The sequence below is a fragment of the Streptomyces sp. NPDC048565 genome (assembly GCF_040650935.1).
Taxonomy (GTDB): Bacteria; Actinomycetota; Actinomycetes; order Streptomycetales; family Streptomycetaceae; genus Streptomyces.
This window is the reverse complement of the sequence record NZ_JBEZIH010000004.1, coordinates 1-57,671: the sequence shown is the minus strand read 5'-3', so window position 1 is coordinate 57,671 and position 57,671 is coordinate 1. Positions and strand designations below refer to the sequence as shown.

Below are 57,671 nucleotides of genomic sequence, written 5' to 3'. Positions count from 1 at the left end.
CAGCCGTCGGCCCGAGTCCGTGTGGACGTCCGGAGTGCTCATGGCCTGACCAGCGGCTGGAGCTCCGCGAACCGGCGTTCGCCGATGCCGTTGACCTCACGGAGCTCATCGACGGAGCGGTAACCCCCGTGCTCGGCGCCGTAGTCGACGATGTGCTGGGCCAGCACCGGCCCGACACCGGGCAGGGTTTCGAGCTGCTCGGCCGTGGCCGTGCCGAGGCTCACCTGCCCCCCTGGCCCGACCCCTCCCGCCGTGGAGCCGCCCGCTCCCGGGCCGCCCGGGCCTGGAGGTGGCGGTGCGCCGGGCAGGCCCACCGCCACCTGCTCGCCGTCCGTCAGGACACGTGCCTGGTTGAGCGCGGTGACATCGGCGCCCTCACGGACACCTCCCGCGGCACGCAGGGCATCCACGACGCGGGAGCCGGCCGGCAGGTGCTGGATCCCAGGGCGGCGCACCTTGCCGCTGACATCGACGACGATCTGCCCGCCGGGCGAGGCGCCGGTCCGCGGCCCCGCGTCCGGACCGGGCGAGGCGCCCGGCAGCTGCTGGGCGCTCGGGGACTCCGCCCCTCCCGCCTGGACAGCGGCGGCCTCCGTGACCCGGTCGGGAGCGTGTACGGCCTCGGGGCGGGCCGACCAGAAGTGCACCGCCGCGAACACCGCGGCCCCGACCAGGACGACGGCCAGCGCGGCGAGCGCGCGTGGCTCCAGACCGCACCGCAGCTGCACCCACAGGGGTAACCGGTCACGCAGAGCGGGGCCGGCCTCTCGCCACCACGGTGTCCGCGTGGTGGAGCCCCCGCCGGCTCCACCAAGCAGCGGGACCGACGGCTGGGCGGGCGGGTCCGTCGGGGACCCGGCATCGGGCGTCGGGCGCGGCGGACGGGCCGCCCAGGAAGGTGTCGGGCGCCCCCGCCCGGCCCCACCGGACGGCGCGGGCTCCGACACCGGCACCGGCACGGAGGGCGCCGGACCGGAGGACGCCGGACCGGAGGTGGCCAGGTTCGCGGACCTGGCCGCGACCCGGTCGGCGGCCATGAGTGCGTCCGCGCGGAGCCGGGAGGCGGCCGCGATCTCGGCGCCCGCTCCGCGCTCGGCGCGCCGTCGGCGCCCACCCCGTGCGCCGGACGTGTGGATGGCCGCACGGCCGGGCGAGGTGCCGGCCGCCCCGCCGGGGCGGACACCGGGCCCCCTCCTGGCACGTCCCGCCGCCGCACCGGCCCCATGGGACACAGGCAGCGCGGCACGGTCCGTGGCCCGATGTGTGAGCGGGCGCGTGGGCGGCCCCGTGGGTGGATCCATGGCCGCGTGCGCGGGCAGATCCGCGGGCAGATCCGCGGACCGGCGTGCGGGAGGCGCTGGCGCGGCGGCTGTGAGGCTCAGCTCGTCGATGGCACGACCCGTGACGAGAAGCGATCGGAAGGTCATGCCTCAGGACGCTAGACACTTCCGAGGAAATCTGCCGAGCTGCCCCAAATACAGTGGATAACTCACCAGTTGTGAATAACTTCGTCACCCGCCGGGGTGGAATTCAGCGCGGCGCGACCACTGCTCCCAGCAGCCCAGGACCGGTGTGCGCCCCGATCACCGCGCCCACCTCGCTCACATGCAGGTCGACAAGGCCCGGAACCCTCCCCCGCAGCCGCTCCGCCAGCCGCTCCGCCCCTTCAGGAGCGGCCAGATGATGGACGGCGATGTCCACGGCACCCGTGCCGGCCCGCGCGGCGACGATTTCCTCCAGCCGCGCGACCGCCTTGGACGCCGTCCGCACCTTCTCCAGCATCTCGATGCGTCCGCCGTCGAGTTGAAGGAGAGGCTTGACCGCCAGGGCCGACCCCAGCAGCGCCTGGGCCGCGCCGATGCGCCCGCCCCTGCGCAGGTAGTCCAGCGTGTCGACGTAGAAGAACGCCGATGTCCCCGCCGCCCGCTTCTCGGCTGCCGCGACCGCCTCGTCCAGGCCGCCGTCCGCCTCGGCGACCTCGGCCGCGGTGAGCGCGCTGAAGCCCAGGGCCATGGCCACCATGCCGGTGTCGACCACACGCACCGGCACGGGTGCGTCCTTCGCGGCGACCACGGCGGCGTCGTACGTACCGGAGAACTCGGCCGACAGATGGAGCGAGACGATGCCGGAGGCCCCCGCATCGGCCGCTGCGCGGTAGGCGGCGGCGAAGACGTCAGGGCTGGGCCGTGACGTGGTCACGGAGCGGCGCTTCTGCAGTGCCAGGGCCAGCGATCTGGCCGAGATCTCCGTGCCTTCCTCCAGTGCCTGATCACCCAGGACGACGGTCAGCGGCACCGCGGTGATGCCGTGCCGTTCCATCGTCTGAGGCGGCAGGTAGGCCGTTGAATCGGTGACGATCGCGACATGGCGGGACATGAGCCGGAGATTACCTTCCAGGGCGGGAGCTCGGCAGCCCGGGACCGACCTGCTGATCATTTCCGGTCCGCCCGGCATCCATCCCTGGCCCGCCTCGGTTCTTCGGAAGACGTCAGGACCCGCCGTCGGCGCGAGTCAGTTCGTGGTTTCCGGCCTGGCGGACTTCTGCCACGGATACCCCGTGCGCAGCCTCGCGTCCGGAGCCGTGAGCGACGGAGGCGGGGACGTGGGCGGAGGGGGCGTCGTGGCCGAGGAGGACGTCGCGGAAGAGGGTGTGGTGGAAGAGGCCTCATCGGCGGGCCCGCTCCAGCTTCGTCCGGTCGTCCCGTCCGGTGCCGCGGGCTCCTCGGTCGTCCAGTGGCGCAGCGCCCCGGCCTCCAGGTCGATCTGTGCGTTCAGCGCGGACAGATCGTCGTCGGCGAACCGCTTGGCCCTGTCACGCGCCGCCCAGCGCAGCGACTCGGCCGAGTGCGTGATGTGCTCGGTGCGCTCCTTCAGGCCCGGCAGCAGCGAGGCCACCGTCGCCCGGTCCGGCTCGCGCTCCAAGCGCTTGAGCTCGTCGTCGAGCTCGTGTCCGTGCACGCTCAGGCGCCGGAAGAGCTCCAGCGACTCCGAGAGGGAGCCGTCCTGCGCCACCCCGGCGTTCAGCGTGTCCTGGGTGGCCCGCATGGATGTACGCAGTGTGAGCCTCAGCTGTGCGAGCTCCCCCTGCACGCCCGGCTGGCCGTAGCTCTTGGCCCACAGGGCGGTGTTCTCGACCGAGCGGCGCGCCTGCGTCACCGTCCGGTCCACACCGCGCTTGGCCGCGCGCACCGTCTTCACACCGGCATACACCCCGAGCGCCACGAAGGCCACGAACAGCAGCGCCAGGATCAGGATCACGGCTTCCATGAACGCCCCTCGGGTCGTCGGGCGGGCCGCCGGTGTGCGGTCACCCCTTCCACCGTAAACGGAACAGGCAGGTTGGGGGTTCCACCGGAACCCCCAACCTGCCCGTAGGGGAAAGCCCTGGCACGCCTGCCGGGGCCTCCCGCCAGGACCGCCCCGGTGCCGTTAAGCGGGAACGATGTTGACCAGCTTCGGCGCCCGCACGATCACCTTGCGGATCCCGGCCCCTCCCAGCGCGGCGACGACGTTCCCGTCGGCCAGGGCCAGCGCCTCCAGCTCCGCGTCCGAGATCGACGGGGAGATCTCCAGGCGCGCCTTGACCTTGCCCTTGACCTGCACCACACAGGTGACGGTCTCGTCCACGACGTACGCCGGGTCCGCGACCGGGAAGTCCTGGTGCACGACGGACCCGGTGTGGCCCAGCCGGCGCCACAGCTCCTCCGCCACATGCGGCGCCAACGGCGCGACCAGCAGTACCAGCCGCTCCGCGACCGACCGCGCCAGCGGACCGCCCGCCTTCGTCAGGTGGTTGTTCAGCTCCGTGACCTTGGCGATGGCCGTGTTGAAGCGCATCCCCGCCATGTCCTGGCCGACACCGTCGATGGCCTTGTGCAGCGCCCTCAGCGTGTCCTCGCCGGGCTCCGTGTCCACGACGGTGACCTCGCCGGTCTCCTCGTCGACGACATTGCGCCACAGACGCTGCAGCAGCCGGAACTGGCCGACGACGGCCCTGGTGTCCCAGGGACGCGAGACGTCCAGCGGGCCCATGGCCATTTCGTACAGCCGCAGGGTGTCCGCCCCGTACTCGCCGAAGATCTCGTCGGGCGTCACGGCGTTCTTCAGGGACTTGCCCATCTTGCCCAGGACGCGGCTGACCTTCTCGCCGGCGTAGTAGTACGCCCCGTCGCGCTCCTCGACCTCGGCGGCCGGGACGGCGATACCGCGGCTGTCCCGGTAGACGAAGGCCTGGATCATGCCCTGGTTGTACAGCTTGTGGAACGGCTCGACGGACGAGATGTGCCCCAGGTCGTGCAGCACCTTCGACCAGAAGCGGGCGTACAGCAGGTGCAGCACGGCGTGCTCGGCACCGCCGACGTACAGGTCGACGCCGCCGGTCGGCTGTCCCTCGCGCGGCCCCATCCAGTACTGCTCGACCGCCGGGTCGACCAGCCGCTGGTCGTTGTGCGGGTCCAGGTAGCGCAGCTCGTACCAGCAGGAACCGGCCCAGTTGGGCATGGTGTTGGTCTCGCGGCGGTAACTCCGCAGACCGGCACCGTCGCCCAGGTCCAGGGTGACGTTCACCCAGTCGGCGTTCCGGGACAGCGGGGTCTCGGGCCGGGTGTCGGCGTCCTCCGGGTCGAAGGTGCGCGGCGAGTAGTCCTCGACCTCGGGCAGTTCCAGCGGCAGCATCGACTCCGGCAGCGCGTGGGCGATGCCCTCCTCGTCGTACACGATGGGGAAGGGCTCGCCCCAGTAGCGCTGACGGCTGAACAGCCAGTCACGCAGCCGGAAGTTGACGGTGCCCTCGCCGACACCCTGCGCCTGCAGCCACTCGGTGATCTTCGCCTTGGCGTCGACGACGCCCAGGCCGTCCAGCGAGATCTCCTCGTTGGCGGAGTTGACCAGCTTGGCCTCGTACGAGGAGAACGCGTTCTCCCATGTCGAGGGGTCCAGGCCCCGGTCGTCCGAGGGCTCGACGACGCAGCGCATCGGCAGCTCGAAGGCGCGCGCGAAGGCGAAGTCGCGCGCGTCGTGCGCCGGTACGGCCATGATCGCGCCGGTTCCGTAGCCCATCAGGACGTAGTCGGCGATGAAGACGGGGACCTTCTCGCCGCTGACCGGGTTGGTCGCGTAGGCCCCGGTGAAGACACCGGTCTTGTCCTTGGCCTCCGCCTGGCGCTCCACATCGGACTTGGCCGCGGCCTGCTTGCGGTAGGCGGTGACGGCCTCGGCCGGGTTGGCGTGGCCGCCGGTCCACACCGGGTGGGTCCCCTCGGGCCAGGCGGCGGGGATGATCCGCTCGACCAGCTCGTGCTCGGGGGCCAGCACCATGTAGGTCGCGCCGAACAGGGTGTCCTGACGGGTCGTGAAGACGGTGATGTCCCCCGCCCCGTCGACGGGGAAGCCGACTCGCGCGCCCTCGGAGCGGCCGATCCAGTTGCGCTGCTGCAGCTTGATCGCCTCGGGCCAGTCCAGCCCGTCCAGATCGTCCAGCAGCCGGTCGGCGTAGGCGGTGATGCGCATGTTCCACTGGCGCAGCTTGGACTTGAAGACCGGGAAATTGCCGCGCTCGGAGCGGCCGTCGGCCGTCACCTCCTCGTTGGCCAGCACGGTGCCGAGGCCGGGCGCCCAGTTGACGGGGGCGTCCGAGGCGTACGCCAGGCGGTAGTGCCCCAGGATGTCGGCGCGGTCGGCGGTGCTCAGCTCGTCCCACCGGCCACCGCCGGGTACCGGGCGCTCACCGCTCTCGAACTGCGCGACCAGTTCGGCGATCGGGCGGGCCCGGTCGGCCTCGGTGTCGTACCAGGAGTTGAAGATCTGCAGGAAGATCCACTGGGTCCACCTGTAGTACTCAGCGTCGATCGTCGCGAAGGAACGGCGCTTGTCGTGACCCAGGCCCAGCCGGCGCAGCTGGGTCTTCATGTTCTCCATGTTGGCCTCGGTGGAGGCCCGCGGATGCGTGCCCGTCTGCACGGCGTACTGCTCGGCCGGCAGGCCGAAGGCGTCGAAACCCAGGGTGTGCAGGACGTTGTGCCCGGTCATCCGCTGGTGGCGGGCGTAGACGTCGGTGGCGATGTAGCCCAGCGGGTGGCCGACATGCAGTCCGGACCCCGAGGGGTACGGGAACATGTCCATGATGAACTTCTTCGGCTTGGCGGACAGCTCCGGATCGCCCGCCAGGTCACCGGTCGGGTTGGGCGCCTCGTACGTCCCCTCGGCGTCCCAGAAGTCCTGCCAGCGTGCCTCGATGTCGGCGGCCATCGCTGCCGTGTAGCGGTGCGGCGCGGCCACCTCGGCCGCGGTATTCGTCTCGCTCATGATCCTCAAAGCTCCATCGATCGTCATCTGCCGGCGCCCACGTCTACGGACACACGTCTACGGAAACGAAAAATCCCCTCGCACAGGAGGGGACGCCGCGCCGAATCCGACCAGGCGTTCTCACCGGTCGGAAATGATCAGCGCGGCTCGCTAAGCAGAAGGCGTACGGCACGCATGGCGTCAGGGTACCGCACGGGCCCGTCGCCCGGCCCGGCCCGGCGAGGACGGAGACGGAGACGGACGGAGACGGACGAAGACGACAAGAAGCGGGCCACCCGATTCGGATGACCCGCTTCTTCACTGTGGAGCTAAGGAGAATTGAACTCCTGACCTCCTGCATGCCATGCAGGCGCTCTACCAACTGAGCTATAGCCCCGTGCCGTGAAGTGCGCCGCCGGGTTTCCCTGGCGACATCGAGAACATTACACGGTCCCGGCGGCCCATCAAAAATCGTTTCCACTCTGTCCACATATGACCGGTGCGGAACGCCCTGACCAGCGGTTGCTCCGTGGGAGCAGCTGGAGCAGCCTGCTCCTGAGGCACCGGGTCAGGCGGTGGCGAAGGAGTAGAAGCGCTTGAGTGTGCAGTGCTCCTCGAGGAGCCGACCATAGATGGGCTCCCCCTCGAGCTCGCGGTACGTCTCGATGGGGTCCCCTTTTATGATCAGCGCCCGCGCGCATTCCTCGCACCAGTACTGGAACGCCGCGTTGACAGGGTCCATGTCCCGGACGATGGGCGTACCGCTGCCGCACCAGTCGCACTTCCGCCTGTGTGCACCCATCCGGTCAGCTCCGGGGGCGGCCGCAGGCCGTGCACGTGGCGAAGAGGCGGAGGGTGGAGCGGTGGGTCGCCGTGGGGGTAAGGGGCGGGCCCGGGGCCCGTACGCGGCTCGCAGGCATCGCGCTCCCTCCCGATCGGTCCGTCGCCCCCTCCGGCGCTCCGATTCTGCCATGGCCTCGCAAGAGGGTCAGCCCGACGAGCGTCCCGACCGCGCGCCTTCGCCCCGCAGGAAGGGCGCCGGATCGTCCGGCGTACCCGCGAAGAAGACGCGGGAGCACCCTGTCGGCCCTTGCCCCAGGCGGGCCAGGGCAGTTGTGGCAGGACCGGCTCGTGTCACCGCTCCGGTCCCCCACAACCGGTAAAAAAAATCCCGCCCCCTGCCGGGGACGGGATCTTGTCTGTGGAGCTAAGGAGAATTGAACTCCTGACCTCCTGCATGCCATGCAGGCGCTCTACCAACTGAGCTATAGCCCCGCTGTTCGCTGTGTTTCCCTGCGTTTCCGCGCCGCGAACAAGAAGAACTTTAGCCTGCGACGAGCCGGAAAGTGAAATCCGGCCCCCGCCGCCCCGAGGGGCCTCGGCAGGCCGTCCTAGTCGTCGTCCCCGAGCACGGGTTCCGGGAGTGTCCCGGCGTTGTGTTCGAGCAGGCGCCAGCCGCGCGCGCCCTCGCCCAGGACGGACCAACAGCAGTTGGACAGCCCTCCGAGCCCCTCCCAGTGGTGGGCCTCGAGACCGAGCAGACGGCCGATGGTCGTCCGGATCGTGCCGCCGTGACTCACGACGACGAGCGTGCCCGCGTCGGGCAGCTTGCCGGCGTGTTCCAGCACCACCGGGGCGGCCCGGTCGGCGACCTCGGTCTCCAGCTCGCCACCGCCCCTGCGGACCGGCTCACCGCGCTTCCACGCGGCGTACTCCCCGCCGTACTGCCCGACGATCTCCTCGTGCGTGAGGCCCTGCCAGGCACCCGCGTACGTCTCGCGCAGCCCCGCGTCGTGGGCGACATCGAGACCGGTGACCGAGGCGAGCTCGGCAGCCGTCGCCGCCGCCCGTCGCAGGTCGGACGCCACGATCGCGTCCGGCTCCAGCGAAGCGAGCAGCCGGGCGGCGCGGCGTGCCTGACCGACGCCGGTCCCGGTCAGCTCGATGTCGGTGGAACCCTGGAAACGGCGCTCCAGATTCCACGCCGTCTGGCCGTGCCGCCAGAGGACGATCTTGCGGCCCCTGCCGCTCGTGCTGCCGTTCAGCTCTGGTCACCTTCCGTGCCGCCGTTGAGCTGGGCGTGCTCCTCGGCCTTGCCCCGGGTCTTGAGAGCGTCCTCGGGGAGGCCGATCTCGGGGCAGTCCTTCCACAGCCGCTCGAGCGCGTAGAACACACGCTCCTCGCTGTGCTGGACGTGGATCACGATGTCGACGTAGTCGAGGAGGATCCAGCGGGCGTCCCGGTCGCCCTCGCGGCGCACCGGCTTGGCGCCGAGCTCCTTCAGCAGCCGCTCCTCGATCTCGTCGACGATCGACTTGACCTGGCGGTCGTTGGGAGCCGAGGCCAGCAGGAAGGCGTCGGTGATCGACAGCACGTCGCTGACGTCGTAGGCGATGATGTCGTGCGCGAGCCGGTCGGCCGCCGCCTGGGCAGCGGCGTTGATGAGCTCGATGGAGCGGTCCGTGGCGGTCACATGCAGGCTTTCGTCGGCGGTCAGATCAACCTCTAGGGTCTCACGGACCGCCGACAGCCCTGACGCCCTCGCCCGCGCGAGGCCGTCCCGTCACGACGTCTTGTCGTCGATCTTGTAGTTCTGTCCGAGGGTGACCGACACATCGGCGTTCGCCGCGGGCTTCCCCTTCTTCACGGCGCTGTCCGGCAGGCCCAGCGTCTTGCCGACCTCGACCGCCTTCGCCTTGTCCTCCGCCGCTCCGTAGACCACCTCGGACGAGGTCGCGGTGTCCGCCTTGCCGCTGTCCACGAAGGCGTAGCCGCCGTTGACGAGCTGGACCCTGGCGTACTCCGTGCTCTTCGTGTTCCCCGTGGCGTTCTTGATGCCGACGCGTACGGCCGCCCCCTGGTCCGGGGCCTTCACCTTGCCGCCCAGGACGTCCTTGACGACGTCCTCGGTCGCCTTCTCGGTCAGGGTGCCGTCGCCCTGGACCGGGAGCAGTTCCGTCCTGTAGTCGCCCACCTTGGCGTGCCCGGCCAGCTTCGCCAGCGAGGCGCCCAGGTCCTGCTCCGGCAGGGACGGGTCGAGGATCTGCGCGAGGGTCTCGATGGTGAGGGTCGCGGCCTTGGGATCCTCCGACAGCTTGCGCAGCACGCTTCGCATGACCTCGCCGAAGCGCGCCAGCTGCTTGGACTCCGGCTCGCCCGAACCCTGGTAGGTGGCGTACGCGACGGCCATCGGGCCGCTCAGCGTCTGCGCCTTCCCCTTGTTCACAAGGGGGTCCGCGCCCTTCTTGGAGTCGGGCACGGCCGTGTCGGTGTCGACCTCGATGTTGCCCACGAGCTCGACGAGGTTCTCCAGGTACGGGGTGTCCAGGCGCCAGGTGCCACTGATGCTGGTGCCGAGCAGGGTGTCGATCGCCTCACGGGTGCCGGTGGATCCGTCGTCGTCGACGGACTTGCGGAGCGTGGTGGTGGACCCGTCCTCGGCGGCCACGGCCAGCGAGTTGGGGAGCAGGACCGTGGTGCCCTGGCCGGTGGTGGAGTTGTCGACGAGCAGCGCCGTCGAGGTGCCGCCCTTCTTGGTGTTGTGCAGATGGACGACGATGACGTCCCGCTTCTGCGGACCGGTCGCGGTGGCGTTCTGCGCGTCCTTGCCGGAGACTCCCGGGATCTTGCCGGCGAACCAGAGATAGCCCGCTCCGCCGACGACCACGAGAGCCACGACGACTATCAGCGCGACCATGCGGTTGTGCCCGCGCCGGCGGGCCTCCTCGCGTCGCTCGCTGCGGCTCTCGGTGAATTTCAGCCAGTCGATGACATCTTCGGAGTCCTCGTCGGGCTCCTCGATGAAGGAGAACTGCTCGGTGCGGTAGTCGCGGTCGGCGCGGCGCTGCCCGGGGACGGCGGCCTCCGGCGCCGGTTCGGGATCACGGCGCTGTTCCGGGAGCGGAGGCGCGGGAGCGGCCGCCGGTGCGGCAGGTGCCTGGTGGACGTTCCACTGCTGGGTGGAGTCGTCCACGGCGGGCTGTTGCCCCGTGTCGTAGCCGTACGCCGCGTAGCTGCCGTCGTCGTAGCCGTACCCCTGCTGTGTCGGCTGCGCCGGGTGCTGGGGGGCGTACGGGTCGTACTGCTGCTGCTGCGCGGCGGCGTACGGGTCGTAGCCGTATCCCTGCTGGGGTTGTTGCTGCTGGGGTTGTTGCTGGGCGTACGGGTCGTACTGGTCGTACTGCTGCTGCCCCTGCCCTTGCGGTGGCTGTTGCTCCTGCTGCTGGTAGACCGGCTGCCCGTACGCGTCGTAGCCGATGATCTGCGGCTGCTGGTACGGGTCGTACGGGTCGTGTCGGTCGTTCACAGGTGCCCCTCTCCGTGGCTCATTCGCCGCGGTACAGCTGGCGCTTGTCGATGTAACGGACGACACCGTCCGGCACCAGATACCAGACCGGGTCCCCCTGCGCGACCCTGTCACGGCAGTCCGTGGACGAGATCGCCAGCGCGGGCACCTCCACCAGCGAGACCCCGCCCTTGGGCAGCCCGTCGTCCGTCAGCAGATGGCCCGGCCGGGTCACGCCGATGAAGTGGGAGAGCGAGAAAAGCTCCTCGGCGTCCCGCCAGGTCAGGATCTGGGACAGGGCGTCGGCGCCGGTGATGAAGAAGAGGTCCGCGTCGCCGTGGACCGTACGCAGATCCCGCAGCGTATCGATCGTGTACGTCGGCCCGCCGCGGTCGATGTCACTGCGGCTCACCGAGAACTGCGGGTTGGACGCCGTCGCGATGACCGTCATCAGATAGCGGTCCTCGGCCGGTGACACCTGCTTGTGGCTCTTCTGCCAGGGCTGCCCGGTCGGGACGAACACGACCTCGTCGAGGTGGAAGTGGGCGGCCACTTCACTGGCCGCCACCAGGTGTCCGTGATGGATCGGGTCGAACGTCCCGCCCATCACTCCGATGCGGCGCTTGTCGGGGCCGGTAGGCACTTCCTGCTCTCCCATGCGTGCAGACCCTACTGGCACAGCTGTTCGCCCTGTGCCTCAGCGGTCGCGGTTGAAGCGGGTGGTGATCCACAGCAGGAGCAGCAGCACGAGGAACGCGCCGCCACCGGTGACGTACGGGCTGAGGCTTTCGTGGTTACCACCCTGCTCGCCTTCGGCAGCGAGGGTGACCAGCTGGTGCGCGGTGCTCGGGAAGCTCATCTTCTGCAGGACCTATCCATCGGGAATCAGGAGGGAGACGTCGCGCACATCGTATGCGGGTGCTCCGGGCACGCTCACGCCGACTCAGTCGTTCTTGTCGTCGTTGCGGTATCCGCGCAGCAGGAACCAGGCGAGCAGGGCGGCTCCGACGAGCGAGGCCAGCAGCACGATGCGAAGCAGGTTGCCCGGCCCCTGGCCCTCGGACACGGCGGCGAGCATGACGGCGTTGTGCGGCATTCCGGGCGCTCCTCAAAGTTATCCACAGCCCCCCGCACACCGTAGCGCCAGCGCATACGCTGGCTTGTGTCAGGGGGACGAGCAACGTCTCGTACGAACAGGGGGCATCCATGACCGACGCCAGTCACGAGAGCGTGCCGAGCAGGCACCGGAGGCGATTCCCGGACATCTCATCACGGGCCTACGAGCATCCGGCGGACCGTTCGGCCCTGGTGGCCCTGCGCAAGCTGAGCGGTTTCGACACGGTGTTCAAGGCGCTGAGCGGGCTGCTGCCCGAGCGCAGCCTGCGGCTGCTCTTCCTGTCGGACTCCGTCCGGGTGAGCGACGCCCAGTTCACGCATCTCAACGACATGCTGCGGGACGCGTGCTACATCCTGGATCTCGAGCGGGTCCCGCCGATGTACGTGAATCAGGACCCGCAGCCCAACGCCATGTGTATCGGCCTCGACGAGCCGATCATCGTGGTGACGACCGGGCTCGTGGAGCTGCTCGACGAGGAGGAGATGCGGGCCGTGGTCGGCCACGAGGTGGGCCATGCGCTCTCCGGCCACGCGGTGTACCGCACGATATTGCTCTTCCTCACCAATCTCGCGCTCAAGGTGGCGTGGATCCCGCTCGGCAATGTCGCGATCATGGCGATCGTGACCGCGCTGCGCGAGTGGTTCCGCAAGTCGGAGCTGTCCGCCGACCGCGCAGGGCTGCTGGTGGGGCAGGACCTGCGTGCCTCCATGCGCGGGCTGATGAAGATCGCCGGTGGCAACCATCTCCACGAGATGAATGTGGACGCCTTCCTCGCCCAGGCGGACGAGTACGAGAAGGGCGGCGACCTCCGCGACTCAGTGCTCAAGATCCTCAATGTGCTGCCCCGGACGCATCCGTTCACCACGATCCGGGCGGCCGAGCTGAAGAAGTGGTCGGAGACCCGGGACTTCCAGCGCATCATGGACGGCCACTACGCCAAGCGCGACGAGGACAAGGACGCCTCGGTGACGGACTCCTTCCGTCAGTCCGCCTCGCACTACGCCGACACGGTGCGCACCAGCAAGGACCCGCTGATGAAGCTCGTCGGTGACATCGCGGGCGGCGCCGGCGACCTGGGAGGCAAGCTCCGGGACCGGTTCACCGGCGCGGCCGGCGGTGGCGCCGGTGGCGGCGACGGCGCTGGTGGCGGCGCGGCCAAGGGAACTCCGCCCTCGGACTCTACGGACGGCTCCGAGGGGACCTGGCGGCGTCCGGATCCTGAGGACCCGGAGGAGGAGGGCCCGGGCTCGGGGAGCTGACGGACAGCGTGCCGCAGAGCGCCGCCGTGGGCACCCCCGTGGCGTACGGGTCGGTGCCTGTGGGGCCCCGGGTGTCGGCCCGTCCGCCCGCGAACAGCGGATGCAGGACACTCGCCGTATCGGCCGAGCACGACTGCGGACCGGCCTGGACGTAGGCGCTGCGGACCTCCAGCCGGTGCAGCCGGATGTCTTCCCGGTCGAGCAGGAAATGCAGCATGCGGCGCACGGTGAACAGCGAGGCTCCGTCGGCCCGGTGGGGGCCGGACACGGCGGGGCGCAGCGCATAGGTGAAGGTGTGGTCGGACACCACCTCCAGGATGTCCGACCCCGCCTCCGCGTAGGAGAGGCTGCCGTGCACACGGACGTCGGTATCGGCCAGTTCGACCTCGGCCGGGTCGAAGCGCACCAGCCAGCCGGCAGCGCTGTGCTCGCCGTCGTCGGCCGGTGAGTCCACGCTCCGGTCGAACTGCGCCGTCTGGTCCGGGTCGAGCAGCCGTCCGACCGGCCGGACGACCCCGGCGGTCAGTACGTCGGGGTCGAGAGAGGAGCCCACCAGGTAGTCCTTGACCGTGGTCAGGGCGATGGTCACCTGGCTGTCCGAGAAGTTCTCCGTCCGCCGGACCGGCGGGAGGGTGATGCCCGAGGCGCCCGTGCTGTGCTCCGCGGCCGGGCCGTCGGCGAGGAGCGACTCGGCGGTTCCTCCGGGCACAGCGCCTTTCGGGGCGAGCGGGACCACCGTGGTGCGCAGGGGTTCGGCACGTCTGCCGACGGTGGGCGGGTAGGGGTTGCGGAAGCCGATGTAGACGGCGCTGGCGAAGGCCAGCGCGATCAGCACGACGAGAGCGATACCCGCCCTGGGGCGGTGCCTCCGGGTGGCGCGGCCGGGCAGGGAGCGTACGGCGCGCGCGTGGTCGCCCATGCGCTCCTGCGCGGAGAACTCCTGCAGCCGGGCAGCGCGGACGAACGATTCATCGAAGACGAGTGAGCGGTACTCGTCCTCCCCGCCCGAGGGGTTGTCGAGCGGTCCTTCCGGCGGTTCTCCGCGACCTGTCATGACTTCTCCCGATCTCCGCGCCACCGGCGGGGGCTGGCGCTGGATCCGCGTCAGCCGCTCGGCATCGGGCGGACCTGTCCGTCACGGGTTCGACACATGGACACGTGGCTGGCCCTCTTCCCGGGGACGGGGACGAGAGAAGGGGTCACAAGGTCATACCTTCAGATTGGATCGATCCTCATCAAGGTAAACGCGCCGCAGGTGGGAGCGCAGGTGGAGCGCCGCCGGGAGGGCGACGGAGTGCGACGGAGGGGCAAACGGGAGAACAGGCGGGCCAAGAGGAGGAAGAACAGGCGGGAGGCCCGACTCAGGGGGTGCGGGGAACGGCGGAAACCGCCGGGCGGGAGTAGTCGGCCGATGCGGAGGGGACCGCGCCAGGCGGCTTGTCGACGCCGCTGGTCACCGGAGACGGCACCTGGTCCTCCCGGCCTGCCGCCGCGCCGCGGTACACCGCGTTGAAGGCCAGGGCCACCATCCCGATCCCCATCAGCAGGGCGAGCACCCAGGCGATGGGCCGGTGCCAGCGAGTGGCGCCACGGTAAGGGCGCAGGGAGCCGCCGTGACGCCCGTAAGGGCCGCTCTCGTCCTCGCGTACGCCGTCGGGGCCATCGGGGTCCCAGGAGTCGCCGAAGGCGCTCTCGTGGCCGTACAGGCCGCCGGGGCCGTAGTCGTCGCAGAGGTCGTCGTCCGGGGCTCCGCCGCCCCGCCGAGCCCGGCCGGCCTCGGCCTCGGCGCGGTCCTGCGCGGCGGCCAGCAGGCGCTCCACCGCGGTGGGTTCATGGATCTCGGCGGACCGGATGAAGTCCTCGTCGAACACCACGGAGGCGAAGTCCTCGTCCGCGCCCCCGCGGTCGTCGTCGGGCTCCCAGCCGTCCGGGAACGGCCTGCCCCCCACGTCGTCCGGCACGGCTTCAGCCTAGCCCCGGCAGGGCGATTTGGGCAGGGAGCCCGCGAAGTCGCCCGCCCGGCCCGGGCCCAGGGCGAGCCCGGGCCCAGGGGCCGCCGGGACTAACGGATGTGGCCGTCCCCGGTGACGATGTACTTCGTCGACGTCAGCTCGGGCAGCCCCATAGGCCCACGGGCGTGCAGCTTCTGCGTGGAGATGCCGATCTCGGCGCCGAATCCGAACTGCCCGCCGTCGGTGAAGCGCGTCGACGCGTTCACGGCGACCGTCGTGGAGTCCACCAACTGGGTGAACCGGCGGGCCGCCGCCTGCGAAGTGGTGACGATCGCCTCGGTGTGGCCGGAGGACCAGAGCCTGATGTGCGCCACGGCGGACTCCAGCGACTCCACGACGGCGGCCGCGATGTCGTACGAGAGGTACTCGGTCTCCCAGTCCTCCGGCGTCGCCGGCACGACGGTGGCCTTGGACTCCTCGGCGTACGCCAGCACCCGCTCGTCGCCGTGCACCGTCACCCCCGCGCGCGCCAGCGCGTCCAGGGCCAGGGGCAGGAAGTCGGCGGCGATGTCCTTGTGGACCAGAAGGGTCTCGGCGGCGTTGCAGACACTCGGCCGCTGCGCCTTGGAGTTGACGAGGATCTCCACAGCCATGGCGAGGTCGGTCTGCGCGTCGACGTACACATGGCAGTTGCCGGTGCCCGTCTCGATGACAGGGACCGTCGACTCCTCCACGACCGTGCGGATCAGGGAGGCGCCGCCGCGCGGGATCAGTACGTCGACGAGGCCGCGTGCCCGCATCAGCTCGCGCACCGAGTCGCGGTTCTCGCCCGGGACGAGCTGCACCGCGTCCGCCGGGAGGCCGGACCCGCCCACCGCGTCACGGAGCACCCGCACCAGGGCGGTGTTCGAGGCGTGCGCCGACGAGGATCCGCGCAGCAGCACCGCGTTGCCGGACTTCAGGCAGAGCGCTGCGGCGTCGACCGTCACATTGGGCCTGGCCTCGTAGATGATGCCGACCACTCCGAGCGGCACCCGCACCTGACGCAGATCGATGCCGTTGGGGAGGGTGGAGCCCCGGACCACCTCGCCGACCGGGTCCGGCAGCGCTGCCACGTCACGCGCGTCCGCCGCGATCGCGCGGATGCGTTCCGGTGTGAGCGTGAGCCGGTCGACGACCGACTCGCTCGTCCCTGCCTCCCTGGCCTTCGCGACGTCCACGGCGTTGGCCTCGACGATCTCGCCGGTGCGCACCTCCAGCGCGTCCGCGATCGCCAGCAGGGCATCGTCCTTCGCCGCGCGCGGGAGTGGCGCGATGTCGTCGGCGGCGGCGCGTGCCCGGTAGGCGGCCTGGGCGACCGGGGACATGTTGTCGTACGGCGAAAGCGTGGTCATGCCCGCAGGGTAGTGCGCACACTGCGGGCATCCGTCACGTATCCCGTGATGCGAGACGGGTCGTACCGGTGCGGTGCGCCCCGCCGGTCAGCAGGAGGTCAGTAGGGGTGCACACCGACGGGGGCTGCCGGGGGCGGCCCGTAGCCCTCAGCGATACGCAGGTGGTAGGTCTCCCGGTCGATGACCTCTAGGCCGACGATCTCCCAGGGCGGGAGTTTCGCGCTGGACCGGTGTTCGCCCCACAGCCGCAGCGCCACGGCCGCGGCGTCGTGCAGGTCCCTGGCCTCTTCCCAGTAGCGGACCTCCGCGTGGTCGTTGGCATAGCGGCTGGTCAGCAGGAACGGGTGGTCGTGCGCCAGCTGCTCGAGTCCGCGCCTGACCTCCTTCAGCGGCGTCTCGCTGCCGGAGACACTGAGGGTGATGTGCCACAGCTTGGAGCGGGTCAGTTCCTCGTCCGTGACCACCGGTTGCTGCTCGGTGGTCTGGTCGGTGGGCGTGCCGACGAAATCGGCTCCCGCCCCGACGCTGGTCAGGGCACGGCTGCCCGTTCCGCGGGGCGGCGCCCCCGGGCGCGCTCGTCTCACCGGCGGCCTCCTGTGAATGTGTAGCTGTGCTGACCCAAGGGTCTTTCGCTCGGATACCCCAGATACCCCCACGACAAAGTTGACCAGTCCGGGGGCGGGTGTGGGGCGGTTTTCGTGAAGGTCTCCGCCCGGAGGCCGGACTTTCAGCCGTTTCAGGGGGCCGGGCGGGGCGTGAGGACGACGAGATCGTCCCTGTGTACGACTTCCCGCTCGTAGGCGGGGCCCAGCTCGCGCGCGAGGTCGCGGGTGGACCGGCCGAGCAGCTGGGGGATCTCCTTCGCGTCGAAATTCACGAGACCCCGGGCGACGGCCCGGCCGGCGGGGTCGCGCAGCTCGACCGGGTCCCCCGCGGAGAACTCGCCCTCGACCGCGGAGATCCCCGCGGGCAGCAAGGAGGTACGGCGTTCGACGACCGCGCGCACCGCTCCGTCGTCGAGCGTGAGGGCGCCCCGCGGGGTCGAGGCGTGGGCCAGCCAGAGCAGCCGGTCGGCCGAGCGGCGCCCGGTGCGGTGGAAGTACGTACCGGTGTCGCGCCCCGCGAGGGCGTCGGCGACGTGGCTCGCCGAGGTGAGGACGACCGGGATGCCGGCGGCGGTGGCGATCCGGGCCGCCTCGACCTTGGTCACCATGCCGCCGGTGCCGACCCCCGCCTTCCCCGCGCTGCCGATGGCGACGCCCTCCAGGTCGGCCGGCCCGGTCACCTCGGCGATGCGGGAGGTGCCCGGCCTGCTCGGATCCCCGTCGTAGAGGCCGTCCACGTCGGACAGGAGCACGAGAAGGTCGGCGTGGACCAGATGGGCGACGAGCGCGGCGAGCCGGTCGTTGTCCCCGAACCGGATCTCGTCCGTGGCCACCGTGTCGTTCTCGTTGACGACGGGGAACGCTCCCATCTCCAGGAGCTGGTCGAGCGTGCTGTAGGCGTTGCGGTAGTGGGCGCGCCGGCTGGTGTCGTCGGACGTCAGCAGCACCTGCCCGACCCGTACGGCGTAACGGGCGAAGGACGCGGTGTAGCGGGCGACGAGCAGCCCCTGGCCGACGCTGGCTGCGGCCTGCTGCCTGGCCAGGTCCTTGGGCCTGCGCACGAGCCCGAGGGGTGCGAGGCCGGCCGCGATGGCGCCGCTGGAGACGAGGACGATCTCGCGCTCTCCGCCGCTCCTGACCTTGGCCAGTACATCGACGAGCGCGTCGACCCGGTCGGCGTCGAGGCCCCCCGCCGCGGTGGTGAGCGAGGAGGAGCCGACCTTGACCACGATGCGGCGGGCATCGGTCACACCCGGCCTGTGCCCCGCGCCGCCCACGGCGGACGCGCTGAGCCCGGCGGACGCGCTGAGCCCGGCCCCCACGGTTGTGCCGGGCGCGTCCCCGCGTTCAGTCGCCGCGCCTTCGGATTCCCTTGCCCCTGACACGTACGCCCGTCCCCATCACGTCGTCCTGCTCGGTTTTCCTCAATCTACGCGAGGGGGCGGGGCTCGCACCGTGCCGTCTCAGCTGCTGTCCGCATGTGGACGCCACTACGCGGACCGATGGCTTCCGGTCATGCTTCGACATGCCCCGGAATAGACCATTTACTCAATCTCCACCCGCCGTTCATGGGGGCTACCCTCTATCGCGTGACAGATGAACTGACCCGCCAGAGGCGCATTCTCCTCAGATCGGGCAAAAGCCCCTTCGATGTGGCTTCGCTCGAACAGTCCCTCGACAGAGATGTCTTCGCGACCAACGCGGGCAACCTGATCTTCAGCGATGCGGCACACAAGATTCTCACGACTCCGCGTGCGGAGGTCTTCTCCAACGGCATCCGGACGGATCCGTCGGCGGCCGCCCGCATAAACGAGGAGTTCGACGTATTCGTCGTGCCGCTGGCGAATGCCTTCCGGCCGACGTTCGAACGTCCTCTGAAGCGGATGACACAGCTGATCAAGAAGCTGCGCATCCCCGTCGTCGTCCTGGGTGTCGGTGCGCAGGCCGACCTCAAGTACGACGCGTCCCGGCTGAAGGCGATGGAGCCGACCGTCAGGGAGTTCGTCACCGAGGTGCTCAACCGCAGCGCCTCCATCGGCGTGCGGGGTGAGTTCACCGAGCAGTACCTGAAGAGCATGGGCTTCCGGGACGTCGAGGTCATCGGCTGCCCCTCCATGTTCATGGACGGCGAGACGTTCACGGTCGAGAAGAAGGCCGAGTCGCTCACCGCCGAGTCCCGCATCTCGGTGAACGGCTCACACAGTGCCGTTCGTTCGCACGGTCTCGACGCCATCATCCGGCAGGCACACGAGCGCTATCCGAATCTGCGGTTCGTCGGGCAGAACCTCCTGGAGGCGCAGCTGCTCCACTGGAGGGAGACGTCGAACCGGATCGGCGCCCAGACCTCGATGCCGACCCATCCGTCCCACCCGATGTACCGCGAGGGCAAGGTCCGCCTCTACGTCGACCCGGCCACCTGGATCGACGAGCTACGCGCGTTCGACTTCTCGTTCGGCTCACGCATCCACGGGAACATCGCGGCGCTGCTGGCCGGCGTCCCCAGCACCGTGCTCTGCAGCGACTCCCGGACCCTGGAGCTCTGCCGCTACTTCGGCATTCCGCACCGCAAGATCTCCGAGACGCCCAAGAACATCGACCCCGCGGAGCTCTACGAATCGGCGGACTTCAGCGAACTGGTGAACGGCCACAAGGAACGTTTTCTCCGTTTCACCGGCTTCATGGAGAGGAACGGCCTGGAGAACACCTTCCACCACGGCGACAGCGGCAAGTCGTTCGACGCCACGATGGCCAAGCTCACCCTTCCGCCGGCCGTGCGCCCGTGGACCGACACCGACCCCGACTCGCTGAGCAGCCGCTTCAGCTGGATGCAGAGCCAGATGGAGGAGTTGTCCGCGCAGAACGCCCGGCTGCGCAGCCAGCTCGCGAAGAAGGCCGGTCCTGTCAGCATCAAGCTGCAGGCAGACGGAGAGGCGACGGCCGCGTTGCCTTCGGCCTACCGTCGCGCCCGGCGCGTGGTGGGACGTCCGGTCCGCAGGCTGCTGCGCCCTGACCAGTAGGGGTCCTGTCCACTGCCGCCCCACGCCCGTCGCCTCAGACCTTGTGGGCGCGGCGCGGCACATGCAGTCCGGCGGCCCGGGCCGATCTGCGTGCCCTGCCTGCCAGTCGCCGCAGGACGGCGGCAGTGGACTGATGCCCTGGCACGTCGATCCGCTTCCGGCCGATCCACTCGGTCACGGTCAGCTCGTACGCCGCCAGAGGCAGCTCCGTGCTGTCCCCGAAGTGGGGGTAGGCCAGGTACACCCGGCCCCGGATCCCCTTGCGCACCACCCGCGGCTTCTTCTTGTCCTTGATGAACTGCACGACGTCCAGGAGCAGGTCGAGTCTGCCCTGCGAGATGCAGACCAGCCGGAGCCGCTCGTGGACCTTGAGGCGACGGGCCACACCGGGTGACCAGTAGGCCTTCATCAGGGGCGCCGCCAGCTCCATCTTCTTCTTCCGCACCGCGGCGGACTGTCGCAGCAGGGACGGCCCGAACTGCGGGAGCAGCGTGATGACGAACGGCCGGACCATCAGGACGTCCCGCTTCGGCCCGGGTGGGACGTGCGCGGCGATCAGCCCCATGAGCGCCCTGGCCGAATCGAAGCGCAGCCGGTAGGTGCCGCTCTTCGTCAGGTGTTTGCCGTCCTCCCTGCCCACGAGGTAGTAGCAGGTGTAGTCGGCCACGACGGAGACGCCACTGCCCCGCAGATACGCCTCCATGGTGAAGAGCGCGTCCTCACCCGTCTTGAGGTCCTCGTCGAACTTCATGCCCAGCCGCACCAGGAGATCCCGCCGGAACAGCTTCTGGGCGCTCAGGGTGAATTTGATGTTGGAGGAGAAGACGTCGGCGCGCTCGACGGTCTCCTTCCACATCGACTTGGCCGCCCCGCGGTTGACGCCGACGACCTTCCCCAGCACCACGTCCGTGCCGGCCCGGTCGCCCATCGCGACCATCCGCTCCAGGGCCTCGTCGCCGAAGTAGTCGTCCGCGTCGAGGAAGAAGACATACCGGCCGCGGGCGAGACCGAGCCCGACATTGCGCGGCCCGCTCGGGCCACCGGAGTTCTCCTGGTGAACCACGCGCATGTCGATGGCGGTCCTGGCGGCGAACTCCTCCAGGTACTCCCCGGTGCCGTCGGTCGACCCGTCGTCGACGGCCACGATCTCCATGCGCCCGGCCGGAAGCGTCTGTGCCTCGACGGAGTCCAGGCAGCGGATCAGGTACGGCATGGCTTCGTAGGCGCCGATGATGACGGTCACATCTGGTGCGGTGCTGCTCATCTCTCCCCGGTTCACGTATACACGTATTAATCAGGAGAAACGATAGAACGACGACATGTGCCTCGCTCTCTGCACGGACACGCCGAACGGCCCGTACGTTCCCCTCCACAGAGGAGGAGATGTACGGACCGTTGCGTAGGTTGCGTCTTAATGGGGCCTATTTCGAACAGCTGCATGACAGCCGGTCGTCAGCACCCCGGGCGGCGCCCCTGTCAGCGGATCGACGAAGGGCCCGCGCCCACCTCCGCGTCGGCGTCCGGCGCATCCGGTGCGTCCGGATCCGCGGCCGCCTCGGCCTCCGCGACCACCTCGGCCACCCCGCTCCCCGCACCGCTGGACGCGGCCTCGGGGTCGGGACGCGGGACGGGGGCCTGCTCGCCCACCCGCTGTGCGACGCCCGCGTTCCGGGCCTCCGCCTTGGCCGCCAGCGCGCGGACGGCGGCGTTGAACTGCTCCATGGAGGTGGGCTCGTCCGGCCCCAGGAGGTAGCTCTTCAGCTCGTGACGGTCCTCGGCCAGCGGGTCGGCCGCCGGATCGGCGACCGCACGCAGGAGCTCGTCGATGCCCTCCGCGCTGTTGGGGAGGATGACGGCAGCCCGTACGGCGGTGTTCTGACGCTTGAACTCCTCCTCGCCGAGCTCGGCCGAGTCGGTGACGGCGTACGGCTTGCCGCTGGCGATGAAGTCGGAGACCACGCTGGAGATGTCCGAGACCATGGCGTCTGACTGGTTGAAGCAGTCGTAGAGCTTCGGCTCGGATCCGGTCACCGTCCTGTGCTCCCACCAGCCGAAGGAACCCCAGTAGGCGTCGTTCCACCGGCTCCGCAGGGTGGCGATCTCGGCCTGGCGCGCCGGGTCGGCGAGCGAGACCCTGGACTCCTCCGACTCGTCTCCCCCGGCGCGGCCGGGCTTCGCCAGTTCCGCCAGACGGGCCTCGACGCGGGCGAGCTCGGCCGTGGCCTCGCTCTGCCCCGCTGCCGCGGCGGAGGCCTTCTCCGCCCAGCTCGGGTCGGTGGCACGGTCCTGCGTGGCCTTGACGATCATGGCCTGTATCCGCGCGTCCACGGCCTTGGCCTTGGCGCTGCGGATCCCGGTGAAGGGGTGCGGCTTGTAGATGACCCGGACGGGGCTGTCCGCCTTCAGCAGCCGGCGGATGATGTTCTCGCCTGCCAGCAGCAGCGAGGTGTTGCCCGGGTTGTCGTCCCAGCCCTCCCAGGTCGGGGCGTACAGCACCGTCGGGACGGGGTTCTTCGTGGTGCCGTTCCAGCTCTCGATGGGCGCCAGCTGCGGCCGCCCGACCTCGACGATGTCCTCGTCGCGCACACCGACGTCGGCCAGGGCGTAGCGGTCGCGGCCCGCCCGGCCCGCCGTCCACACCTCGTCGTACACCTTGGAGTACGGGTTGACGCTGGCCAGCTTGTCGCTGTCGCCGTGGCCGATGAACACGTGCTTCGCGGTCGGGACGCGCAGCATGTGGATGTTCTTGCCGACGTTGGCCGGATACAGGCACACGCGGACGGTGGAGAGATCCATGTTCATCAGGTGGGTACCGCCGGGCACGCAGATCACGGGCACCGAGGTGTCGGCGAGCTGCGGGACGAGATTGCGCTCACGCATGATGATCAGCGGGCGTCCCTCGACGGCGGCCATGGTGTCGAGCCACATGTTGCCCTGGTAGGCGGACTCGCTGGAGCCGGAGAAGTAGAGCACGACCGTCGGCCGGTACTCGCGCAGCCAGACGTCCAGGGCTCCGAGCACCGCGGGGGCGGCCGGGGCCCGTCGGCTCCGGCGCAGGTACGGCGCGAGCAGGGCGTTGTAACCGATGGCCAGGAGCAGCGTCAGCCCGGCACCGATGTACCCGATGATGTCCTCACCCGTGCCGACGGCGAGCAGGACACCCGCCACCGCCGGAAGGTCGAGGTGGAGCATCTTCTCGCTGGCGCGGTGCAGCAGTGCGCGCGGCGGGGCGTCGGGGATGCGGACGGCGTGCAGGTCCACGTTCCGGGTGACGATCGGCAGGCTGCGGCGCAGACGGATCAGCGTCGTCAGCGCGCCGTGCGGGGCCTGCAGACCGTAGAAGAGGAGGAAGCAGGCCACCGCCGCGTAGAACAGCGGCTCCTCGGCGGCATCCATCCTGGCCAGCAGAAGCAGCACCATCAGTTGGCGGAGCAGGAAGCGGATGGACAGCCCCGCCCGCACCTTGCCGAGCCGGTTGATCAGATAGCTGCCGCGCTGGTGCAGATACCAGTCCGCGAGATACGTGACAGCCGTGGCCGCCGCGAAGAACCAGATGTCGGGCAGAAGACCGGCGATCATGACGCAGGGATACCCCAGCATCATCAGCATGGCCGCCAACAATTCTGACCGGCTGCCCACACGGGCCAGGCGAATGGCTGTCGAAATCACGAAGGACCTGCTCCAGGGGGTGCCGATTATTTCACGTATGAGAGGGAAATGTGGAGATCCGACTTCACGCACTCGGGCCTCTGGTTCCACCAAAAGGTGAACCCAGAGGCCCGTAAAAGTTCATTTGTCAAGAATTATTACACATCTTCTTGACGGTCCAGAATCGAGGCCAGCGCCTGCTCGAATCCCGAGGCTTCGGTGACGTCACGCGTCGGGTCCTGCTGCCGTACATCGATGACATGACCCGTCATCGCGGACAGGAGGACATCCAGCGAGGTGCGCGCCACGGCCTCGGAGGAGAGCAGCGAGCCCTCGGGCTCCTGGCCGAACGCCTTGGTCCGCATGGGGGTCGCTGTGCGCTCCGGATTCACACAGTTGACCCTGATCCCCTCGCTCGCCCACTCGTCGGCCAGCGCCTGGGTGAGGTTCACCATCGCGGCCTTGGTGGAGGAGTAGAGGCTGTACTCGGCGCGGCCCCGGGTGTAGCTGCTGGAGGTGTAGAGCAGCAGCTGCCCCTGGGTCTCCGCCAGGTACTTGTACGCGGCGCGGGCGATCTGCACGGGCGCGAGGTAGTTGACGTTCAGGGCTTCCTGGATCGTCGTCGTGTCCGTCTCCGCCAGCTTGCCGATGCGCAGCACGCCCGCGGTGTTGATCACGTAGTCGATGCGGCCGGTCTCGGCGTAGGCCTTGGACAGCGCGTCCTCGACGTGCTCCGGGTTCTCGACGTGCGTGCCGGTGGTGGAGCGGCCCAGCGCGTACACGCTGGCGCCGTACTGCTCGGCGATCGTGGCGATGTCGGCGCCGATGCCGTACGAACCACCGAAGACGACCAGGGTCTTGCCCGAGAGCAGATCGCGGTAGGCGGCCTCGTCGGCCTGGCGGGGGGCCGCGGTGGAGGCCAGCTGGAAGAGCTTGTCGGTGATGAAGACGTCGACCGGCTGGGTCACCTTCATGTTGTACTCGTCGCCCGCGACCACATAGATCGGCACGTCGGGGAGGTACCGCAGGACGACCGAACAGTCGTCGGTGGCCTGGAAGTTGGGGTCGCCGGCCGCGACCTCGTACGCCTTGCGGATCGTGGACAGCTTGAACGCCTGCGGGGTCTGGCCGCGACGCAGCCGGGACCGGTCCGGGACGTCGGTGATGAACTCGCCGTCCTCACCATGGGTCCGGGTCACGATGATCGTGTCGGCGGACGGGATGGCGACGTCGACGGCCTGGTAGCGGTCGAGGGCGTCGACACAGTCCTTGATGACGCGCTGTGACAGAAGCGGACGGACCGCGTCATGGAAGAGGACGTTGCGGTCCTCGCCCTCCGCGAGCCCCTCACCGAGGGCCGCGATGGCGCGCTCGGTGGTCTCGTTGCGGGTGTTGCCGCCTTCGATGACCTTGATGACCTTGGTCATCCCGGCCTTGGCCACGATCTTCTCGACGTCGGGCACGAAGCCGGGTGCCATCAGCACGATGACGTCGTCGATGCTCTCGGCGTTCTCGAAGAGTGTCAGCGTGTGCTCGATGACTGCCTTACCGGCGATCTTCAGCAACTGCTTGGGGATCGACAGTCCCACACGCTGTCCGGTCCCACCGGCGAGTACGACCGCTGTGGTGCGGGGCTTGGCTTCATGCGGCACGGACACAGACGACCTACCTTACGATGACAAGGGGAACAGTGTGATGGTCGCACTCTCCGTGACCGTCCCGCAAGACGGACGTTTACCGAGGCTCACCCCAGGGAAACCCGCAGTTCACCGTCTGGCCAGGGAGATTGATCCTCCAGGGCACCCCACCGGAGTGACAGACTCCACAGACGCGTTACCCAATCGGCACATCCCTGGCCCCGAACCTGCCACTACCTGGCCGTTCTCCGTGAATCCGGGTGCCCCCGCGCTGCGCGGAGGCACCCGTTCCGAGGGCCGGGAGGACCGGAGGAAGGACCGGAAGGACCGGAGCCGAGGGCCGGAGGGCCTAGAAGGGGTCGAACTCGTCGTACTCGCGCTGCGAGTCGTCCTTCTCCGACTCACGCTCGCGACGACGCTGCGCGGCAGGCCGCGGAGCCTCCAGGCGGTGGTCCTCGCCACGGCGGCCGAGCATCTCGGCGCCTGCGGCCATGGTCGGCTCCCAGTCGAAGACGACCGCGTTGTCCTCGGCGCCGATGGCCACGCCGTCGCCGGCCCGGGCACCCGCCTTGCGCAGCTCGTCCTCGACACCGAGCCGGTTGAGCCGGTCCGCGAGATAGCCGACGGCCTCGTCGTTGTTGAAGTCGGTCTGGCGGATCCAGCGCTCGGGCTTCTCGCCGCGTACGCGATAGATGCCGTCCTCCTCCACGGTCACGGTGAAGCCCGCGTCGTCGACGGCCTTGGGACGGATGACGACCCGGGTCGACTCCTCCTTCGGCTTGCTGGCGCGCGCCTCGGCGATGATCCCGGCAAGGGCGTACGAGAGGTCGTTGAGCCCCTTGTGCGCGATGGCGGAGACCTCGAAGACGCGGTAGCCGCGCTCCTCCAGGTCGGGGCGGATCATGTCGGCGAGGTCCTGGCCGTCCGGGATGTCGACCTTGTTGAGGGCGACGATGCGCGGGCGGTTCTCGAGGCCGCCGTACAGCCGCAGTTCCTCCTCGATCATGTCGAGGTCGGAGACCGGGTCGCGGTCCGACTCCAGCGTCGCGGTGTCCAGGACGTGCACCAGGACGGAGCAGCGCTCGACGTGCCGCAGGAACTCCAGGCCGAGGCCCTTGCCCTGGCTGGCGCCCGGGATGAGCCCCGGGACGTCCGCGATGGTGTAGACGGTCGAGCCTGCGGTGACGACGCCCAGGTTGGGGACGAGGGTCGTGAAGGGGTAGTCCGCGATCTTCGGCTTGGCGGCCGAAAGCACCGAGATCAGCGAGGACTTACCGGCGCTCGGATAGCCCACGAGCGCGACGTCGGCGACGGTCTTGAGCTCCAGGACGATGTCCCGGCTCTCCCCCGGCTCACCGAGCAGCGCGAAGCCGGGCGCCTTGCGGCGGGCGGAGGCCAGCGCCGCGTTGCCCAGGCCGCCGCGGCCGCCCTGGCCCGCGATGAAGGTGGTGCCCTGACCGACCAGGTCGGCAAGGACGTTGCCGGCCTTGTCGAGGACGACGGTGCCGTCGGGCACGGGCAGCACGAGATCCTGGCCGTCCTTGCCCGAACGGTTGTCACCGGCACCGGGCTGGCCGTTCGTGGCCTTGCGGTGAGGGTGGTGGTGATAGTCCAGCAGCGTGGTGACGGCCTGCTCGACGACGAGGATCACATCGCCGCCACGCCCGCCGTTGCCCCCGTCGGGACCACCCAGCGGCTTGAACTTCTCACGGTGCACGGAGGCCACGCCGTGGCCTCCGTTACCCGCGGCGGCATGCAGCTCGACGCGGTCCACGAAGGTGGTCATGGTGGTTCCTCCAGGTACTGCGGAAAAATACGGGAATGTCTCTTGACGTAACGCGCCGAGGGCGGACCCGCTTCCCCGGTTACCGGGAAAGCTGAGATCCGCCCTCGGAAGGTGCTGTGTCGCTCGTCGCAGCCAGGAAAATCAGGCGGCGACGGGAACGATGTTCACGACCTTGCGGCCACGGTGCGTACCGAACTCCACCGCACCGGCGGCAAGCGCGAACAGCGTGTCGTCGCCGCCACGGCCGACGCCCGTGCCCGGGTGGAAGTGGGTGCCGCGCTGGCGGACCAGGATCTCACCGGCGTTCACGGCCTGACCGCCGAAGCGCTTCACGCCGAGCCGCTGGGAATTGGAATCGCGCCCGTTCCGAGTGGACGATGCGCCCTTCTTGTGTGCCATGTCTCCTCAGTCCCTTACTTCGCAGCCGCGGGAATACCGGTGACCTTGATCGCCGTGTACTGCTGGCGGTGACCCTGGCGACGGCGGTAACCCGTCTTGTTCTTGTAGCGAAGGATGTCGATCTTCGCGCCCTTGTGGTGGTCCACGATCTCGGCCTGGACCTTGATGCCGTCCAGAACCCAGGGGTCGCTGGTCACGGCGTCGCCGTCGACAACGAGCAGGGTCGAGAGCTCGACCGTGTCGCCAACCTGGGCGGTGGGAATCTTGTCAACCTCAACGATGTCGCCGACAGCAACCTTGTGCTGGCGACCACCGCTGCGCACGATGGCGTACACGCGGATCTCTCTCTCACTCGGAACGGATCCCCTGATGCCAGCCGCCCGCGCGGGCCGAGGCCCACGACAGTCCGGAAGGATGAGCGGCCTCCCCCGGGGACGGATCACCGGGAGGGATGTGCTCAGGGGGTAGGCGCACAGAAACACGCCGAGGGTCAAGATTACGGGGCGGGGTGCGGGGGGTCAAACCGGGTTCCTGCCCCGCTCGGGATCGATCGTATGCTCTTCCCTGATCCGCTCCCGAAAGGTGTCGCAAGTGACCTACAGAGTCCAGCCCACTGCCCAGGTGGACGACCGTGCCGAGATCGGCGACGGAAGCAGCGTCTGGGAGCTCGCGCAGATCCGCGAGGGAGCCACGCTCGGCGAGGGCTGCGTGGTGGGACGTGGTGCGTACGTGGGCTCCGGTGTGCGGATCGGGAACAACGTCAAGCTGCAGAACTACGCGTTGGTGTACGAGCCGGCCGAGCTCGGCGACGGCGTCTTCGTCGGCCCGGCCGTGGTCCTCACCAACGACCACAACCCGCGCTCGGTCGACCCCGAGGGCAAGCAGAAGCGCGGCGCCGACTGGGAAGCCGTGGCCGTGAAGGTCGCCGAGGGCGCCTCGCTCGGCGCACGGTCCGTGTGCGTCGCCCCGGTGCACATCGGCCGGTGGGCCATGGTGGCCGCCGGGGCGGTGGTGACCAAGGACGTCCCCGACTTCGGCCTGGTCGTGGGCGTGCCGGCCCGCCGCGTCGGCTGGGTGGGCCGCAGCGGGGTCAAGCTCGTCGAGCGTGCGGGCGCCCCAGGTGTCTGGGAGTGCCCGCAGACGGGCGCGCTGCACGACGAGACCGACGGCGTCCTCACGGAACGCGCCACCTGACAGCCCGGTCCGCACGGACGCACCGGTCCGCACAGACGTACGGTCCGTGCGGACGGGTCGGTCCGTGCGGACGGGTCGGTCCGCCCTGACGCGCTCAGCCGCCGATGACCACCCGGCGCACGCCCTCCCACCTGGCCGGATCCGTAGTACGCCGGCCGTCGACCAGCACGCGGACGTCCGGCAGATCGGCGGCCGCCAGTGCGCGGTACTCGGCGTGGTCGGCCTGGAGGATCGCGGCGGTGACCGTCTGGCCCTCGTGCGGTACGAAGCCGTGTGCGGCCAGTTCGCCGGAGGTGTACATCGGGTCCGAGACGAACGGCACCGCGCCGCGCGCCTTCAGCGCCTCGACCACTCCGTAGACACCGGAGAAGGCGGTTTCCTTGACCCCGCCTCGATAGGCGGCGCCCAGCACCAGGACCCCGGCGCCGTCCAGGTCGCCGTAGGCGGCGGCCAGCAGGTCGACGGCGTACTCGGGCATCGCGGCGTTGGCCTCACGTGCTGAGCGCACGACGGTGGCCTCGGGGTCGTTCCACAGGTACATCCTCGGGTAGATCGGGATGCAGTGGCCGCCCACCGCGATGCCCGGCTGGTGGATGTGGCTGTAGGGCTGGCTGTTGCAGGCCTCGATGACCTTCTTGACGTCGATGTCGTTCTTGTCGGCGAACCGGGCGAACTGGTTGGCCAGACCGATGTTGACGTCGCGGTAGGTGGTCTCGGCGAGCTTGGCCAGCTCGGAGGCCTCCGCGGTGCCGAGGTCCCAGACGCCGTTCGGACGCGGCAGGTCCTCGCGGTCGTCGAAGTCGAGCACGGCCGCGTAGAACTCCAGACCCCGCTGGGTGGAGCCCTCGTCGATGCCGCCGACGAGCTTGGGGTAGCGGCGCAGGTCGGCGAAGACACGGCCGGTCAGTACCCGCTCCGGGGAGAAGACGAGGTGGAAGTCCACACCCGGGGTCAGGCCGGAGCCCTCGGCGAGCATGGGCGCCCAGCGGGTACGGGTGGTGCCGACGGGCAGCGTGGTCTCGTAGCTGACGAGGGTGCCCGGCTTCAGGCCCGCGGCGATCGCCTTCGTCGCCGAGTCCATCCAGCCGAAGTCCGGCGTGCCCTCGGCGTCCACGAAGAGCGGTACGACGACCACGACCGCGTCGGACGCGGCGACCGCGGCCGTGGTGTCCGTGGTCGCGGAGAGGAGGCCCGCACCCACGGTCTCCTTGAGCTTGACGTCCAGGTCGTGCTCGCCGGGGAACGGCTCGGTGGCCGCGTTGACCAGCTCGACGACCCTCTCGTCGACGTCCGCGCCCACGACCTTGTGGCCCTTGGCCGCGAACTGCACGGCGAGAGGAAGGCCGATCTTGCCGAGCGCGACTACACAGATGTTCATCGGATTACTTTCCTCTTCAGCTTGGACAGCATGGGGCGCAGCCCCTTGCCCTCACCGGGCCCGTTCTCCCACAGGGGCGCCGTCGTGATGACCAGCCGGCCCTTGGAGTTCTGGTTCGCCGACGCCCTGTACGGGACGGCCTGCCGCCAGCGACGGGCCAGGGGCAGCGGCATTTCGCCGGTCCTCAGCGGGATCTCGTACGTCGAACCTGCCACGTCCACATACACACGGACGCCCAGCTTCGACTTCACGGCATGGACGGGGATCCGGGCGCGTACCGTCGTCGCCCGGCCGTCGTCGGTCGGGGTGCGAGTGAACTCCCCGACCGGCGCGGGGAGTTCATGAGCGGTTGGCAGAGCGCGCGCGCCGGGCTTGTCCGCGCTCTTGGGCATGGCCCCCTTCGCCGGGCGAACGACCAGGGAACCGGTGTCACCGAGGACGCCGACCCTGGCCGTGAGCACCAGGGACAGGTCGTCGCCGTCCTGGTCCCAGTCCGCGGCGACGAGCTCCGTGCCCTGCGCCAGCCGTCCGGGCACGGCCTCGCCGACCAGTTCGTAGACACGGTCGGGAAGCCCGAGTGCCTCCTCCCGGAAGCCGGGGTACAGCGCGAAGGCCCGGCCGGCCTCCAGGTGGAAGGGCGGGGCTCCGTGCTCCGTCTGCTCCGTGATCGCCCTGACCAGCTCGTCGACGGCACCCGCCTGCGCGAGGCAGATCCGCACCCGGCGCTTGACGTCCAGGGAATCCCGGAGCTCCTCGGTGAGGTACTCGTCCGCGAGGTCGGCGATCCCCGCGCACACCTGTCGCCTGGTGACGGGGTCGAGAGCGGGAAAGTCAACCTGGACGAGCTTGGCGAGCTCCCATGTGAAGTGCCGTTCGAAGAGGGCGTCCCGGTCGGGACCCGCCTCCACGAGCGAGGCCGCATGCTTCATGATCGCGGCGGTGCAGCGCAGCCGGGACAGATGATCGGCCCGGTAGGTGATGTTGCTGGCATCGCCGCGTTTCACCGCGTAGTAGAAGGTGTAGTCCGAGAGGACCGAGATCTTACGGGCCCTGACGCACGCCTCGATGGTGAACGGCTGATCGCTACCGACCGGCAGGTCCTCGGGAAAGCGCAGCCCGTGCTTCTCGACCAAATCGCGGCGGAAGAGCTTGGTGTTCGCCAGCGTGAAGGGCAGGCTTGACCGGAAAAGGCTGACGTCCGGATCGTTCTCCTTGTAGAGCTTCTGATGCACGTACCGGCCGTTGGTGCCGACCATCTTGCCGATGACCACGTCGGATCCGTGCTCGTCCGCGTAGGCCACCATCCGCTCCAGGGCTTCCTCGCCCAGGTAGTCGTCGGAACCAATGAAGTAGACGAACCGGCCGGTCGCCAGATCCAGGGCCCTGTTGCTGGGCGCCGCGGGGCCGCCCGAGTTGGCCTGATGAATGACCTTGACCGTGCCGGGGTAACGCTCGGCGAACCGGTCGAGTTCGGCGCTGCTGCCGTCCGTCGATCCGTCGTCGACCGCCACGACCTCCAGGCGGTCGAGGCCGATGCTCTGGCCGACGAGAGAGTTCAGACACTCCGTCAGGTAGGGCATCGTGTTGTAGACGGCCACGACCACGGTGGCATCGGGTCTGCCGCTCATGCCACCACCTCCGCGACTGACACGGCACGCCTGCTGCGGGTACCGCCACCGAGCACACGGGTGTAGACGCCGTCGAGCACCTCCGCCTGCGACTCCCAGGTCCACTCGTCGAGCAGTCCCTGGGAGTCGTAGACCTCGCGGTACTTCTTGGGGTCGGCGAGCACGGCCTTGACGGCTCGGACGTAGTCCGCCACGTCCTCGGCCTTGAATACTTCGCCCTGCCCGGTCTGCGCGACCATCTCGCCCATCGTCTTGACATCGCTGACGACGAACGGGAGTCGGGCATGCGAGTACTCGAAGAACTTGGTGATCAGGGCGATCTCGTGGTTCGGCCAGTGGTGGATCGGGATCACACCCGCGTCGGCCGAGGCCAGGAACGGGGCGACCTGGTAGTGCGGCACATACGGAAGGATGTGCACCCGGTCCGACACACCGAGCTCCAGGGCCCGCGCCGAGAGCCCGTTCATGTAGTCCGAGGTGGGCTTGAGCACGACGAACGCGACGTGCGCCCCCGGCAGTTGCGGCAACGACTCGACCATGATGTCGAGCCCGCGCTGCGGGGCGGCGGAACCGCTGTAGACGGTCAGCGGGATGTCCGCCCCGATCCCGCACAGCTCGCGCAGGTCCGGCACGGGCTCGGCGGCCTCTTCGGGGGAGACCTCCGCGTCCGGTGCGTTCAGCACGACTTCGGGCTTGGCCTCGAGACCGTGCCGGTCGGCCAGCATGTCGGCGAGGGTCTCGGAGACCGTCGTCACGGCGTCGGCGTACTGCGAGAACTCACGCTCGTATGCGCACTGCGCGACGTGCCACCTCGGGTGCGGGTTCCACGGCTTGATGCCCGGCAGGTACTCGTGGGCGTCCCAGACGAGCTTGACCGAACGGCCCCTGGCCCCGGCCCGCAGCTTGGCGCGCGCGCCCACGCCCAGCATCCGGAAGTCGTTGGCATGGATCAGGTCGGGCTCCAGGGCGTCGATGACCTTGCCGTACGCGAGCTCCATGTCCCACAGGGCCGGGTCGAGTCGACGCCAGGCCCGGTCGCCCATCGTGCGCAGCCAGAAGGCTGTGGTGAAGCGGTCCAGCGGGGACACCATGTCCTTGCGGCGCCGCTCCAAGGCGCTCGTCTGCTTCGCACGCAGACCGACCCACCTGCTCATCACCCGCGCCATGATCCGAGGGGGCATCAGCTTGAGCTTGCCGACGGCCGATCGTCGCTGGCCCGCCTGGATGAGCCGGATGTTCAGCTCGGTCCGCCAGGCCTTCATCCGCTGCTTGCGGTACGCGGCCAGCGGGCCAGGCCTGTAGGCGAGAGGAGACCTCAGCACGGCGCGGCGGTATTCGTGCCGTCTGCGGTGCATGGGAGTCGGAACGTGCAGCAGCCGCACCTGGGCGTCGCCCAGCTGCCAGAACTGCTCCCTCTTCGTCGGGGACTTGCCCAGCAGGACCACGTCCCAGCCGGCCGCGGCCGCGGAACGCGCTTCCTTCTGGACACGCGAGTCACCGTTCACGCCGTTGTCGACCAGCATGACGATCTTGCCACGGGAGCTGCGCTTCGCTGCCCCCACCACCGTATTGTCAACCGCCATGATGAGCGGGCTCTCCTGTCTCAAGAACAACCGTTCGGCCGACCCGGGCCGATTCCAGTACGGAAGCTGCTACCTCAACGGTACGCAGCCCCTGCCGCAATGTGCAGATATCGGCCGACTCACCCAGCACGGCGTCCCTGAAGAGCTCGTGCTCGACCAGCAGCGGCTCACGCTTCGGGATCGCGTAGCGGATCATGTCGCCCTCGGAGACGCCTCGGAACGCCCGCAGCGCCTCCCACTCGGTGGTCACCGCCGCGTTCGAGTGAAACGTCAGGTCGGCGGTGAGCGTGTCGGCGATGTAGCAGCCCCGCTCGCCCGTGACCGAGGTGAAGCGCTCCTTGAACGGGCTCAGCCAGTTGACCAGGTGGTTGACCATGGTGCCGTCGGAGAGCTGACCCACCGCCGAGACCATGTCCTCGTGCGGACGGCCGGACTTGGAGACGGTGTGGGCCGCGATCGAGGTGTACGTCCGGCCGGTCACCCAGCCCGTCAGGTCGATGTCGTGCGTGGCCAGGTCCTTCACCACACCGACGTCGGCGATGCGGTGGGGGAAGGGTCCCTGACGACGGGTGACGACCTGGAAGACTTCACCGAGTTCGCCGCCCTCCAGCCGGCTGCGCAGCGAGCGCAGGGCCGGGTTGCAGCGCTCGATGTGGCCGACGCCGGCCACGAGGCCGCGCGACTCGAAGGCCTCGACGAGACGTCGGGCGCCCTCGACGGTGTCGGCCAGCGGCTTCTCGACCAGCGCGCAGACACCGGCGTCGGCCAGCTGGAGGCCGACCTCCTCGTGCAGGGCGGTCGGGCAGGCCACGACCGCGTAGTCGATGCCGAGCGCGAGGAGTTCCTCGACGGCCGACAGGACGGGCGCGCCCTGTGCCCAGCCGTTCCTGTCTCCCATCGGGTCCACGACACCGACCAGCTCCACGCCGTCCAGCCCGGCGAGGACCCGGGCGTGGTTGCGCCCCATGGAACCGAGTCCGACGAGTCCTGCCCTCAACGCGGCGGTCACAGCCCCTCCCCCAGGGCGTTCACCGCGTCGGCGATGCGCGCGAGGTCGCCCTCACCGAGCGACGGGTGGACGGGGAGCGAGACGACCTCGGCCGCCGCCCGCTCGGTCTCGGGCAGATCCCAGTTCCGGCCGGCCTTCTGGTCCGGCTCCCAGTACGGCTTCAGCCGGTGGATCGGGGTCGGGTAGTAGACGGCGTTACCGACGCCCGCCCCGGTGAGCTCGGCCATCGCGGCCTCACGGTCGCCCCGCACCCGGATCGTGTACTGGTGGTAGACGTGGCGGGCGCCTTCGGCGACCGTCGGCGTCGTCACACCGGGGGCGGTGATGTGCGCGTCGAGGTACGCGGCGTTGGCGCGGCGCTGCTCGGTCCACCCGCCGACCTTGGTGAGCTGTACGCGGCCGACGGCCGCGGCCACGTCCGTCATACGCATGTTGGCACCGACGATCTCGTTGGCGTACCGCTGTTCCATGCCCTGGTTACGCAGGAGGCGCAGCGTGCGGGCGAGTTCGGCATCCGCCGTGGTGACCATGCCGCCCTCGAGGGAGTGCATGTTCTTCGTCGGGTAGAAGCTGAACGCTCCGCCTTCGCCGAATGCCCCGACGGGAGTGCCGTTCAGCGCCGCGGCGTGCGCCTGGCACGCGTCCTCGACCACGGCGAGCTTGTGCTTCTGCGCGATGGGCAGCAGCTTGTCCATGGCCGCCGGGTGACCGTAGAGGTGCACCGGCATGATGGCGGCCGTACGCGGCGTGACGGCTGCTTCGACGGCCGCCGGGTCCAGACCGTAGCTGTCGGGCTCGATATCGGCGAACACCACGTCTGCGCCGACCAGTCGGACCGCGTTGGCGGAGGCGGCGAAGGAGAAGGACGGCACGATCACCTCGTCACCCGGGCCGATGCCGAGGGCGAGCAGAAGCATGTGCAGAGCGGAGGTACCTGAGTTGACGGCGACGCAGTGGCGGCCGTCGACCAGTTCGGAGAAGCCCTCCTCGAACGCCGCGACCTCCGGGCCCTGAACCACGCGACCGCTGCGCAGTACGCGCACGGCGGCCTCGATCTCCTCTTCCCCGATAACCGGGCGGGCAGCGGAAATCGGCTGCCCGTTGATGCTCGTCATGGACGTCCTCCTTGAACACCGCAAGAGCTCTTCACAAGCAGAGGTCCGGGGTGCCTGCGGGACGTCTGACGAGGCCGCGCAAAACCCCACCGGCAGATTGCCGACGCCCTGCCGAGGAACAGGACCCGGTCACTCCTGAACCGGGTCGGTCACCGACCGCAGATCCTTTGCAGGAACTTCACAGTCAGCGACCCCCATCACATTATCAGGGATTTCTCATGTGATTTCGGCCTTGTTAACAACCCTGTGCATCGGTTGAGAAACAGAAACACGTGTCCCGCCCCGAAAGCTTCGGGGCGGGACACGTGTGTGACGGGCGGCCAGTCGTTCCGGTGTCAGTCGGCGGACGGTCCCGACTCGGTGGACGGGGCCGAAGCCGTCACGGAGGACGAGGACTGCTCGGCCGCGACGGTCTTCTTCGCCGCTGCCTTCTTCGTCGTCGTCTTCTTCGCGGCGGTCTTCTTCGCTGCCGTCTTGGTGGCCGTCTTCTTGGCGGCCGCCTTCTTCGCCGTGGCCTTCTTGGCAGTCTTGCGCGCCGCGGCCTTCTTCACCGGAGCTTCCGATTCCGTTGCTTCCGTGCCGGAGGCATCGGGCGTGGCGGAGGCATCAGTGTCCGCGACCACGACGGCCTCGGCCTCCTCCGCGCCGGCCGGCGACCCCGCAGGTGCGGTGACCTTACGGGTCGCCCGGCGACGGGCGCGCGGCGCGGCGGCCGGAGCGGACTCCTCGTCAGCCGCGTGGGCGTCGGGGGCAGTCGCCTCGTCCGAGGGAGTGGGCGCCTGGGCCGCGGGGGCCTCGACGACCGGGTCCTCGACCGCGGCGGGCTCCGCCGCGGGTTCGGCCGGGTGCACCGGCGGCGTCACGTCGGCGTGCTTGGGCGAGCCCGCCGGGGCGGACGCCTTCCGGGTCGCCCTGCGACGCGTGCGCGCCGGAGGCGCGGCCTCGGCCTCGGGGGCGGCGGGAGCCTCCACCGGGGTCTCGGCCACCGGCGCGGGCGCCGGCTCCTCCTCGGCCGCCGGGGCCGCCGGGGCGGGGGCGCCTGCCGGAGCCGTCGCCTTGCGGGTCGCGCGGCGACGGCCACGGCCGCGCGACGCTGCCGCCTCGGCCTCGGCCGGGTGGCTGTACAGCTCCTCGTCGGCGACGAACTCCGGCTCGGGCAGCGCCACCGGGGCGGCGACCTCGGCGGCCACCTCGGCCTCGCTCTCGGTCTCCGACTCGGCCGGCTGCTCGGCATGCTCGTGGTCCTGGGCGTGCTCGTGCTCGTGCCCCGCGCCGCCACGGCCGCGCTTCTTGGACCGCTTGCCACCGCCACCGCCACCGGTGGCCGTGGGCTGCTCCATGTGGACGATCACACCGCGCCCGTTGCAGTGGACGCAGGTCTCGGAGAAGGACTCCAGCAGACCCTGGCCCACCCGCTTACGGGTCATCTGCACCAGGCCGAGCGAGGTGACCTCGGCGACCTGGTGCTTCGTACGGTCACGGCCCAGGCACTCCAGGAGGCGCCGCAGCACCAGGTCCCGGTTGGACTCCAGCACCATGTCGATGAAGTCGACGACGACGATGCCCCCGAGGTCGCGCAGCCGCAGCTGGCGCACGATCTCCTCGGCCGCCTCCAGGTTGTTCTTGGTGACGGTCTCCTCGAGGTTCCCGCCCTGCCCGGTGAACTTGCCGGTGTTGACGTCGACGACGACCATCGCCTCGGTCTTGTCGATCACCAGCGAGCCGCCGCTCGGCAGATAGACCTTGCGGTCCAGCGCCTTCATCAGCTGCTCGTCGATGCGGTACGTCGCGAAGACGTCGACCTCGGAGGTCCAGCGGGACAGCCGGTCGCTGAGGTCCGGCGCCACGTGCGAGACGTAGCCGGAGATGGTCTCCCAGGCTTCGTCACCGCTGACGATCACCTTCGAGAAGTCCTCGTTGAAGATGTCCCGGACGACCCGGACGGTCATGTCCGGCTCGCCGTACAGCAGCGTCGGCGCGTTGGAGCTGCTGGTGTTCTTCGACTTCTTCTGGATCTCGTCCCACTGGCCCTGCAACCGCTCGACGTCACGGCGCAGCTCGTCCTCGCTCGCGCCCTCGGCCGCGGTGCGCACGATGACGCCCGCGTCCTCGGGAACGATCTTCTTGAGGATGGTCTTCAGCCGGGCCCGCTCGGTGTCGGGCAGCTTGCGGCTGATGCCGGTCATGGAGCCCTCGGGCACATAGACCAGGTAGCGGCCGGGCAGCGAGACCTGGCTGGTCAGGCGGGCGCCCTTGTGGCCGATCGGGTCCTTCGTCACCTGGACGAGGACGGACTGGCCGGACTTGAGCGCGGTCTCGATACGGCGCGGCCCGTGGGCCATGCCGAGCGCCTCGAAGTTGACCTCGCCCGCGTACAGGACGGCGTTGCGGCCCTTGCCGATGTCGACGAAGGCGGCCTCCATGGACGGCAGGACGTTCTGCACCTTGCCCAGGTAGACGTTGCCGACGTAGCTGGTGGCCTGCTCCTTGTTGACGTAGTGCTCGACGAGCACGTTGTCCTCGAGGACACCGATCTGGGTGCGCTCGCCGCTCTGGCGGACGACCATGACGCGCTCGACGGCCTCACGGCGGGCCAGGAACTCGGCCTCGGTGATGATCGGGACGCGGCGGCGGCCCTGCTCACGGCCCTCACGGCGGCGCTGCTTCTTGGCCTCCATACGGGTCGAGCCCTTGATGGACTGGACCTCGTCGAAGCCGGTGCCGGGCTCGCGCTCGGCTGCTTCCTTCCCACGCCGTTCACGCGGCTCACGAACCTTGACGACCGTACGCTCCGGGTCGTCCGAGCCCGTGCCGGCGCTCGTGTCATCGCCGGAGGCGTCCCCGCTGCGACGGCGACGCCGGCGACGGCGACGGCTGCTGCTCGATCCGGTCGAGGACTCGTGCTCGTCCTCGTCCTCCTCGTCCTGGTGGGCGGGCCGCGCCTCGTCGGAGCCGTCGGCGGACGCGTCGTCCTGCTGCTCCGTGTCGTCGGTGTCGCCGGCCTCACCGCGACGGCGGCGACGGCCACCGCGACGGCGACGGCGCGAGGGACGGTCGTCGTACTCGTCCGTCTCGTCGCCCTCGTGCTCGGCGTCCGTCCCCGGCTCGGCCTCGTGCTCCTCCGCGGCCGGGGCGGCGGCGGGAGCGGACTGCTCGGCCTGCTCGGCCTGCTCGGCCTGAAGCGTGACCGGGGTCGCGGCCGGCTCGGTCTCGACAGCCTCGCCGCGACGGCGGCGGCGACGGCGCGAACCGCCCTGCGGCGCGGACTCGGCCGACTCGGCGGGGGCGGTGGCCTCGGCGGCCTGCCTGCCCTCGGCCTTGCGCGGCGCGCGGTCCGTACGGTCCGCAGACTTCTGCTCCTCGGCCTCGTCGCTCTCGTCGACAGCCGGGGCGGAGTCCGCGGCGGCGGCAGCGGCGGCCGCGGTCTCCGGGGTCTGGAACATCGGCTCGGCGAAGACCGGGGCCTGGAACACGGCCACGGCGGGGCGCGTCGCACGACGGCCCTTACGGGTGGGCTCCTCGGTCTTCCCGGTGAATTCGGGGCGGCCGGCGGCGGAGGTGGCCCGACGGCGCTGGCGGCCGCGCGGCGCGGCCTCCTCGACCTGCTCGGTCTCGGATGCGAGCTCCTCGGCCACTGCGGCGGGAAGGTCCTCGCCCTTCTCCGCTGCCGCCTCGGCGACCTCCTCGACGGGCTGCGGGGAGCCGGCCGGTGCGGACGCCTTACGGGAGGCGCGGCGGCGCGAGCGCGCCGGGGGCGCGGCCTCAGCGACCTGGGCCTCTGCGGCTGCTGCCTGCTCGGTCCTGGCGGGCTCGGCGGCCGGTTCGGCCACGACCTCGGCCGGGCTCCCAGCGGTCTGCGCGCCCTGCGGCGCACCGGCCGGGGCTGACGCCCGGCGGCGTGCCCGGCCGCGCGGTGCGGCGGCGGGCTCGGACGGCTCCGTGGCGGGCTCGGGGGCCTGGGACTTCACCGGCTCGGCCACGACGGTCTCCTCCGCGACGGCCTCCGCCTGCTGGGGAGCGCCCGCGGGGGAAGTCGCCTTACGGGAGGCACGGCGGCGCGAGCGCGCCGGGGGCGCGGGCTCAGCGACGGGGGCCTCTGCGACCGGTGCCTCTGCGGTGTCCTCTTCGGTCTCGTCCTCGGCCGGGGCGGACTCGGTGACGGGCTCCACGATCTCGGCGGCACCCTGCGGCGCACCCGCCGGAGCGGTCGCCTTACGGACCGCACGACGACGCCCACGCACCGGCGGCGCGGCATCCGCCACGGCCTCGGGCTCGGACTGCTCCGCGGCGGCGGCCGGGGCGGCCTGTGTGGTCTCTTCGGTGGCGGGCGCACCCGGTGCGCCCGACGGTGGGCCCGCGGGGCGGGACGCCGCACGGCGCCTGCGGCGCGGCGGCAGCTTGTCCCCGGGGGCGTTGCTGTCTTCGGCGTTCATGGAGGTTCCGGTGTTTCCGGGTTCGTTCGACTCGTGCATGCGGGCGGTTCTCCCGTCGCGCTCCCGGGCGCCACGCCTGATTCCGGTCCGGCGCGATTCGCGTGATGTGCGCGATACCGCCGTCCGGGGCGCGGGCGCCGCACGGGAGCTGATGTCTGGCTCGCCGGTTCCGTGCGCGTGACGCACGGCCTGGCGAAAGTCTTATGGGGCGGTGCGCGGCCCGACCCAGGTGGCTCCCGGTCCAAGGGCTGCGCTACAACGACCGCCTTACGCGGAACCTGCACCTTCCGGCGCCGCCGCGGCGGCTGCCGGATCGGCCGTGGAAACGGCCGGGGCTGCCTCGCGGTCGGGCGCGAGCGGGTCGGTCACCGTGCCGGACTCCTCGTCGAAGAGCCCCTGCGCCAGCCTGGTCACCGCTGCGGGGACTGGCGGCGTTAGGTCGGCCACAGCTCGGAGACCGGACAGGACGTCGTCGGGTCGCACAGCAGGTGTCACGTGCCGCACTACCAGCCGCAGTATCGCACAGGGCCTGTCCCCGGACCTATCAGGCTGTGGATCAAGGGCCTCAAGGCCGGCGACGGCCGCACGGGCGTCGAAGGTCCGCATGCCGTTCTTCGCCCGGCGCTGGACCTCGACGGTCTCGGCGCCCAGGAAGGCGGCGACGGCTCTCTCCGCGTCCTGTACGGCGATCCCCTCCAGCCGCATCTCCCACACGGAGGCGGTCAGCCGGTCGGCGAGGCCCGAGGTGCGGGCCTCCACCGCGTCGACGACGTCGAGGCCCTCGGGCATCGAGGCGTCGAGCAGGGCGCGCAGGGTGGCCGGATCCCGCGCCTCGGTGAGCGCGATCTCCAGGAACTCGGCCTCACTGCCCGTACCCGTGGGGGCGGCGTTGGCGTACGACACCTTCGGGTGCGGGGTGAAGCCCGCCGAGTAGGCCATGGGTACCTCGGAGCGGCGCAGCGCCCGCTCGAAGGCACGCTGGAAGTCTCTGTGACTGGTGAACCGGAGGCGGCCCCGCTTGGTGTAGCGCAGTCTGATGCGCTGCACCGCCGGTGCGGGCGGCGGGCCTTCGGGCTGTCGCTTGCCCAGTGGTTCTTCTCCTCGGTGCGGGGCGGCCGCGGTGGCGTGCCGCCCACAAAATACGGGGGTGCCCCGGGGTGCCGCTCCGGCTCACCCCCGCTCGACCGTTGTGCAGGCAAGCAGGGAGATCTCGGACGCGGGCGCCGCGCTGGGGACAGTCGTTGTCCTACCCAGGGTACGCGCAGCGCACCCTTCGCGTTCCCGCCCGCCCATGACCCGGGACGCTCCCACCCACGCGCCTCGCGGACGCGGAAGCCCGGCCCGGGGTTTCCCCGGGCCGGGCTTCCGTCACCGGGCTGTCACACGGGAGCCCGGAAGGGAGGAGCTACTTCACGACCGTCAGCGGCAGGAGCTTCTTGCCGGTGGGGCCGACCTGGATGTCCAGGTCGAGCTGCGGGCAGACACCGCAGTCGAAGCACGGCGTCCAGCGGCAGTCCTCGACCTCGGTCTCGTCGAGCGAGTCCTGCCAGTCCTCCCAGAGCCAGTCCTTGTCGAGGCCGGAGTCCAGGTGGTCCCAGGGCAGGACCTCCTCGTAGGTCCGCTCACGGGTGGTGTACCAGTCGACGTCCACGCCGAAGTCGGGCAGCGTCTTCTCGGCGCTCTTCATCCAGAGGTCGTAGCTGAAGTGCTCGCGCCAGCCGTCGAAGCGGCCGCCGGACTCGTAGACCTCGCGGATGACGGAGCCGACGCGGCGGTCGCCCCGGGAGAGCAGGCCCTCGACGATGCCGGGCTTGCCGTCGTGGTAGCGGAAGCCGATGGAGCGGCCGTACTTCTTGTCGTCACGGATCTTGTCCCTGAGCTTCTTCAGCCGGGCGTCGGTGTCCTCGGCGCTCAGCTGCGGGGCCCACTGGAAGGGGGTGTGCGGCTTGGGCACGAACCCGCCGATGGAGACCGTGCAACGGATGTCGTTCTGCCCGGAGACCTCACGGCCCTTGGCGATGACGTTGACCGCCATGTCGCCGATCTGGAGGACGTCCTCATCGGTCTCGGTGGGCAGACCGCACATGAAGTACAGCTTCACCTGGCGCCAGCCGTTGCCGTACGCGGTGGAGACCGTGCGGATCAGGTCCTCCTCCGAGACCATCTTGTTGATGACCTTGCGCAGGCGCTCGGAGCCGCCCTCGGGGGCGAAGGTGAGACCCGACCTGCGGCCGTTACGGGTCAGCTCGTTGGCCAGGTCCACGTTGAACGCGTCGACGCGGGTGGAGGGCAGCGAGAGGCCGACCTTGTCCTCGGTGTACCGGTCGGCGAGGCCCTTGGCGATGTCACCGATCTCGGAGTGGTCGGCGGAGGAGAGCGAGAGGAGGCCGACCTCCTCGAAGCCGGTGGCCTTGAGGCCCTTCTCCACCATCTCGCCGATGCCGGTGATGCTTCGCTCCCGCACGGGGCGCGTGATCATGCCGGCCTGGCAGAAACGGCAGCCGCGGGTGCAGCCGCGGAAGATCTCCACGGACATCCGCTCGTGGACGGTCTCGGCGAGGGGGACGAGCGGCTGCTTGGGGTACGGCCATTCGTCGAGGTCCATGACGGTGTGCTTGGACACGCGCCACGGCACACCCGACCTGTTGGGTACGACGCGGCCGATGCGGCCGTCGGGGAGGTACTCGACGTCGTAGAAGCCGGGGACGTAGACGCCACCCGTCCTCGCGAGGCGGAACAGGACCTCTTCGCGGCCTCCGGGCCTGCCCTCGGCCTTCCAGGCGCGGATGATCTCGGTGATCTCCAGGACGGCCTGCTCACCGTCGCCGATGACCGCGCAGTCGATGAAGTCCGCGATCGGCTCGGGGTTGAACGCGGCGTGGCCGCCGGCCAGCACGATCGGGTGGTCGACGGTGCGGTCCTTGGACTCCAGCGGGATACCCGCGAGATCCAGGGCGGTGAGCATGTTGGTGTAGCCGAGCTCGGTGGAGAAGCTGAGGCCGAACACGTCGAAGGCGCCGACGGGGCGGTGGCTGTCCACGGTGAACTGGGGCACCTTGTGCTCGCGCATCAGCTCCTCCAGGTCCGGCCACACGCTGTACGTGCGCTCGGCGAGGACGCCCTCACGTTCGTTGAGCACCTCGTAGAGGATCATGACGCCCTGGTTGGGGAGTCCGACCTCGTAGGCGTCGGGATACATGAGTGCCCAGCGGACGTCGCTTTCGTCCCACGGTTTGACGGTGGAGTTCAGCTCACCGCCGACGTACTGGATGGGCTTCTGCACATGCGGGAGCAGAGCTTCGAGCTGCGGGAAGACCGACTCGGCAGACATCTGGGGACCTTCGTAGCTGGCAGGGGTGACCATCAAGCGTAACCCGGTGCTCAGCCTTTCGACGCCGCGCGCGGACTGCTCAGCCCTTCAACGCCGTACGCGGCCCCGGCCGCGATGCCCGGGCCCAGACCTCGGGCAGCTCACGCTCCCGTGCCGCCGCCGCGGCCTCCTCGTGGCCGTACAGAAGGCCCCAGGTGAAGGCGGACTCCCCCGCGCCGTGCGCCTGGACCGCCAGGGTGCGCAGGGCGTCACGGGCCAGCACGCTGTCCTGGTGGTCGCCGAGCACCGACTGCACCGCCTTCATCCGTTCGGTGAACTTCCTGGCAGGCTTCCCCAGGGCGGGCGCGGCGGCCTCGGCGGCGTACCGGGCGCGTTTGGCGGCCTTGCGCGCCTCGTGCAGGGCCACGTCACGTTCCCCGCCCGGGTGCAGGCCCAGGGCATGGCCGACGCGGGCCGCGAGGCGGTCGTAGTCCTTGAGTACGGCGCGGCGCAGGGCGTCCTGCGGCGGGCGCCCGGCCGCCGGGCGCAGGGGCGGGTCGGCGAGGAGGGCGTCCAGGGAGTCGAGCAGGGCGAGATAGCGGTCCGCGTCGAGCACCGTGGCCACCCGCCGCCGTGAACCGGTGCGCCTGGCGACGGAGGTGAGCGTCAGCCGGGCGCTCACCGGGCCGAGGACCAGGGTGCCGGGCAGCTCGTCGAGACCGGAGCGGAGCCGTTCCTCGATGACCTCCTGGTCGCGGTCGGCCCCGAGCTCGGCGGCGAGCCACTTCAGCTCGTCGCGCAGGGGATCGGTGACGGTCCTGTCGAGTACCGCGCGGTACGTCCTGAAGGCACTGCGCAGCCGGCGGGTGGCGACCCGCATGCGGTGCACGCTGTCGGGCAGCTCGCGGCGCACCGCCGGGTCGAGTCCGACGACGGCCGCGATCTGGGCGCGTACGTAGGCGAGCACATGGTCGCCCGCGGTGCGCGGGTCGTGCTCCTCCTCCGCCGTCCGCCGCTGCCCCTCGGGCGCGGTCTCGGCCAGCGCCCTGGCCAGCTTGGAGGGCGCGGCCGATGGCCGGACGCCCGCCTTGCGCAGCCGCCGCTCGACGGCGTCCAGGAGGGCGGGGTCGCCGTCGTCGGCGAGCTCGACCTCCAGCTCGGTCCACGCCGATGTGGTCCCGTGCCCCTCTTCGGTCAGGCGCTCCGCGAGGACCTCGTCGACACTCAGCTCGGCGAGCACGGCGCCGTCCGCGCCGAGGAGGTGGTGGACGTCGCGGGCGGAGAGGATCCGGACGACGGGCGCCACCGGGGTGTTCCGCACCCGGGAGCGGAGCAGTTCGCCGATGGCGGGCGGCAGGGCGTCGGAGAGCGGGGCCTGGATCTCGTCACGCACGTCGGCCGACACGGGGAACTTGAGGTGCCACCCGGCGTCGTGCCCGCCCGTCCTGCGGCGCAGCGTGAGGGAGTCCGCGGCCAGCCGGAAGTCCGCGGTGTCGTAGTAGACGGCGTCGAGTTCGCTGAGACCACGGTGGACGACCTCCGAGACCCCGGCCGCTCGGGTCAGGTCGGGCAGCCGGGTGTCGGGAGTCGCTTCGTACTTCCGCTCTACCTCGCGCTTCGAGTCCGCCATATGACGAACCTATCCGCGATACCGGCGGATATGCAGGGGCGTGCACCCGGCCCCTCGCGTACTCAGGCCGACAGCGGCCGTTGCACCTTGATCGACTGGAGCAGTCCGACCGCCACCCAGACGGCGAACATCGATGTTCCTCCGTATGACACGAACGGCAGCGGAAGTCCGGCCACGGGCATGATCCCGAGTGTCATCCCGATGTTCTCGAAGGACTGGAAGGCGAACCAGGCGATGATGCCGGCGGCGACGATCGTCCCGTACAGCTCGGTCGTTCCCCGGGCGATACGGCAGGCGCGCCACAGGATGACGCCGAGCAGGACGATGATCAGTCCGGCACCGAGGAAGCCGAGTTCCTCGCCCGCGACGGTGAAGACGAAGTCGGTCTGCTGTTCGGGGACGAACTGGCCGGTCGTCTGGGAGCCGTTGAAGAGCCCGGTGCCCGTGAGTCCGCCGGAGCCGATGGCGATGCGGGCCTGGTTGGTGTTGTAGCCGACGCCTGCCGGGTCGAGTGCCGGGTTGGCGAAGGCCGCGAAGCGGGCGATCTGGTAGTCGTCGAGGACGCCGAGCTGCCAGACGGCCACCGCGCCCGCCGTGCCCGCGCCGAGGAGTCCGAAGATCCAGCGGTTGGACGCGCCGGACGCGAGGAGCACGCCGAGCACGATGACGGCCATGACCATGACGGAGCCGAGGTCGGGCATCAGCATGACGACGGCCATCGGGACGAGGGCCAGGCCGATGGCCTTGCCGACGGTCCGGTGGTCGGGGTGCAGCTGGTCGCCGGCGTCGACCCGGGCGGCGAGCAGCATCGCCATGCCGAGGATGATCGTGATCTTGGTGAACTCGGAGGGCTGGAGGGAGAAGCCGCCGGGGAGGAGGATCCAGGCGTGGGCGCCGTTGACCGTGGCGCCCAGCGGGGTGAGGACCGCGAGGACGAGCACGACCGAGAGACCGTAGAGGACGGGCACCGCTCCCCGCAGGGTGCGGTGTCCCAGCCAGATGGTGCCGATCATCAGCGCGAGGCCGATGCCGCTGTTGAGCACGTGCCGGAAGAGGAAGTAGTACGGGTCGCCGTGGGTCAGGGACTCACGGCCACGGGTAGCCGACCAGACCAGCAGCGAGCCGACGAAGGACAGCGCGAGGGACGCTCCGAGCAGGGGCCAGTCCAGCCGCCGCACGACGGAGTCGCGGGCGGTGAGCTTGGACCAGGCGGAGCGTTCCTCGGGGGCGTAGCCCGAGACGGAGAAGCCCGCCATCAGTCACGCCTCCCCACGGTCACCGGCAGCGCACCCGCGAGGGTCTCCGTGCCGTCGTCGGCGGGTGCGGGGGTGTACGGCTTGATCTTGGGCGACACGATCTGGCCGTCCGACTTGATCTTGGGAAGGTTCTTCTGGGGAGCGGGCAGCAGCGCCTTCTTGAGGTCCTGCTTGCCGCTCGCGTCGAGCCCGTAGATCGCGTTGTAGATGTTGCGCACCGCGGGGCCTGACGCGCCGGAGCCCGTACCACCCTGGGAGATCGTCATGACGATCGAGTAGTCCTTGGTGTACGTGGCGAACCAGGAGGTCGTCTGCTTGCCGTAGACCTCGGCCGTGCCTGTCTTGGCGTGCATCGGGATCTTGTCCTGGGGCCATCCGCCGAATCGCCAGGCGGCGCTGCCCTGGGTCGCGACTCCCGCGAGGGCTTGGTCTATTTTGTCGCGCGTGTCCGCCTTCTTGAACGGCAGCTTGCCGTGCGCCTGGGGCGCGATCTCCTGGACGGTCCTGCCGTCGCCGCTGACGATCGCCTTACCGACGGTCGGGTCGTACAGGGTGCCGCCGTTGGAGATCGCCGAGTAGATGGTCGCCATCTGGATCGGCGTGACGAGCGTGTCGCCCTGGCCGATGGAGTAGTTGACGGAGTCACCGGCACGCATCTTGTTGCCCTCGATGCAGCCTTCGTACGCGATCTTCTCGACGTAGGTGCCGTCCTTCTTGCCCTGCTTGCACCAGGACGCCTTGTTGGCGTCGTAGAAGTCCTGCTTCCACTGGCGGTCGGGAACCCGGCCCGCGACCTCGTTGGGGAGGTCGATGCCGGTCTCCTTGCCGAGCCCGAACTGGTGGGCGGTCTTGTAGAACCAGTCCGCCGGCTTCTTCTTCGGGTTGTTGCCGCCGTCCTTCTGCCACTCCTTGTGCGCCAGGCCGTAGTAGACGGTGTCGCAGGAGACCTCGAGGGCGCGCCCGATGGTGATGTTGCCGTAGCCCTGGGACTCGAAGTTCTTGAAGGTCTGGCCGCCGATGGAGTACGAGCTGGGGCACGGGTAGTTGCCGTCGAAGTCGTATCCGGCGTTGACCGCGGCGGTCGAGGAGATGACCTTGAAGATCGACCCGGGTGCGGCGGTGCCCTGGATGGCCCGGTTCAGCAGCGGGAAGTTGGACTTCTTGCCGGTGAGCTTCGCGTAGTCCTTGGCAGAGATGCCGCCGATCCAGGCGTTGGGGTCGTACGCGGGCAGCGAGGCCATGGACACGACACGGCCGGTCTTGGCCTCCATGACGACGACGGCGCCGGAGTCGGCCTTGTACATCTCGTTGGTGTTGGGGTCCATCTCCTTGCGGGCGGTCTTCATCGCCTCGTTGAGCTCGTACTCGGCGACGGCCTGGACCCGGGCGTCGATGGAGGTGACGACGTTGGCGCCGGGTTCGGCGTCGTCGTTCTGCGCTTCGCCGATGACGCGGCCCAGGTTGTCGACCTCGTACCGGGTGACACCGGCCTTGCCGCGCAGTTCCTTGTCGTACGTGCGCTCCAGGCCGGAGCGGCCGACCTGGTCGGAGCGGAGGTAGGGCGAGTCGCTGTCCTGGGCCTTGGTGACCTCTTCGTCGGTGACGGGCGAGAGGTAGCCGAGCACCTGGGCCGTGTTGGCCTTGCCGGGTGCGGCGTAGCGGCGTACGGCGGTGGGTTCGGCGGTGATGCCTGGGAAGTCCTCCGCGCGCTCACGGATCTGGAGGGCCTGCTGTGTGGTGGCCTCGTCGGTGACCGGGATCGGCTGGTAGGGCGAACCGTTCCAGCAGGGCTGCGGGGTCTTGTCGTCGCAGAGCCTGACCTTGTCCAGGACGTCCTTGGGCTTCATGTCCAGGACACCGGCCAGCCGGGTGAGGACGCCGACGCCGTCGTCCTCCATCTTCATCAGCTCGGTGCGGCTCGCGGACACGACGAGGCGCGTCTCGTTGTCGGCGAGCGGCACGCCGCGCGCGTCGAGGATCGAGCCCCGGACCGCGGGCTGCACGACCTGCTGGACGTGGTTGTTCTTGGCCTCGTCCGTGTACTCCTGCCCGTTGCGGATCTGGAGGTACCAGAGCCGGCCGCCGAGCGTCAGGAGCAGGGAGAAGACGAGGATCTGGATCACGACGAGACGGATCTGGACCCGTGGGGTCCGGCCCGTCTCGGGAATGTTGCTCACGGGGCACCCCCGGTGCTGGTGGGACGGCCGGGGGTACGGGGGTCGCCCCCGGAAGGAAACAGCCTCACAGTCGCTTGACCCCCTTGATCCTTCCTGCGCGTGCGGCACGGCCGCGGGCTGCCCTCAGGCGCATCCCGCCCCGCTGGCTGCCGATCCGCAGCCCGGTGCCGGTGGCCAGCCAGCCGGCGGCGACGTCACCGCTGCCCGAGCTCTCGGCGACCGGGTCGTTCTCGGTGCGTCTGGCGAGCGCCATGATCAGTGGAACGATGAACGGCGCGAGGAGCAGGTCGTACACCACTGCTGTGGCCAGCAGGCCGGCCAGGCCCACATGCCGGGCGGCCGTGTCGCCGACGAGGGCGCCGACCCCGGCGTACAGCAGGGTCGACCCGAGCGCCGCGACGACGACGAAGGCCATCGGGGTGAAGGCCGACTTGAGCTGGCCGATCGAGGGCCGCGCAAGGCCGGCGCAATAGCCGATGACGCAGAGCACCAGGGCGTAGCGCCCGGCGGCATGGTCGGCGGGCGGTGCCAGGTCGGCGAGGAGTCCCGCGCCGAAGCCGATGAAGGCGCCGCTCACATGCCCGTAGACGAAGGCGAGTCCGAGGACGACGAGGAGCAGCAGGTCGGGGGTGGCCCCGGGGAGCTGGAGGCGGGCGAGGACGGAGACCTGGATGACGAGGGCGACCACGACCAGGATGACGGAGAGCAGCGTCCGGTTGAAGCGCATGGGGATCAGCTCTATTCCTGCTCGTTCGCCGCGTCACCGGCGGCCGTGCCGGTGTCACCGGCGGCGTCCGGGGACGCACCGGGGGACGCGGACGCGTCGGGACTGTCGTTGATGTTCCCGACGACCTTTCCGCTGCCGTCGACGAGGTCGCCGTTCGGCTGGGCGGTGACCGTGACGGTCGGGGTGGGCTTGGGCTTCGCCGGCTTCTTGGGCTGCTCGGGCAGGACCAGGTCACGGGGGTCCTCGCGGGGCGCCTGGACGACGATGCCCACGATGTCGAGCTTGGTGAAGCCGACGTACGGACGGACGGAGACGGTCCGGGTCAGGTCGCCGCCGGACGGGTCGACGCTGACGACCTCGCCGACCGGCACTCCGGGGACGAAGGGCTTGTCCTTGCTGGAGCCGAAGGTGACAAGACGGTCGCCCTTCTTCACCTCGGCCTTGCCGTTGAGGAACTGGACCGAAAGCGGCCGGGATCCCTGGCCGGTGGCGAAGCCGAGCTCGTCGGTCTTCTCCATCCGGGTGCCGACGGTGAAGTCGGGGTCGCTGGCCAGCAGGACGGTCGCGGTGTTCGGTCCGACCGTCGTCACCCGGCCGACGAGCCCTTCGCCGTTCAGTACGGTCATGTCGCGCTCCAGGCCGTCCTTGGCCCCGGCGTCGATGGTGATCGTCCAGGAGAAGCCCTGAGCCGCTCCTATGGCGACGACCTGGGCGGCCTTGATGCCGTACTGGCCGGCACCGGCGCTCTTCAGCATGGTGTCGAGCTGACGGACCTTGCTGGCGTTGCGGTCGTCGCTGCCGAGCTTCGTCTTCAGCTCGGCGTTCTCGTGCTCCAGGGCCGCGATCCGGTCGTGCCGGTCACCGGAGTCCCGCACGGCGCCGATGGCGTTGCCCACCGGGTCCACCGCCGCCGAGACCCCGTTCTCGACCGGTCCGAAGACCGTGGCGGCGGCCTGCCGCGCTCCGTCCACCGGCGATGCCTCGCCACCGCGGATATCCACCGTGATCAGGGCGAATGCGATGGCGATCAGCAGCACCAGGAGCAGCCGGCTCTCTCGTGTGTCCCTCACGTGCGGCGGCCGTGCCTTCCTCGTCGGAATGTTCGTGCCTGTATACCAACGTTCCGCCGCACGGGACGGCAGTGCCCGTACGGCGGAACGTCGTGTCCTACCGTCGGGGCTGGGCGTCCAGCACCTGCTGGAGTGCCTCGAACTCCTCGACGCACTTACCGGATCCGAGAGCCACCGAGTCCAGCGGGTCCTCGGCGATGTGGATCGGCATGCCCGTCTCATGACGGAGCCGCTCGTCGAGACCGCGCAGGAGCGCGCCGCCGCCGGTCAGGACGATGCCCCGGTCCATGACGTCACCCGAGAGCTCCGGCGGGCACTTGTCGAGCGTCGTCTTCACCGCGTCGACGATCGCGTTGACCGGTTCCTCGATGGCCTTGCGGACCTCGGTCGCGGAGATGACCACGGTCTTGGGCAGTCCCGAGACCAGGTCGCGTCCGCGGATCTCGGTGTGCTCGTCCTTCTCCATCTCGAAGGCCGAGCCGATCGTGATCTTGATCTGTTCGGCGGTGCGCTCACCGAGGAGGAGGGAGTACTCCTTCTTGACGTGCTGGATGATCGCGTTGTCCAGCTCGTCACCCGCGGTCCTGATGGACTGGGCGGTGACGATGCCGCCGAGCGAGATCACCGCGACCTCGGTGGTGCCTCCGCCGATGTCGACGACCATGTTCCCGGTGGCCTCGTGGACCGGCAGGCCGGAGCCGATGGCCGCGGCCATGGGCTCCTCGATGATGTGCACCTGGCGGGCGCCGGCCTGCGTCGACGCCTCGATGACGGCGCGGCGCTCGACCCCGGTGATGCCCGAGGGCACACAGACGACGACGCGCGGGCGGGCCAGGTAGCGGCGCTTGTGGACCTTGAGGATGAAGTAGCGGAGCATGCGCTCCGTGATCTCGAAGTCGGCGATCACGCCGTCCTTCAGGGGCCGCACGGCCACGATGTTGCCCGGTGTGCGGCCGATCATCTTCTTTGCCTCGGCACCGACCGCCAGGATGCCGCCGGTGTTGGTGTTGATGGCCACGACGGACGGCTCGTTCAGGACGATGCCGCGCCCCCTGACGTACACCAGCGTGTTGGCAGTCCCGAGGTCGATAGCCATGTCACGGCCGATGAACGACATTGAGTTCCCCTTGTTCCCCATGAGGATGTGTCGGGCCTTCCCAAGAAGCGAAGAATGGCTTGTTCGAGGTAGGCGAGGGTTGGCGCTGCGGGCGTGGAAGCTTCCATCGTAGTGCCGTATGCACGGACACAGCGCGAGGGTCCTTCGCCATGGCGAGCGGAACAACTGCTCGTTCCACCCATGGTGACGTTACGTCGGAGGGATGCGTTCCCGCGATACGTGACCCTATGCCGAAGGGCGACCGAATTACTTCGGTCGCCCCAGGTCATGAGCGCTGATTGGCGGAGCCGAAGTCAGGAAAGTCCGGGAAAGAACAGCTTGAGTTCTCGCTCTGCGGACTCCTCGGAGTCCGAGGCGTGGATGAGGTTCTCCCGGGTGATCGTGCCGAGGTCACCACGGATCGACCCGGGCGCGGCGGCGATCGGGTCGGTGGGGCCGGCCAGGGCGCGGATGCCCTCGATGACCCGCTCGCCTTCGGCCACCAGAGCGACGACCGGGCCGGAGGCCATGAACTCGACCAGCGGCTCGTAGAACGGGCGGCCCTTGTGCTCGCCGTAGTGCTGCTCCAGGGTCTCCTGGTCGAGTGTGCGCAGCTCCAGCGCGGTGATCGTCCAGCCGGCCTTGCGCTCGATACGGCCGACGATCTCGCCGATCAGCCCGCGTCGTACGGCGTCGGGCTTGAGAAGGACGAGGGTGCGCTGAGTCATGTACGGCTCCTTGCAGACTTCCGGTGCGGGTGAGGGCGAGATTACAGGGGTACACGAATGGCCCAACGGCCGGGTTTACTCTGCGTCAGCCTTGGGCCGGAGCCTGGCTGCTCTCCTGTGCCTCGGCCTGGGCCGCCCACCGCGCCTTGGCCTCGTCGATCCTGCGGCCGTAGTGCACCGAGGCCCACCACAGGGCACCGAAGATCACGCCGAGGATGAACATCGTCGGAACGAAGAAGCCGCTCAGCACCAGCAGGATCTGGAAGGCCCAGCCCAGCTGCAGACCACCGGGGCGGGTGATCACACCGCAGAGCAGGACGGACAGCAGCATGCCGATGCCGCAGACCGTCCACACCGTGCCCGTGGACAGGTCGTCGGACTTCATCGCCACGAGTCCGGCGAAGCCGATGACGAAGAACTCACCGATCAGCGTCGATGCACAGAGCGTACGCACAGGGTCAGCGCCTTCCCAGGAGCAGCCGGGCCTCGCCGACCGTGATCACGGATCCGGTCACCAGGACTCCGGCGCCCGCGTATTCGGCCTCTTCCTCGGCGAGGGTGATGGCCGCCTCAAGGGCGTCGTCCAGGCGCGGCTCGACCTGGACGCGGTCGTTGCCGAAGACCTCTACCGCGACCGAGGCCAGGGCGTCCGCGTCCATGGCGCGCGGGCTGGAGTTCTGTGTGACGACGACCTCGGCGAAGATCGGCTCGAAGGCTTCGAGCAGCCCCCGCACGTCCTTGCCGTCACTCGCGCCGACGACCCCGATCAGCCGGGAGAAGCTGAACGCCTCGGAGATCCCCTCGGAGGCGGCCAGTGCGCCGGCCGGGTTGTGCGCCGCGTCGAGGACGACGGTGGGGCTGGACCTGACGACCTCGAGCCGGCCCGGTGAGAGCACCGAGAGGAAGGCCTTGCGGACCGATTCGATGTCGAGGCTGTGGCTCTGCTCGGCGCCGATACCGAAGAAGGCCTCGACGGCGGCGAGCGCCACCACCGCGTTGTGCGCCTGGTGCGCCCCGTAGAGCGGGAGGAAGATGTTGTCGTACTCGCCGCCGAGACCCCGCAGGGTCAGCAGCTGGCCGCCGACCGCGATCTCCCGGGAGACGATGCCGAACTCCATGCCCTCACGGGCGACCGTGGCGTCCACCTCGACGGCCTTCTTCAGCATCACCTGAGCGGCGTCGACCGGCTGCTGGGCCAGGATCACCGTCGCGTCCTGCTTGACGATGCCGGCCTTCTCCCCCGCGATCTCCGCCGGGGTGGAGCCGAGGCGGTCGGTGTGGTCCAGCGAGATGGGGGTGACCACGGCGACCGAGGCGTCGATGACGTTCGTCGCGTCCCAGGTGCCGCCCATGCCGACCTCGACGACCGCGACGTCGACCGGCGCGTCGGCGAAGGCCGCGTACGCCATGCCCGTCAGCACCTCGAAGAACGAGAGCCGGTAGGGCTGCTGGGCGTCGACCATCTCGACGTACGGCTTGATGTCGTTGTACGTCTCGATGAAGCGCTCGGCGTCGACCGGGGCGCCGTCCAGGCTGATCCGCTCGGTGACGGACTGGACGTGCGGGGAGGTGTAGCGGCCGGTGCGGAGCTCGAAGGCGCCCAGCAGGGCCTCGATCATGCGGGCCGTGCTGGTCTTGCCGTTGGTCCCCGTGATGTGGATCGAGGGGTACGCGCGCTGGGGCTCGCCCAGCACGTCCATCAGGGCCGCGATACGGGTCACCGACGGCTCGAGCTTGGTCTCACCCCAGCGTCCGGCGAGCTCCTGCTCCACCTCGCGCAGCGCCCGGTCGGTCTCGGGATCGGCGGGGCGGTCGGGGACGGCCTCCCCCTGGGGCGGACCGGACTGGGTACGCAGCGTCCGGCTCCCGGCCTCGATCACCGCCAGGTCGGGGTCGCGCTGGGTCTCTTCGTCGACGATCTCCGCGAAGGTGTCGTCGGGATCGGACGCGTCGTGCCGGTCTGAAGGGCGGGGCTCACTCACGGGGCCAGTCTACGGATGACCACGGACATCGTGCGCAGCGCCCGCTGCCGCGTCCCGTCCGGGGCACGGCGAAGCCCCCGCACTCCCGGTCGGACCGGGGATGCGGGGGCTTCGCCATCAGGCGTTCAGGCCCTCAGCCCGTCGGCAGGTTCGCCAGCTGGGCGGTGATCCGCTCGATGTCGGCCTCGGCCTTGGCGAGCCGGCCACGGATCTTGTCGACCACGTTGTCCGGGGCCTTGGCCAGGAAGGCCTCGTTGCCGAGCTTGCCGGTGGCCTGGGCCTTCTCCTTCTCGGCGGCGCCCAGGTCCTTGGTGAGCCGCTTGCGCTCGGCCTCGACGTCGATGGTGCCCGACAGGTCGAGGGCGACCTTCGCACCGGCCACCGGCAGCGTGGCCGTCGCGTGGAAGCCGTCACCGGCGGGCTGGAGACGCAGCAGCTGGCGGATGGCGGCCTCGTGCGGGGCGAGCACCGTCCCGGTGACGGTCAGCTCGGCCGGCACCTTCTGGCCGGGCTGCAGGCCCTGGTCGGCGCGGAAGCGACGGACCTCGGTGACGACCTGCTGGACGAGCTCGATCTCCTTCTCGGCCGCCTCGTCGCGGAAGCCGCCCGGGGTGTCAGCCCCAGGAACGGTCACAGCCTCGGGCCAGTCGGCGACGACGACGGACTCACCGCCGGTCAGCGTGGTCCACAGGGTCTCCGTGACGAACGGGACGATCGGGTGGAGCAGCCGCAGGGTGACGTCGAGGACCTCGCCCAGGACCCGGCCGGAGACCCGGGCCTGCTCGCCGCCGGCGAAGAAGGTCGTCTTGGAGAGCTCGACGTACCAGTCGAAGACCTCGTCCCACGCGAAGTGGTAGAGGGCGTCGCTGAGCTTGGCGAACTGGAAGTCCTCGTAGAACGCGTCGACATCGGCGACGGTCTTGTTCAGCCTGGACAGGATCCACCGGTCGGTGGCCGACAGCTGCTCGGCGGGCGGGAGTTCACCCTCCACCGTCGCGCCGTTCATCATCGCGAAACGGGTCGCGTTCCAGATCTTGTTGGCGAAGTTGCGGGAGGCCTGGACCCAGTCCTCGCCGATCGGGACGTCGGTGCCCGGGTTGGCGCCCCTGGCGAGGGTGAAGCGGACGGCGTCGGAGCCGTACGTGTCCATCCAGTCCAGCGGGTCGACGACGTTGCCGAAGGACTTCGACATCTTCTTGCCACGCTCGTCACGGACCAGACCGGTGAGCGCGATCGTCTTGAACGGGGCCTCACCGTCCATGACGTACAGGCCGAACATCATCATCCGGGCGACCCAGAAGAAGATGATGTCGTGGCCGGTGACGAGGACGTCGGTCGGATAGAACTTCTTGAGGTCCGCGGTCTCCTCGGGCCAGCCGAGCGTGGAGAACGGCCACAGACCGGACGAGAACCAGGTGTCCAGGACGTCGGAGTCCTGCGTCCAGCCCTGACCCGTGGGCGGCTGCTCGTCGGGACCGACGCAGACGACCTCCCCGTCGGGGCCATACCAGACGGGGATGCGGTGACCCCACCAGAGCTGGCGCGAGATGCACCAGTCGTTGAGGTTGTCGACCCAGTCGAAGTACCGCTTCTCCATCTCCTTGGGGTGGATCGCGACCCGGCCGTCACGGACCGCGTCACCGGCGGCCTTCGCGAGGGTCTCGACCTTGACCCACCACTGGAGCGAGAGCCGGGGCTCGACCGTCGTGCGGCAGCGGGAGCAGTGGCCGACGGAGTGGACGTACGGACGCTTCTCCGCGACGATCCGGCCCTGTTCGCGCAGCGCGCCGACGATGGCCGACCTGGCCTCGAAACGGTCGAGCCCTTCGAACGGGCCTGCGACGGTGATGACGCCCCGTTCGTCCATGACGGTGAGGGACTCCAGGTCGTGCCGCTGGCCGATCGCGAAGTCGTTCGGGTCGTGGGCGGGGGTCACCTTGACCGCACCGGTGCCGAACTCCGGGTCGACGTGGTGATCGGCGACGACCGGGATCGTACGGTCCGTGAGCGGCAGCTTGATCCGCCTGCCGATCAGGTGCGCGTAGCGCGCGTCGTCCGGGTGGACGGCGACGGCGGTGTCACCCAGCATCGTCTCGGCGCGGGTGGTGGCGACGACCAGCGTGTCCTCGCCCTCGCCGTACTCGATGGAGACCAGCTCGCCGTCGTCGTCCTGGTAGTCGACCTCGATGTCGGAGATCGCGGTGAGACAGCGGGGGCACCAGTTGATGATGCGCTCGGCGCGGTAGATCAGGCCGTCGTCGTACATGTTCTTGAAGACGGTCTGGACGGCGGCGGACAGCCCCTCGTCCATGGTGAAGCGCTCACGGGACCAGTCGACGCCGTCGCCGAGGCGGCGCATCTGGCCGAGGATCTTGCCGCCGTACTCTTCCTTCCACTGCCAGACGCGCTCGACGAACTCCTCGCGCCCCAGGTCGTGGCGGGACTTTCCCTCCTCGCCGAGCTGCTGCTCCACCTTGTTCTGGGTGGCGATGCCGGCGTGGTCCATGCCGGGCAGCCACAGCGCCTCGAAGCCCTGCATGCGCTTACGGCGGGTGAGGGCGTCCATGAGCGTGTGCTGGAAGGCGTGGCCCAGGTGGAGGGAACCGGTGACGTTGGGCGGGGGGATGACGATCGTGTACGGGGGCTTCTCGCTCTCCGGGTCCGCCGCGAAGTAACCGCGCTCTACCCAGCGCTCGTACAGCTTCCCCTCTACCTCGGCCGGCGCGTACTGGGTCGGCAGTTCGGGGGTGCTGGCTGGCTGCTGCGATGCGTTCTCGGTCACGGCAGACAGTTTAGGGGCGTCACAGTCGTGCACTGAAACCGGTTTGTTCAGTAACGGTGTACTCCCGGATGTCCTATGTGAGCGGCGCTTCCGTCAGGATGTTCGGAACGCATAAGCATCACGAACAGGGGACACCGCAGATGAGCTACAACCAGCCGGGCCCGTACGGCGGGCAGCCGCCGCAGGGCCAGCCCGGACCGTACGGACAGCAGCCGGGCCCGTACGGCGGTCCGCCGCCGCAGGGTCCGCCCCAGGGCCCCCCGCAGGGCCAGCCCGGCTACGGATACCCTCAGCAGGCCCCCCAGGGCGTCCCGCCGCAGCAGCAGCCCCCGCAGGGTTACGGCTACCCGCAGGGCCAGCAGCCGGGCCCGTACGGCCAGCAGCCGCCCGCCCCGCCGTACGGCGGACAGCAGGCATACCCCGGCATGCCCCCGCAGCAGCCGGCCCCGAAGAAGAAGACGGGCCTGATCATCGGCGCGGCCGTGGTCGCACTGGCCGTGGTCGCGGGCGGGGTGTACTTCCTGACGTCGGGCAGCGGTTCGAGCAGCAGCGACGTGGCGGACTCCACCAAGGGGTACAAGCTCACGCCGGCCGCCGCGGTGGACGACTTCAAGAAGGACGACACCAAGGGGAAGCCCTCGGCCCCGATGACCGGCACGGACAAGGCCAAGGCCGAGGCCATGGGGGTCAAGAACCCGAACGAGGTGGGCGCCCAGTACATGAGCGGCGACATGGAGGTGAACCCGCTCACGACGAAGATGCTCATCCTCCAGGGCATCTGGGGTGACATCGACGACCCCGAGAAGGCCGTCGACGGATCCTTCAAGAACGCCGAACTGGCGGCGGCCACGGCCGAGGACGCCAAGGGGTCGCTGGTCGGCAGCCCGAAGACCGTCAAGCCCGCCGGCTTCAAGGGCGCACTGATGAAGTGCCAGGACGTCAAGATCGTCAACTCGGACGCCGACGGCTCCGTGGAGAACGGCCCCAAGGAAATGACCATGCCGGTCTGCATCTGGGGCGACTACAGCACCCTGGGCGTGGTGATCGGCGTCGACATCGGCGCGGCCATGACGAACAAGTCCATGTCCCAGGACGAGGTGGCGGCCCTCGCGGCCAAGCTCTACAACACCTCCCGCACCAAGGTCTGACCCCGCATACGCGAGAGGGGCGCCCGGCCGGTGGCCGGGCGCCC

45 protein-coding genes and 2 tRNA genes (1 of these 47 running past the window's edge) are annotated in these 57,671 nt (G+C 69.9%); 4 read left to right on the top strand and 43 right to left on the bottom strand.

The annotated features are described in order from the left end of the window. The 14 genes from AB0C75_RS06495 to AB0C75_RS06430 all read right to left on the bottom strand — a co-directional run. Window positions 1-42, bottom strand: the 5' portion of a protein-coding gene (locus AB0C75_RS06495) for a ComEC/Rec2 family competence protein (RefSeq protein ID WP_362887699.1). Its footprint begins 2,538 nt before the window's first position; the window shows 42 of its 2,580 coding nt (coding positions 1-42); its start codon is at window positions 40-42; the stop codon falls past the left edge of the window. Further along, window positions 39-959, bottom strand: a complete 921-nt coding sequence (locus tag AB0C75_RS06490) for a ComEA family DNA-binding protein (protein WP_362888097.1) — start codon at window positions 957-959, stop codon at window positions 39-41. The genes AB0C75_RS06495 and AB0C75_RS06490 overlap by 4 nt, the downstream gene beginning before the upstream one ends. 571 nt (window positions 960-1,530) lie before the next feature. Beyond that, entirely contained in the window at window positions 1,531-2,376 is an 846-nt protein-coding gene (locus AB0C75_RS06485; protein WP_362887697.1) for a DegV family protein, read from the bottom strand. Between the two features lie 135 nt (window positions 2,377-2,511). Further along, on the bottom strand, window positions 2,512-3,267 hold the full coding sequence (locus tag AB0C75_RS06480) for a hypothetical protein (protein ID WP_362887696.1): 756 nt from the start codon (window positions 3,265-3,267) through the stop codon (window positions 2,512-2,514). Window positions 3,268-3,429: 162 nt separating this feature from the next. Continuing rightward, window positions 3,430-6,303: a leucine--tRNA ligase gene (gene leuS, locus AB0C75_RS06475; RefSeq protein ID WP_362887694.1), complete on the bottom strand. Its 2,874-nt coding sequence runs from the start codon at window positions 6,301-6,303 to the stop codon at window positions 3,430-3,432. 303 nt (window positions 6,304-6,606) lie between these two features. Further along, a tRNA-Ala gene (locus tag AB0C75_RS06470) sits at window positions 6,607-6,679 on the bottom strand. 171 nt (window positions 6,680-6,850) lie between these two features. Beyond that, window positions 6,851-7,084, bottom strand: coding sequence for a hypothetical protein (locus tag AB0C75_RS06465; RefSeq protein ID WP_362887692.1), 234 nt, complete (start codon window positions 7,082-7,084; stop codon window positions 6,851-6,853). A 400-nt stretch (window positions 7,085-7,484) separates the two neighbouring features. Further along, a tRNA-Ala gene (locus AB0C75_RS06460) sits at window positions 7,485-7,557 on the bottom strand. 116 nt (window positions 7,558-7,673) lie between these two features. Further along, window positions 7,674-8,327, bottom strand: a complete 654-nt coding sequence (locus AB0C75_RS06455) for a histidine phosphatase family protein (protein ID WP_362888096.1) — start codon at window positions 8,325-8,327, stop codon at window positions 7,674-7,676. Then, window positions 8,324-8,755 (bottom strand): ribosome silencing factor, encoded by a 432-nt coding sequence (gene rsfS / locus AB0C75_RS06450; protein WP_362887690.1) that lies wholly within the window; start codon window positions 8,753-8,755, stop codon window positions 8,324-8,326. Before rsfS ends, AB0C75_RS06455 begins: the two co-directional genes overlap by 4 nt. 90 nt (window positions 8,756-8,845) lie before the next feature. Further along, on the bottom strand, window positions 8,846-10,588 hold the full coding sequence (locus tag AB0C75_RS06445; protein WP_362887688.1) for an LCP family protein: 1,743 nt from the start codon (window positions 10,586-10,588) through the stop codon (window positions 8,846-8,848). A 19-nt stretch (window positions 10,589-10,607) separates the two neighbouring features. Continuing rightward, window positions 10,608-11,225: a nicotinate-nucleotide adenylyltransferase gene (nadD, locus tag AB0C75_RS06440; RefSeq protein WP_362887686.1), complete on the bottom strand. Its 618-nt coding sequence runs from the start codon at window positions 11,223-11,225 to the stop codon at window positions 10,608-10,610. Window positions 11,226-11,264: 39 nt separating this feature from the next. Beyond that, window positions 11,265-11,426: a hypothetical protein gene (locus tag AB0C75_RS06435; protein WP_362887685.1), complete on the bottom strand. Its 162-nt coding sequence runs from the start codon at window positions 11,424-11,426 to the stop codon at window positions 11,265-11,267. A gap of 84 nt (window positions 11,427-11,510) precedes the next feature. Beyond that, window positions 11,511-11,663 carry a hypothetical protein gene (locus AB0C75_RS06430; RefSeq protein ID WP_362887683.1) on the bottom strand — a complete coding sequence of 51 codons (153 nt, stop codon included), beginning with the start codon at window positions 11,661-11,663 and terminating at the stop codon, window positions 11,511-11,513. 110 nt (window positions 11,664-11,773) lie between these two features. On the opposite strand from AB0C75_RS06430, the gene AB0C75_RS06425 reads away from it, so the two are divergent. After that, window positions 11,774-12,943 carry a M48 family metallopeptidase gene (locus tag AB0C75_RS06425; RefSeq protein WP_362887681.1) on the top strand — a complete coding sequence of 390 codons (1,170 nt, stop codon included), beginning with the start codon at window positions 11,774-11,776 and terminating at the stop codon, window positions 12,941-12,943. Here the strand turns inward: AB0C75_RS06425 and AB0C75_RS06420 are convergent. From AB0C75_RS06420 to proB, 5 genes are all read right to left on the bottom strand, one after another. Next, complete coding sequence (locus AB0C75_RS06420; protein WP_362887679.1) at window positions 12,864-13,997, bottom strand: hypothetical protein; 1,134 nt, start codon at window positions 13,995-13,997, stop codon at window positions 12,864-12,866. The two genes, AB0C75_RS06425 and AB0C75_RS06420, sit on opposite strands and share 80 nt — an antisense overlap. A gap of 307 nt (window positions 13,998-14,304) precedes the next feature. After that, window positions 14,305-14,904: a hypothetical protein gene (locus tag AB0C75_RS06415; RefSeq protein ID WP_362887677.1), complete on the bottom strand. Its 600-nt coding sequence runs from the start codon at window positions 14,902-14,904 to the stop codon at window positions 14,305-14,307. Window positions 14,905-15,005: 101 nt separating this feature from the next. Then, a complete protein-coding gene (locus AB0C75_RS06410; protein ID WP_362887675.1) occupies window positions 15,006-16,289 on the bottom strand; it encodes a glutamate-5-semialdehyde dehydrogenase in 1,284 nt (427 codons plus the stop codon). Between the two features lie 98 nt (window positions 16,290-16,387). Next, window positions 16,388-16,873 (bottom strand): hypothetical protein, encoded by a 486-nt coding sequence (locus AB0C75_RS06405; protein ID WP_362887673.1) that lies wholly within the window; start codon window positions 16,871-16,873, stop codon window positions 16,388-16,390. Between the two features lie 152 nt (window positions 16,874-17,025). Next, window positions 17,026-18,144, bottom strand: coding sequence for a glutamate 5-kinase (proB, locus tag AB0C75_RS06400; RefSeq protein ID WP_362887671.1), 1,119 nt, complete (start codon window positions 18,142-18,144; stop codon window positions 17,026-17,028). Window positions 18,145-18,483: 339 nt separating this feature from the next. Between proB and AB0C75_RS06395 the strand changes: the two genes are divergently transcribed. Next, window positions 18,484-19,911, top strand: coding sequence for a polysaccharide pyruvyl transferase family protein (locus AB0C75_RS06395; protein WP_362887669.1), 1,428 nt, complete (start codon window positions 18,484-18,486; stop codon window positions 19,909-19,911). A gap of 34 nt (window positions 19,912-19,945) precedes the next feature. On the opposite strand, the gene AB0C75_RS06390 is transcribed toward AB0C75_RS06395, so the two are convergent. The 6 genes from AB0C75_RS06390 to rplU all read right to left on the bottom strand — a co-directional run bounded on the left by AB0C75_RS06390 (window position 19,946) and on the right by rplU (window position 27,716). Beyond that, window positions 19,946-21,175, bottom strand: a complete 1,230-nt coding sequence (locus AB0C75_RS06390; protein ID WP_362887667.1) for a glycosyltransferase family 2 protein — start codon at window positions 21,173-21,175, stop codon at window positions 19,946-19,948. Between the two features lie 212 nt (window positions 21,176-21,387). After that, a complete protein-coding gene (locus tag AB0C75_RS06385; protein WP_362887665.1) occupies window positions 21,388-23,520 on the bottom strand; it encodes a hypothetical protein in 2,133 nt (710 codons plus the stop codon). A 197-nt stretch (window positions 23,521-23,717) separates the two neighbouring features. Beyond that, entirely contained in the window at window positions 23,718-25,217 is a 1,500-nt protein-coding gene (locus AB0C75_RS06380; protein ID WP_362887663.1) for a bifunctional cytidylyltransferase/SDR family oxidoreductase, read from the bottom strand. A gap of 328 nt (window positions 25,218-25,545) precedes the next feature. Beyond that, the gene (gene obgE / locus AB0C75_RS06375; RefSeq protein ID WP_362887661.1) at window positions 25,546-26,982 is read right to left on the bottom strand and encodes a GTPase ObgE; all 1,437 of its coding nucleotides are present in this window, start codon (window positions 26,980-26,982) and stop codon (window positions 25,546-25,548) included. Window positions 26,983-27,123: 141 nt separating this feature from the next. After that, window positions 27,124-27,381, bottom strand: coding sequence for a 50S ribosomal protein L27 (gene rpmA / locus AB0C75_RS06370; RefSeq protein WP_362887659.1), 258 nt, complete (start codon window positions 27,379-27,381; stop codon window positions 27,124-27,126). Window positions 27,382-27,395: 14 nt separating this feature from the next. Next, window positions 27,396-27,716 carry a 50S ribosomal protein L21 gene (rplU, locus tag AB0C75_RS06365; protein ID WP_173313244.1) on the bottom strand — a complete coding sequence of 107 codons (321 nt, stop codon included), beginning with the start codon at window positions 27,714-27,716 and terminating at the stop codon, window positions 27,396-27,398. A 256-nt stretch (window positions 27,717-27,972) separates the two neighbouring features. Between rplU and AB0C75_RS06360 the strand changes: the two genes are divergently transcribed. After that, on the top strand, window positions 27,973-28,575 hold the full coding sequence (locus AB0C75_RS06360; RefSeq protein WP_362887657.1) for an acyltransferase: 603 nt from the start codon (window positions 27,973-27,975) through the stop codon (window positions 28,573-28,575). 94 nt (window positions 28,576-28,669) lie between these two features. Here the strand turns inward: AB0C75_RS06360 and AB0C75_RS06355 are convergent, their stop codons facing one another. From AB0C75_RS06355 to AB0C75_RS06270, 18 genes are all read right to left on the bottom strand, one after another. Beyond that, on the bottom strand, window positions 28,670-29,953 hold the full coding sequence (locus tag AB0C75_RS06355) for a nucleotide sugar dehydrogenase (RefSeq protein ID WP_362887655.1): 1,284 nt from the start codon (window positions 29,951-29,953) through the stop codon (window positions 28,670-28,672). Further along, a complete protein-coding gene (locus AB0C75_RS06350) occupies window positions 29,950-31,581 on the bottom strand; it encodes a glycosyltransferase family 2 protein (protein WP_362887653.1) in 1,632 nt (543 codons plus the stop codon). The genes AB0C75_RS06355 and AB0C75_RS06350 overlap by 4 nt, the downstream gene beginning before the upstream one ends. Further along, entirely contained in the window at window positions 31,578-33,164 is a 1,587-nt protein-coding gene (locus AB0C75_RS06345; protein WP_362887651.1) for a glycosyltransferase family 4 protein, read from the bottom strand. Before AB0C75_RS06345 ends, AB0C75_RS06350 begins: the two co-directional genes overlap by 4 nt. Then, window positions 33,154-34,173: a Gfo/Idh/MocA family oxidoreductase gene (locus tag AB0C75_RS06340; protein ID WP_362887649.1), complete on the bottom strand. Its 1,020-nt coding sequence runs from the start codon at window positions 34,171-34,173 to the stop codon at window positions 33,154-33,156. Before AB0C75_RS06340 ends, AB0C75_RS06345 begins: the two co-directional genes overlap by 11 nt. After that, window positions 34,170-35,288, bottom strand: a complete 1,119-nt coding sequence (locus AB0C75_RS06335; RefSeq protein WP_362887647.1) for a DegT/DnrJ/EryC1/StrS family aminotransferase — start codon at window positions 35,286-35,288, stop codon at window positions 34,170-34,172. The genes AB0C75_RS06340 and AB0C75_RS06335 overlap by 4 nt, the downstream gene beginning before the upstream one ends. Window positions 35,289-35,623: 335 nt before the next feature. Continuing rightward, the gene (locus AB0C75_RS06330; protein ID WP_362887645.1) at window positions 35,624-39,760 is read right to left on the bottom strand and encodes an Rne/Rng family ribonuclease; all 4,137 of its coding nucleotides are present in this window, start codon (window positions 39,758-39,760) and stop codon (window positions 35,624-35,626) included. 228 nt (window positions 39,761-39,988) lie between these two features. Further along, on the bottom strand, window positions 39,989-40,768 hold the full coding sequence (locus AB0C75_RS06325; protein ID WP_362887643.1) for a TIGR03936 family radical SAM-associated protein: 780 nt from the start codon (window positions 40,766-40,768) through the stop codon (window positions 39,989-39,991). Window positions 40,769-41,126: 358 nt separating this feature from the next. Continuing rightward, window positions 41,127-43,052 carry a TIGR03960 family B12-binding radical SAM protein gene (locus tag AB0C75_RS06320; RefSeq protein WP_362887641.1) on the bottom strand — a complete coding sequence of 642 codons (1,926 nt, stop codon included), beginning with the start codon at window positions 43,050-43,052 and terminating at the stop codon, window positions 41,127-41,129. A gap of 79 nt (window positions 43,053-43,131) precedes the next feature. Continuing rightward, on the bottom strand, window positions 43,132-44,661 hold the full coding sequence (locus AB0C75_RS06315) for a CYTH and CHAD domain-containing protein (protein WP_362887640.1): 1,530 nt from the start codon (window positions 44,659-44,661) through the stop codon (window positions 43,132-43,134). 62 nt (window positions 44,662-44,723) lie between these two features. Further along, a complete protein-coding gene (gene rodA, locus AB0C75_RS06310; RefSeq protein WP_362887639.1) occupies window positions 44,724-45,917 on the bottom strand; it encodes a rod shape-determining protein RodA in 1,194 nt (397 codons plus the stop codon). Next, window positions 45,917-48,094 (bottom strand): penicillin-binding protein 2, encoded by a 2,178-nt coding sequence (mrdA, locus tag AB0C75_RS06305; RefSeq protein WP_362887638.1) that lies wholly within the window; start codon window positions 48,092-48,094, stop codon window positions 45,917-45,919. Before mrdA ends, rodA begins: the two co-directional genes overlap by 1 nt. Window positions 48,095-48,158: 64 nt before the next feature. Continuing rightward, a complete protein-coding gene (mreD, locus tag AB0C75_RS06300; RefSeq protein WP_362887636.1) occupies window positions 48,159-48,821 on the bottom strand; it encodes a rod shape-determining protein MreD in 663 nt (220 codons plus the stop codon). 11 nt (window positions 48,822-48,832) lie between these two features. Next, window positions 48,833-49,891: a rod shape-determining protein MreC gene (mreC, locus tag AB0C75_RS06295; RefSeq protein ID WP_362887634.1), complete on the bottom strand. Its 1,059-nt coding sequence runs from the start codon at window positions 49,889-49,891 to the stop codon at window positions 48,833-48,835. A 97-nt stretch (window positions 49,892-49,988) separates the two neighbouring features. Then, window positions 49,989-51,008 carry a rod shape-determining protein gene (locus AB0C75_RS06290; protein WP_362887633.1) on the bottom strand — a complete coding sequence of 340 codons (1,020 nt, stop codon included), beginning with the start codon at window positions 51,006-51,008 and terminating at the stop codon, window positions 49,989-49,991. A gap of 293 nt (window positions 51,009-51,301) precedes the next feature. Next, window positions 51,302-51,715, bottom strand: coding sequence for a nucleoside-diphosphate kinase (gene ndk / locus AB0C75_RS06285; RefSeq protein WP_362887631.1), 414 nt, complete (start codon window positions 51,713-51,715; stop codon window positions 51,302-51,304). An 85-nt stretch (window positions 51,716-51,800) separates the two neighbouring features. Continuing rightward, on the bottom strand, window positions 51,801-52,169 hold the full coding sequence (locus AB0C75_RS06280; protein ID WP_362887629.1) for a DUF4233 domain-containing protein: 369 nt from the start codon (window positions 52,167-52,169) through the stop codon (window positions 51,801-51,803). 4 nt (window positions 52,170-52,173) lie between these two features. Continuing rightward, the gene (locus tag AB0C75_RS06275; protein WP_362887627.1) at window positions 52,174-53,697 is read right to left on the bottom strand and encodes a folylpolyglutamate synthase/dihydrofolate synthase family protein; all 1,524 of its coding nucleotides are present in this window, start codon (window positions 53,695-53,697) and stop codon (window positions 52,174-52,176) included. A gap of 133 nt (window positions 53,698-53,830) precedes the next feature. Continuing rightward, entirely contained in the window at window positions 53,831-56,479 is a 2,649-nt protein-coding gene (locus tag AB0C75_RS06270) for a valine--tRNA ligase (protein WP_362887625.1), read from the bottom strand. Between the two features lie 140 nt (window positions 56,480-56,619). Between AB0C75_RS06270 and AB0C75_RS06265 the strand changes: the two genes are divergently transcribed. After that, entirely contained in the window at window positions 56,620-57,627 is a 1,008-nt protein-coding gene (locus AB0C75_RS06265) for a hypothetical protein (protein WP_362887623.1), read from the top strand. The last annotated feature ends 44 nt before the right edge of the window (window positions 57,628-57,671 follow it).

Bases quoted from the DNA above. Each gene is read 5' to 3' on its own strand.
- AB0C75_RS06430 (WP_362887683.1), bottom strand. From the start codon at position 11,663: ATGCCGCACAACGCCGTCATGCTCGCCGCCGTGTCCGAGGGCCAGGGG.
- mreD (WP_362887636.1), bottom strand. From the start codon at position 48,821: ATGCGCTTCAACCGGACGCTGCTCTCCGTCATCCTGGTCGTGGTCGCC.
- AB0C75_RS06315 (WP_362887640.1), bottom strand. From the start codon at position 44,661: ATGGCGGACTCGAAGCGCGAGGTAGAGCGGAAGTACGAAGCGACTCCC.
- AB0C75_RS06350 (WP_362887653.1), bottom strand. From the start codon at position 31,581: ATGAGCGGCAGACCCGATGCCACCGTGGTCGTGGCCGTCTACAACACG.
- AB0C75_RS06480 (WP_362887696.1), bottom strand. From the start codon at position 3,267: ATGGAAGCCGTGATCCTGATCCTGGCGCTGCTGTTCGTGGCCTTCGTG.
- AB0C75_RS06330 (WP_362887645.1), bottom strand. From the start codon at position 39,760: ATGCACGAGTCGAACGAACCCGGAAACACCGGAACCTCCATGAACGCC.
- AB0C75_RS06345 (WP_362887651.1), bottom strand. From the start codon at position 33,164: ATGGCGGTTGACAATACGGTGGTGGGGGCAGCGAAGCGCAGCTCCCGT.
- AB0C75_RS06265 (WP_362887623.1), top strand. From the start codon at position 56,620: ATGAGCTACAACCAGCCGGGCCCGTACGGCGGGCAGCCGCCGCAGGGC.
- AB0C75_RS06420 (WP_362887679.1), bottom strand. From the start codon at position 13,997: ATGACAGGTCGCGGAGAACCGCCGGAAGGACCGCTCGACAACCCCTCG.
- AB0C75_RS06320 (WP_362887641.1), bottom strand. From the start codon at position 43,052: ATGTCTGCCGAGTCGGTCTTCCCGCAGCTCGAAGCTCTGCTCCCGCAT.
- leuS (WP_362887694.1), bottom strand. From the start codon at position 6,303: ATGAGCGAGACGAATACCGCGGCCGAGGTGGCCGCGCCGCACCGCTAC.
- AB0C75_RS06465 (WP_362887692.1), bottom strand. From the start codon at position 7,084: ATGGGTGCACACAGGCGGAAGTGCGACTGGTGCGGCAGCGGTACGCCC.
- AB0C75_RS06425 (WP_362887681.1), top strand. From the start codon at position 11,774: ATGACCGACGCCAGTCACGAGAGCGTGCCGAGCAGGCACCGGAGGCGA.
- AB0C75_RS06390 (WP_362887667.1), bottom strand. From the start codon at position 21,175: ATGAGCAGCACCGCACCAGATGTGACCGTCATCATCGGCGCCTACGAA.
- AB0C75_RS06290 (WP_362887633.1), bottom strand. From the start codon at position 51,008: ATGTCGTTCATCGGCCGTGACATGGCTATCGACCTCGGGACTGCCAAC.
- AB0C75_RS06335 (WP_362887647.1), bottom strand. From the start codon at position 35,288: ATGACGAGCATCAACGGGCAGCCGATTTCCGCTGCCCGCCCGGTTATC.
- rpmA (WP_362887659.1), bottom strand. From the start codon at position 27,381: ATGGCACACAAGAAGGGCGCATCGTCCACTCGGAACGGGCGCGATTCC.
- AB0C75_RS06385 (WP_362887665.1), bottom strand. From the start codon at position 23,520: ATGCTGATGATGCTGGGGTATCCCTGCGTCATGATCGCCGGTCTTCTG.
- rodA (WP_362887639.1), bottom strand. From the start codon at position 45,917: ATGGCGGGCTTCTCCGTCTCGGGCTACGCCCCCGAGGAACGCTCCGCC.
- AB0C75_RS06435 (WP_362887685.1), bottom strand. From the start codon at position 11,426: ATGAGCTTCCCGAGCACCGCGCACCAGCTGGTCACCCTCGCTGCCGAA.
- AB0C75_RS06355 (WP_362887655.1), bottom strand. From the start codon at position 29,953: ATGAACATCTGTGTAGTCGCGCTCGGCAAGATCGGCCTTCCTCTCGCC.
- nadD (WP_362887686.1), bottom strand. From the start codon at position 11,225: ATGGGAGAGCAGGAAGTGCCTACCGGCCCCGACAAGCGCCGCATCGGA.
- ndk (WP_362887631.1), bottom strand. From the start codon at position 51,715: ATGACTCAGCGCACCCTCGTCCTTCTCAAGCCCGACGCCGTACGACGC.
- AB0C75_RS06485 (WP_362887697.1), bottom strand. From the start codon at position 2,376: ATGTCCCGCCATGTCGCGATCGTCACCGATTCAACGGCCTACCTGCCG.
- obgE (WP_362887661.1), bottom strand. From the start codon at position 26,982: ATGACCACCTTCGTGGACCGCGTCGAGCTGCATGCCGCCGCGGGTAAC.
- AB0C75_RS06410 (WP_362887675.1), bottom strand. From the start codon at position 16,289: ATGACCACGCTTTCGCCGTACGACAACATGTCCCCGGTCGCCCAGGCC.